The sequence below is a fragment of the Ignavibacteriales bacterium genome, from assembly GCA_026390595.1.
GTDB lineage: Bacteria > Bacteroidota > Ignavibacteria > UBA10030 > UBA10030 > UBA9647.
Map to the genome: position 1 here is coordinate 1 of JAPLFQ010000008.1, position 57,671 is coordinate 57,671.

A 57,671-nucleotide genomic window follows, 5' to 3' on the forward strand; every position below is an offset into this window, starting at 1 on the left:
GAACAGTATACTGCCCTGATGTCACATCTGCAACCACGGCTTCTCTAAATGCGGAACTGTATTGACGAACTACCTTTTCCATGGTCCTGGCTCCTGTCGATCGGTAAATGATTACCTGTCAACTTTTTCCAGGACGATACATTCCGTCTCACGTCTTCCGTCTCCCGTCTCCCGTCTCACACTTACGCCTTCTGCTCAGCCGCCGGAGCTTCTTTCTTTTCCTTCGAGAAAAACGTATACATCGCCGGAATGACAAAGAGTGTCAGCACGAACGAGAAGAACAACCCGCCAATCACGACGATACCCATCGAGACACGACTTTTTGCGCTTCCGCCGAGGGCAAGTGCAATGGGCAAAGCACCCAGCATGGTGGCAAGACTTGTCATCAGGATAGGGCGAAAACGGGCTGCTGCGGAGAACTGAGCCGCCTCCAGCAGTTTCATCCCTTTTGCCTTTTGCTGGTTGGCGAACTCAACGATCAGGATTCCGTTTTTTGTCACCAGTCCTATGAGCATGATGATACCGATCTCGCTGAAAATATTCAGCGTCTTTCCCGTGATCCAGAGCGACAGAAGCGCTCCGGCAAGAGCGAGCGGAACCGTCAGCATGATCGTAAAGGGATCGATGAAACTCTCGAACTGCGCTGCGAGCACAAGATAGATCAACACGAGCGCAAGCAGGAAGGCGAACAAGATATTTGATGAACTTTCCGAGTAGTCACGCGATGCACCCGCAAGAGCCGTTCGGAATGACTCATCCAGCACAGTCTTCGAGATGCGATCCATTTCGGCAATACCGTCGCCGATCGTCTTCCCCGGCGCCAGAGCCGCAGAGACTGTGGCCGCTTTGAATCGGTTGAAGTGATACAACTGGGGCGGTGCGCTCTCCTCTTTCACCGTGACCAGGTTGTCCATCTGGATCAGTTTTCCCTGGTTGTTCCGGACATAGAGCGATCGCAAATCGAGTGGCTCGTCGCGGTTATCCCGATCGACCTGGCCGATGACGGAATACTGGAAGCCATTCATTTCAAAATAGGAGAACCGCTGCCCGCTGAACGCCAGCTGCAGGGTCTGCGCAATGTCGACGATGGACACGCCGAGGCTCCGTGCGCGGTCCCGGTCAATGGTGATGTCAATTTGCGGCTTGTTGAATTTCAAGTTGACGTCCGCGTTCACAAGAATGCTGCTCTTGCTCACCTCGTCCATGAACTTTGGAAGCACCTGCCTGATTTTCTCGAAGTCCTGGTTCTGGATCACATAGGCCACCGGTTGTCCGCTGCGCATGCCGCCGCCGCTGGCGCTGATGGTTTGTTCCTGTGATACAAAGACACGTGCTTCCGTAATACGTCGCGTTCTGGTCGTCAGCCAGTCTGCAATGTCCTGCTGTGATCGTTTTCGTTCGTTGGGCTCCGAAAACATTATGCGCATATTGCCGGTGTTCAGGGAACTGAAACCCCCGACGAAGCTCAGGCAGATGCGTTTTTCCGGAATCGAATCGTTGACCATTGCCACCAACCGGTCCAGCACAGCGTCCGTGTATTCGAACGAAGCCCCCTCGGGTGCGGTGGCCGAGAGGCGCAGGTAGCTTCTGTCGTCCAGCGGCGCGAGTTCAGATTGAAGGCTTGAACCGATCAACACCATGATGAGAAGCGATGCAGCGATGATCGCTGTTGCCAGCCAACGGCGTTGCATGAACCGTGTCAACAGATTTTCGTAGATGCGGTTGAGAGCTACAAAATACCGTTCGGTCACTTCATAGAACCGCGTGTGGGCACGTTTCTTACGGATCATCCGGGCATTCAGCATTGGGGTCAGAGAGAGCGAGACAAATGCCGAGATGAGGACCGCACCGGCGATGATAAGTCCAAACTCACGGAACAACCGCCCGACGAAACCCTGAAGGAAGATAATCGGGAGGAACACCGCCGCAAGCGTGATGGAGGTGGAGATGACTACGAAGAAGATCTCTTTGGAGCCGGCAAACGCCGCCTCCATCGGCGCCATCCCCTGCTCGACTTTCTTGAAAATATTCTCTGTCACCACAATCCCGTCGTCCACCACGAGTCCCGTGGCAAGTACAATGGCCAGCAAGGTGAGAATATTGATCGAAAATCCCATGATGTACATGATGAAGAACGATCCGATCAGCGAGACGGGAATATCGATGAGGGGGCGAAACGCAATGACCCAGTCGCGGAAGAACGCATAAATGATCAGAATAACGAGGGTTACGGCGATGAGTATGGTCTCTTGCACTTCCGTCACGGACCGCTTGATAAACCGCGTGTTGTCAATGGAGATGTCCATCCTGTAATCGGCCGGAAGCTCTTTCTTGATCTGCTCGAACCGTCGGTAGAATTCATCGGCAATTTCGAGGTAGTTGCTCCCGGGCTGCGGAATGACGCCGACAGCCACCATCGGAACACCTGACTGGCGAAGGATAAATTCTTCGTTTTCCGGTCCAAGGACTGCGTATCCGACATCACTGAAGCGAACCGTCCGGTTAGCCTCGGTTTTCAGGATGAGGTTGTTAAACTCCTCTTCCGTTCTCATCCTTCCTTTTGTATTGACGATAAGCTCTGTCTGGTCGCCGGAGAGCTTCCCCGACGGGAGATCGACGTTCTCCCTGTTGAGGGCAGTCCTTACGTCAAGCGGCGTCAGGCCGTACGCCACAAGCTTCCTGGGATCCAGCCACATGCGCATGGAGTACCGCTTCTGTCCGCGGATCTGGACCGAACTCACTCCGGGAATCGTCTGAAGGTTCTGAGCGATGACGTTCTCAGCGTAGTCGCTCACCTCAAGCTGATTCTTCGTATCGCTCTGCAGCGTGAGCGATATGATGTCATCGGAATTAGCATCCGCTTTCGTCACGACGGGCGGGTTGTCAACATCCTGTGGCAGCGATCGGGTGGCTCCGGATACTTTGTCGCGCACGTCATTTGCCGCGGCTTCGAGATCAGAGTCGAGGTTGAACTCCACGGTGATGTTGCTGCTCCCCTGGCTGCTGCTTGAAGAGATGTTGCGGACGCCGGCAATGCCGTTGATCGCTTTTTCGAGCGGTTCGGTTATTTGCGACTCGATGACGCTCGCGTTCGCGCCCGCGTAACTCGTCCGGACGCTGATGATCGGAGGATCGATGGCAGGATATTCACGAATGCCGAGGAATGTGAAGCTGATGATCCCAAACAGCAGGATGACCAGCGACATCACAATCGCCAGAACGGGGCGTTTGATACTTATCGAAGCGAGACTCATAGTGGAGATCTTCTCAGAGTAAACCGATGACTATACTATTGATTGACCGTCACGTTGACCGGCATGCCGGGACGCAGCTGGAGGATCCCCGTTGTGAGGACGGTATCTCCCTCAGAGAGTCCGGAGATGATTTGAATGACGGAGGGCGTACGGACTCCTGTCTTGACAGACACGCTCACCACAACTCCGTTCTTTTTTACGAGGACTGTCTGCCCTTTCAAAACAGGGATGATCGCCTGGGTAGGAACCATCAAGGCGCCGCCTGGTTGTTTCAGTCGCAATTCGACATGCACATAGCCGCCCGGGTAAATTGCTTCACTCTTGTTCTCGCACAGAGCGCGCAGCTGCACGGTGCGCGTCGCGGGCTCGATCTCGGGTTCAATGGCATACACCTTCCCCATGAACTGCAGATTTGTCTCGTCGCTCTGTAACTTCACCAGGTCACCCACGCGAACTTTTCCGGCGTATTTTTCGGGTATCGCAAAATCCACCTTTAGTGGGTTGATCTTCTGGACACTCGCGATGCGCGTCGTGGGAGCCACATAACTCCCTTCGCTCACGTAGCGCAGTCCAACGATCCCATCAAAGGGAGCTCGGATTTCCCGCTTACGGATGGAGGCGACGAGATTTTCGCGATCTGCATTCAGGGTAGCAAGCATGCTGATCGCAACATCGTGCTGTTCCTTACTCGTGTTGCCGGTCTCCAGAAGTCTCTTCTGCCTCTCGGCCTGATCGGCCGCGAGCTGAATCTGAAGTTCGGTCTTTTTCAGTTGAGCCTGCAGATCATCGCAGTTGAGTTTGAGCAGCAAGTCGTTCTTCCTGACGTGGGCCCCTTCCTTGAACGTAATGGTCTGCACGATACCCGATGCTTCTGCGGCCAGGTCCACCGATTCGGATGCGAGGACTGTACCGGAGGAGTTCACGACGTTGTCGAGCGGTTGCGACGTGACGACGACGCCGCTAACCGTCATGCCGCCGGGGCGTCCACCGGCCCGTTGAGCTGGCCCCTCATTGGATTTCGAGCTGCAGGATAAGAAGCCGAGCGAACAGCTTAAGACTGTGAGTACGAGGGTAACGCGAAGTAGTTTTGCCATAGGATTGAACGTATCGTTACTTGAGATCAGGAAAAATGCAGGGGATCGGTCAGGCGCGTTACAGGAGGTGAAGCGCATCGTGGTGTACCCCTACGTATCATAGATAAACGAATGTCCTTCGAAAAAGTCTCGTGAAAAATTCTCATCGGCGAGAATAATCTCTTAGGAGTACCTGGTCGTGCCCTCCCACAACAGACGCCTCACGGTGCCAAATCCTTCAATATTTGCAGATGTATGATTGCCAAAGGCGCTTTGCGTGAGGTGGCACGAACGCAGAGCCTCGATAGAACCGGCTTTTCAAACATACAGCGGCATTGGCAAAGAATCAATCTGTATTGTTCCGGCTTTCTTTGTTACTATGTCACAAATCGTTGGGGCATTGAAGATCTGGTGATGAACACAACGATATCATTCGGGGAGATCCATAGACACCGTTTCTACTCGCACAGGAAGGACTCATTCATGAAAGAAGAAGGTTGGATTCGCGAATTCCCGGCTGCCATCACTGTGTGCAATCAGAATGGAATCATTCTCTCGTTGAACGACAAGGCGTGTGTATCGTTCGCTGATGACGGGGGGAAGAATCTGATCGGTACAAATCTGCTGGATTGCCATCCCGAACCTGCAAGAACAAAAGTGGAAGAGCTTCTTCAATCGGGAGCGTCAAACGTCTACACCATTGAGAAGGGCGGGGTCAAGAAACTGATCTATCAGTCCCCCTGGTATGACGACGGCAAGTACGCGGGACTTGTCGAACTCTCGCTTCCGATACCGGCAGAGATGCCGCATTTTGTGAGAGATAAGAAGTAGAACCTATCTCAAAAATGCTCACGCAAAGGCGCCAAGACAGCAAAGACAAGATCTTGAGGTGAAAATTTTCTCCTTTGCGGCTTTGCCTGCCCGCCGCACCAAAGCAGTGCTTTGGGCAGGCGGGCGTGAAATTCTCATCTTACCGAAGTGTATTTTGAGATGACCTCCAGTTGAGTCGATGAGTAATGGAGAGATGGCCCGATGGCCAGATGACCCGATGACAAGATGGTGAGATGATTCTATGGACATACGTGATTTCGGGACGACGGGAATCAGGGTCTCAGCCTTGGGATTGGGCACCGGCCATCTCGGCGATGAATCGCTGTCGGCGAAAGATGCTGAACATCTTCTGAACCGCGCCGTCGATATGGGAATTACGTTGTTCGACACCGCACGGGGTTATGAACGCTCAGAAGAGAGGATCGGTAAATACCTTTCGCATCGTCGTGCCGAGGTGGTGATCTCGACAAAGGTCGGATACGGAATTCCTGGATTCTCCGACTGGACGTACGATTGTGTTCTGGCCGGTGTGCGCCAGGCGATGCAGTTGATGAAGACCGACTATCTGGATATCGTCCACCTCCATTCGTGCCCGGTTGAAGTTCTGCGGCAGGGAGACGTGATCGATGCGCTTCAGCGGACTGTTGAACAAGGAAGTGTCCGCATAGCAGCCTATTCGGGAGAGAACGAACACCTTCACTTCGCGCTCGATTCAGATCGATTCAGAAGCCTTCAGTGCTCGATCAACATCTGTGATCAGCGAGTGCTCGATGCCATGCTTCCAGCCGCGAAGAAACGTGGGATGGGAATCATCGCAAAGCGGCCGGTCGCGAATGCGCCATGGAGGTTTTCAGAATGTCCGGTGGGCCGCTATGCAGAGGAATACTGGAAGCGGTGGAAGGCGATGAATCTCGATTTCGGAATGCCCTGGCAGGAACTGGCTCTCCGATTTGCAGCGTTTACGTGGGGCGTGGACTCGTGTATTGTTGGAACCACGAACCCCGCTCACCTTCAGCAGAACGCTGAATATCTCAATCGAGGAAAACTCCCTCAAGACGTGGTTGACGAGCTCCGCAGTTCTTTCAGGAAACACGACAACAACTGGCTGGGGCAGGTGTGAGGTTCGGTTTCATCTTGGATGTCTCATGACCGAACCGCCAATCCCGAATGGATCCTGCTGGGCCGGAATCGGCAACTACGCAGATCCGCATGTGGCTTGTTTACGATTGTGTGTGAATAGCCACGTAATTGGGGAGAAGGCTCTTCAAAGGGGCATGCCAGCCTCCGAATCTCCGCTGGCTTTGCACAAAACCCGAATCCGCTGCCGCAAATTAGTACTGCACCGTCAATGTCGCCGAAGGATAGAACGACAACATGTTGACTCGCTGACCCGTCCGCCGGTCGAAGTAGAAGATGTTCTTGTTGTTGTATACATTCAGGAGATCGACTCCGGCGTTCACATCCAAGCCGATCACCCGGAAGTTGTAGCCTACACCAATGTCCATTCTATGATATGCCGGGAGACGTACGGCGTTCTTCGGCCCGAGCATGATGAACGGCGACCCGGTCTCCGTCTCGAACTGTGCTGGAAACAAATTCCCGAATGTCATTCGGTCAAAATAGGCCACAGTCTGAGAAAACGGGAAACCGGAGCCATACTCCCATTTCAGTGTCGTCGTCAGGCCTTTTGCTGGATGAGAAACGGCCAAGAAATTGATGTGGTGCCGCCGATCATAGCGAGGGTAATAGAAAAATCCTCCGTTGTTGATTCTTACCCAACCCAGTGAATACACTCCATAGAGATCGACGATTTGAAAATGAGATCGGAGTGTCAGTTCAGCGCCACACGCGTTACCTGAGCCCATGATGTAGTCGGGATCAAAGACGTCAATTTTGTCACGATTGTATACCGAAAGTGAATTGTATCGCTTGTAGTAGGTCTCGAAATTCAAAGTCGTCTGTTCCGTGAGGTTTCCGGAAATCCCCACGACATAATGGTCCGCTTGTTCTGGTTTGCTATCCTGCGACAGACTAACCCATGCATCAAAGATTGACAGCACATCATCTTCATTGTCAATTGTCATCATACGTTGCGAGAATCTCCCGAATGAGGCTTTTGCCCTCCACGTACCTGCCAAGAGATAGCTGGCATTGACACGAGGCTGTATTTCTCGTAGAGGATCGGACCCACTGAGGAGATAGCCAAGCTGGAGGTGGAACCCTCCGTCAAGTGCAAAAGGACCCATCACGGTAGAATATCTAACCCACGACGAAACCTCCAGGGGAGTTCCCGCCAACTCTTGAAGTACGCCAAGCCTGTTTATGAAGCTGTATCGAAGTGTAGGAAAGTTGAAGTCAAATCCAAAATAGTATAGGTCCTGTGGTCCGGTATACAGTGTGGCATTCACGCGCATGCCCCCTTCTTTTACAGAAGTCGAAGCAGCAGTGATATTGCCATCTATGCTAGCACTCCTTTCTGCAGCATAGCTGCTGACATAAACCACGCAATTCACGAACATTTTGTCCGTCGGCAATCCTGAACCAGATATTGCAAAGCCGTTGTTCTTCCAGGTATAATCTGATTGCAGATTGCTCCGTGCGGCCATGTTGTCTCCGCTACTGAGAAACGAGAATCCAAACTTCGAAACCCCGCTCGCTTGAATTGAGACTTTTCCCGTCAGATCATAGAATGACACCGGAATATCCTGGCCAACGATATTGCTAAATGTCCGTGAGGAAATTGACTTCCGGCCGTTTACGATAACCGAAGTCTGTGAGCTGAGAGGCCCCTCGATCCCAAGCTCCGATGACAACAGATTGATATTTGCTCGAGACGCCAGTTTGTCGGCCCGACCATCGCGGGCTGTGATGTTTACCACAGATGAAAGTCGTCCTCCGTATCCTGGAGGGAATGCGCCGGTATAAACTTCAACATTGTCTACCACCTCTGGGCTGAAGACACTGTATATTCCGAGGGCGTGGAATGGGTAGTAAATCCGAATTCCATCAAACATGAACAAGTTTTGATCACCCGCTCCTCCTCTCACATAGAATCGGGCACTCACATCGCTCGTCGATACGATTCCAGGAAGGAGCTTCAGCGACTGGAGGAGATCCTGTTGCCCCGCTACCGGGACTTGTCTTAAATCTTGTCTCTCAAGCACATGGACACTTGTTGTCTTCGTTTCCAACTCGAGTTGTTTTCGGGGGGCAGTGACAATTACCTCCTCCGATAGCACTGGTACGGAAGCAAGGGCAAAATTGAGTTCAACCGCTTGTCCTTCCTTGACAACCAAAGCCCTCGATGCCTTTACATAACCAATCGAACTCGCTGATATCTCGTAGGTCCCCGGCGGCAACTTGGAGATGAAATAGAATCCCAGATTGTTTGCCGCCGACCCCCAGGTGGTGCCGACTACCGAAATGTTGGTAAATGGAATGCGTTGCCGCGTGAGACTGTCTGTCACAGTGCCGTACAAATCGCTGGTCTGGGCATTCGACGATCCCACGCAAGCCACGAGCAGGCAGAAGCAGGCCACAATCGATCCCTTGTTTCGCGCTACGGCCCATTGAGCCACTGTTTTAGAACAACTTGTGCCTGTCGATTTCATTATTCGCTCCATGAATCACCGCTTGTTCCAAATGAAGTTATCGGGTAACTCCTGCACGAGAGAGTCTAGCGTGTAGGCTCCGAATACACCGACTCCGCCAACCACATTTGTGTAAAGGGGCTCGTCCAGTCGCACTGAAAGTGGGTCGCCGTTGGCGTGCGCCACTTCGTAGTAGTTGTAGAGATTTTCTTCGACCTGAACTAGTTCGAACATTGCTCGAGTGAACGTAATTTTAAAATTTGGATATTTGCGGTATGCAATCTCGAGCAAGGCTTTCTGGTATTGATCATTTCGATATACCGCCGCCGAACGATTTTTGTATCCTGCGGCTGACATCTCGGCGTAAACTACGCTGGTGAATACTTTCGGGAAAATCGAGGAAAGAGGAATGATCGTGCGCTCCTCAATCCATTGCCCGTTTTTTAAGACACTGTAGTAAATGTAGAATCGTCCGATCCATCCCCTGGCCCCAGATCCCAAGTCGACCGTGAAAATGACTTCATCTTTCGCCTCATGCGAACCCGGAGATTGGAGGACTGCAATCGAGCTGGGAATCATCATTAGGAAAGGCTTATCTGGCACCCTGATTGTTGACAAGGCTTGTCCAAGTTCGGGTGCTCGAATCGATAATCGATAAGATGATCCGTAGTTAATTTCGAGCGGCCGCGCGTAGTAAGCCCTAATGGGGAAAATGTATCGCGACGTATCTGGCCTGGCGAAGGTCGTGTCCCGCATGGCATAGTTCGAATCACCTTTTTGGATCGTCACTATTGCGTTCGGGATGAAATTGTCGGAAGTGTAGGCGAGCGCGTCGAAACCAACCGGCATATAGGTGTGTTCAACACGAACGAATTGGAGATTGCGATCCGTGGAGAGGACTGAGAATACGACGGCATCATTCTCCAGGGGGCCTCGAGGATTGAACGGCTGGTTACATCCGAATACCCCGCACGCAATCATACCCAGAAATAATCCACTGGTTTTCAATGGCTCTCGGAGAAACTTTATTAAATGCACTGTGATCCTTTCTCATCTGTCGTTCATTCATGTGGAGTTTCCGGCATTGTGACCACGTTCAACCCGAGTCGGCTAGTTCTGTCAAACAGAATAGAATATATCCTACTCTGTTGATTCACCTCCCACTGTGACGACAGGCGCACGAGATGACCGTGAGTCGTAATCTAAACTCGCCATTTCCTAAAATCAAGGCGTTGATCGATATCAAACTGTCCCAGCGAGCCCCGGTTCACCGGATCGGATGGTCGCTGAGTTTCGAGTCAGTGACGTCAATGCTTGAGATGGATTTCGGTCGCAGGAAAATGCTCGCGTAGTAAGATATCCCCGACAAGAATGCATTCCTAACAATGGAGATGACATTGATCTCGGACGAAAAGGTGTTTCCAAAGCATCCGCACGATCCTTCGACGTGATTCACCAAAGCAACGCATAAAACAAATGAAAAAAGCACGAAAAGGCATGAGATCAACACAAAGACGTATCTTTGGTACAATCCGATCAATGCAAGAATTCCAAGAAGAATTTCAATGAAGATGACATCCATTAGGACAACTTCCGCCCAAGGATATGAAAGGCCCACCTTTTCAGCGAGGTCAAGAAACGGAATGGGACTTTTCATTTTCGCAACTCCAGAGAACAACAACAACCCCGCGAACATTAACCGAGAAACGAAGAGAAATGCCCTAACCTTGTAGTTCTTCTGAGATCCGTTTATCGATTCTTTCGAATTGCGCAGTTCCAACCTTTCCCCCTAAGATAGCCTCAATTCGCTTCGACCCATTTTATGTGATCCTTCGCTTCTGGTGCATGCAACGCATTTGCAGCACGCCTAATGAAAACTGATCTCGTTCTCTCAGCTTTGCTTCCAATTCTTGAACAAGCCAAAACGGTTTTATCACTCGTCGCGAGCAAGATGATGCTGTCATTCTGAAGCAGAACTCGGCGATCTAACGCAGAAACATTGAAATAGGGAGCCCGCGTCCCGAAAACTCCCCTGAATGTCGCTTCTCCCAAAGCGGTGTCTTTACCACAAAAAATCCCAATCCATTGAGCTGGATCAATCTCACATTTGTTTTCTCTTAGGCCGATGAGGTATTCCTTTATGAGGTTTCCGAAACATGGCCTGCAGGACGAATCCGTCAAAACGACCACAAAGTTGGGATGAGTCCACGACGTTTTGCAACTAATCCGTTTGAGTGCAGTGGGATCGTCTCGGAACACCTCCATAATATTGACTCCCTCAATTCCCGAAGCCCAGAGATCCTCTTGTGTTTGTGGACTCAATTGCCCACCACCTCCAAGCAATTCGGATTCATAGAATCTGTAACCGACGATAGCTGCCACGACTATGGTCAACAACACCAGCAATCCATTTTCCCAATTCATCTTCGTCATTGATGTCGGCTCCTAAATCTGTAAAGGGTCATCTCGTAGCTCTTTGACAAAGTCGCGTCAAGCTCTCGAGTCGGTCTTGTCCATGACGCAAATGTATAGTTGCCAAGATATATAATTGGCGATGAAACCTCGTACGCCCGGGAAATACTCGTTCCAGTTGAGAGGCAATATAGCTGCACGTAAAACTTCGTTTCCTCATGTCTACCCGATGCAAATGATACCATTACGTGCTCTGCAGTCACAAATCCTAGCGAGGAAACCCTTGAATTGTTAAAGACTTCGTCCATGAGCCCTCTTACGCGTTCGTCGCGATATCTCTTGCGAAGTGTCTTCGTCTCGGAGATTTTGTAGCTTGTGGGATCGATGTCGATTTCAGAGAGATCGCTCCCGGAAAGCAAGAAAATCACTTTGGCCGACACAAAGGCAAGCACCGTCACACCTTCCAAATTCGTGGCGAGAGCTTGGCTCACCAACATTTCATTCCTGATCGATTCGGGTCCTGAAGGCAGGTAACCCTCATTCGGGTTCTTGATCTCACTGGCCGTTCCCAAAGGAGATACCACAAGATGAGAGGATTGTTTCTCCCCGAGTGCACGACGAAAGTGCACGACTCTGTCCCGAACGATGTCGAAAGTCATTGTGTACTTGGTCGCCGACTGGAAGGTCGATATCCATCCTTTGTCCAAATCAAACAACGAAATTTCGTCTGTCAGGGCGTCCATAATATATATTTGCCCATCACCAAGTACCCGAAAATCTTGGATCTTCCTCAATTCGCCCGGTCCGAATCCTTGTTTTCCGACGAGCTTAATCAACGTCCCGAGAGTGTCGAACACACCAATCAAGTAATCTGGAACAAGGGCGACATACACGCGGCCCTTCGCATCAGTTCTAACCCTCATATCCCGACTACACCTTAGACTATCCGGCAATTGAAGGCTGACCTTCCGTATCGATTCTACCAATTCTCCAAATTCTTCAGGTGCCCTAGCATGGTCCGGCTTGATCCACCTGCAACCGTGAACATTCAACATGAAAAACACGACTACCACCATCATTGGTCGCAATGGTTTTACCTCCAATTGTAGATTTCTGCAAGCAGGCCCGGCTCCAACGCGCCGGGCCTGCGCCGACGAAAGAAATGACCCCATACGAACAAAGGGCCGTCATCTGGTATGTGCTAGTCCACACATGATGTTCTGGCGCACTCCCATCGGGTTGGCACTTCGATGCACACATATGATACGTAGTTGCCCCATGTATCATAAATACAATAGTACAACCAGATCTCAGGCAAATCTGGTTGGGGTGGTTTGGACTGCGGCATTACCGCCTGCATCCCAACCAACAACAGTATCACGAGATAGGCTAGTTTTAGTTTCCTACGCATAACGTCCTCCTTGAATGTGGTTGATTGATGCTTGTGAATTACTTACCTGGCACACCCGACCAGCGTGAAATGGATTGCAGGTTCTGGATTCACCCTCACGCCGGCAAAGTGTTAGGGGTAAGATCAGTGATTCTGCAAATCAGGGTCTAGCATGATTTAGATACACGCAATTGCATGTGCCTCACTATTCCGCGTGCATCGGGCAATCCGGCGAGCTCAGCCGATTGTCAGGCCGTTCCCCGTCGCCCTCCGTCTTGGGATATTTGTGGCTTTTCCACTGCCAGAAGATTCCCAGTTGCACCTTTCAATTCCAGCGATCGCCTCGGCTTGAGTCATTTTCCGTCTCACACCGTTGGGGTATGATCCATCCGGGTGTGTGATTCTTTCACGCGGGCTGTATCTATCACTTTTGTTGATGAGCATTATCTGATGAGTCTCTGCGATGAACTCTCATCAAGGAGAGGATGACTTGAATTCAATATCGGAGGCGCGCCACGGCTCCAATTCTATTACAACACAACGCGCGGGCCGTCTCTTTCTTGCCATCCGGGGCGCGAACTTCCATCGCGCTTCAGTCTTGTTGCCGTCGGTCACTTTCCTGCGACATTTGTACCACGCTGATTCCCGATTCTCTTGCCATACGCCTTGCAGCCAAAGAGACCAAATCGCCTGTAAAAATCAATCCTGTTTTGTACTGATCCCGCCCTAAGCTTTCCGCAGTATCAACATTTGAGCCCTGTTTCGAGAAGACTTTACTACAAGACGCGAACTAAGTCAAACCCGCCTGCAAAGCAGTGTGTGCGTCGGCCTCTCCCTTTCCCAGTAAGTAATTCGCATTACGCCGCCGTACGTACTTTACAGTATTGAATTCCGACCGTTGTATTCTCTTCTTCTCGTTGAACCCTTAGGCGCGGTCATCCCCCTTCCTCGCTCATTGTTCAATGGGCCAAGACTGTGCCATCCTCATTCTTTTCATTTACGCATCAATCGATTCGCGCAGTGCGCTGGCACCAAGCTTGGCCAGTGCTCCGGGCGCGATCACCTCCGATCCTTTCCTCTTGTTCTTGACCACTCACTACGAATGACAAACCACAAGTGGTATTCTAAGAATGCAACCATCACAAGAGGATATCTCGATGAAATCCCAAAATCAGATGTCAACGATCACACACAAAACACACACGAATCACGTGACACATGTTTCTTTCACGGGTAACGAGAACCATGTCATCACATTGGACAAGGCCATGCTGCTTATTGAAGAGTACCGCCGATCAGTGCCGGAGGGTAGTCCTTTGGGCGGAGCATTTTCCTCTGACAATTTCAACCAATTGCTTCGACAGCCAACGTGTGTTGGAATCAGGATCTACAATGCAGCAAATGACGACGACAGCCCTACCTTTGTTCTCGTTGGTGTCAATTCGAACAACAACGACCTTTTCGCCGGTATCCTGGTAACGCAACCTAGCATGAACCCGAGTTCACTGTTGGGCATGCTCACCGAAACCAACCCAGCCCCGACTGATCAGTCCCAAAGCGACTCAGCCATTGGGCTCAGTTTTCCCGGCACCGAAGCGCAGTTGATTAGCCTGGCTGAAGCCTCTCGACTTACCCGCAACTTCAGGGACTCCATTCAAGGATCAATCACCAAGGGGGGCTTCTTCGGCAGGAAAATATTTCACAGGATACTGAGCCAGCCGGGATGTGTCGGAATTCACATCTATTTCGCAAGACGTGAGGACGGAAGACAAACGTTCGTCCTCGCTGGTATTGATGCATTCGGCCGCCACTATGCAAAGTGGCCTTTCGGAGACGACACCTATCTTTGTCCTCCACTCTGTGCGCCGAGCAATGTTCTAAACCACTAAGTCTTCGAAAGGGCAAGAGGCGAGTGCCTCTTGCCCTTTCAAGTTGTTTTTCCCTACATTCAGATATTACATGGCCCTCAGACATGAGCGTTTACTTCTTTCAGAATTGGTCCTTCGTCGCCCAGGTGGTTCCTGTTGTTCTCACGTGGTTATTCTTAAGGCGCATGACGAGGCCGTTGAGAGTCTTCTCGGCGTTCCTTGTCGTTTCTCTGGTCTCTACTGTTCTGAATTCTTATCTGAGCCTGCACAAGATCCACAATCTCTGGGCCTCCAATTTGTTCATGCCCATTCAGTTCGGAATGCTTGCATACTTTTTTTCATTCTATGTCGGCCATTCAATCCAACGTGCAATCCGCTTGTCCATTCCTATTTTCATTTTGCTCTGGTCTATCAATTTTCTCTTCCTGGAGTCAATCTTTACTTACAGCATGTATGCCAAACCAATCGAGTATATTCTTCTGGCGGCCATTTCGGCAATTGCTCTATTGACAAATTATAGACGAAATCTCTTATCTCCGCGGTCTGATCCTCTGTTCTGGATCGGCTCCGGTGCACTGTTGTACTTTTCAAGCACGGCCATTCTATTCGCGATGAGTTCAATCTTATTGAGTATTTCACCGCAGGCTCTCAGAACGGTCCTCTCAATTCAGGGCATGATCAGCATCCTGATCAATCTTTCTTACACCATAGGAATCCTGTGCCTACGCCACCAGTCGACCTACTCTGGCCAACCATCATAGCAATCACCGCCGTCTTTACTATCGGTGCGGTTTTCGTAGTTAGCATTTACTTCGGTCAGCGCCGGTATATCCGATCCCAAGAAACAGTGCTCGCACGCCTGCAAGAAGAGGTTGCCGAGCGCACGCGGGCGGAACAGCAATATCGGGATATCTTTGAAAATGCAGTCGAAGGTATCTTCCAGGTAGCGACTAACGGCGATCTGATTACCGCTAATCCAGCTCTCGCCCGGATCTTCGGATACGTTTCACCCGAACTTTTGATGAGGGATATCAAGTCGGAGGTCCGACAGTCCCTTCTCCCAGAATTTCGTCAAAAACGTTTTCTCACCATTCTCGAAGAACAGGGTACAGTGGCAAATTACATTTCTACAGCCTTGAGGGAAGATAAGAAGAGAATATGGGTGTCTACAAACATCCGGGCGGTGAGAGACTCTAAGCAAGCAACTTTGTATTTCGAAGGTACCATAGAGGACATCACCGAACGCAGACAGGCTGAGCGGCTCCAGCGTGAGCTCTCGAGAAGGATCCTCGAGGCGCAGGAATCCGAACGGAAGCGAGTTGCTTTTGAGTTGCACGACAGCGTTAACCAAATGCTCTCGTCGGTCAGGTACCGACTCAAATCTGCCGAAGAGACGTCCCGCGGAAAAATCCGTAATGGATGGGACGGTGCTCAGGAAAGCCGGGTATTGGTGGAGAAAACCATCCAGGAGATAAGGAGAATTTCCAGAAACCTGAGGCCAAGCGCCCTTGATGACCTGGGTTTGGCCGCCGCCGTGCGCACTCTGAGCGACGAATTCGTCAAACGCACCGGGATACCCCTGCAGGTGGATAGTTCAAAATTGACTCGCCGCTTGCCTCCAAATGTTGAATTAGCCCTGTTTCGTGTTGTTCAAGAAGCGCTGAACAACATCGAAAAGCACTCGCAGGCGAAAAGCGTCAACATCCGATTGGCGCTCGGCAACTCTGCTGCACTTGCAGTTATCATCGATGACGGCAAGGGATTCAACCCTGTGACACTCAACCGACAGAAGCAACGAGGATTGGGGCTCATCAGCATGAAGGAGCGGGCTTCACTCCTGGGAGGGTCGATGACGATCGACTCTGCTTCCGGCAAAGGGACGAAAGTTGAAGCGCGTATTCCCCTTATCGTCCGAAAGTAATTCACAATTGAAACGGGTTCTGCCATGAAAACCAAGCAAATTCGTCTCATGCTCGCTGATGACCATCCTGTCGTCATTAGTGGCGTCAAGAATAGTCTTGCGGATGCTCGGCAAATTCAGGTCATCGGCGAGATTACTGATGGTGCACAGGTCATATCGGCCGTTCAGAAGCTCAGGCCCGACATTCTCCTTCTCGACATTGCGATGCCCGGAATGAACGGTCTCGAGATCACACGCAAGCTCGCCAAGGCAGCGCCACAAGTCAAGGTTATTGCATTTACTATGCATGACGACAGGGAGTATGTCCTCGAGGTAGTTCACGCGGGAGCCAGAGGTTACGTCCTCAAAGAAACCTCAACATCCGAACTCATTCGAGCAATAGAAACGGTATTCAATGGCGAGACCTTTTTCAGTGAGTCGGTTGGGAAGGTCTTGCTCAACGAACAATTCGGAGCGAAGCCTGGCACCAAGATGCCGACTCTGTCTCAGCTCTCGCATCGAGAGAATCAGATACTCAGGCTTCTCGCAGACGGCCTCAGCAATAAGCTCATTGCGGCCAAGCTCAAGGTCAGCGTACGCACTATCCAAACACACCGCCAGCACATCATGAAGAAGCTCGGTGTTCACACGGTGGTCGAGCTCGTGAGGTTTGCAATTACCAGAGGACTCTCCGACATACAACATATCAAGTAGACTGTGCGCATCTATGCCAAAGCGCAATTTCAAGACAATGTCCCCTCCCACAAAAAGAAGAGCCAACCCGTTTTCAGATCGGCTCTCTAATCGGCAATCGTCGAATTTCATGCGCCTCTAACAGGATGTTGAAAAACGAACCGCAGAGAGCGCCCGCCTGACCTCGGTGGATCTCCGTGGCGGGCAGGCAAAGAACCGCAAAGAAAATGTTGACTGTCCTTTTTCATCCAAAAACTCAAACCCTTGGCGCTCTTGGCGGCCTTGGCGGTTCATCTTATTCTTCGAAACTAGAATTTCAACAACCTGCTAAACAGGCACATAATGATGCTCAGTGAATCGATTCCAACCTTTCTTCGTTTTTGATTCGACCGCCCAGTTGATTCCCCCGTTGTCCCCTGGCCAATAAATCATGCGCGCCAAACCCGCCGGCATTTGAGCCTCAAATGCGACAGCCTCAGGGTGGATGTCGCGTCCGTCGGTCAAGATCCCCTGCGATCGCTTCCCGTCCGACGTGAAAGACCAGAAAGAGAGTTTTCCATCGTGGAAACCGAACAGGGCGATTTCTTCGTACATACCCTTATCAAATTTCCATTGCGCGCGGAGTTGAACACAAGTCCCATTCAGAATGGACTCAAACGTGCGCGTACATCCGGCTGTTCCGTATCCCGCCGGTAATTTTGTCTCTGTCTTCCAACTACCAATGAGCGGAGCCAGGATGCCGAGCTTGCCCCGTCCTTTCTTCCATTGTGCTTTGATCTTCGCCATCTTCTTTCCCTCTTGTCTTCGCCACAGTGGCAGCGACAACCTTTTTGATGATGAGCTCGCACCTGGCCACACGCCGGGATTCGACTTTACTCGTAGCGGGCTTTCAGAATATCCAGGTGGTGCCGTTCGTGTCCAAGAATGATATAGGCAATTCCCCGCACAGAGAATTCCCGCCCGCTCGCCACGCCTCTTCTGATCCATGCGTCAGCATCCAGGTGCCTGAACAAGAACAGGCTTGACCGACGCACCGATTCAAACTCGTCTGACAGGTCTGTCAACCGGCGGTCCCCAAACGTCGCCGCCTTCATCCAATCGTCCTGTTCAATTCCAGGGAGCGGTCCGGGAGTCTTCCGGGCAAAAAAGAGCGCCCGGTATCCAAAAACACGCTCGATGTCGATGATGTGACCGACGACTTCTTTGACGCTCCACTTGTCGGGCGCGTATCGCTTGTCTCCGGCCGTCATCGGCAAAGAGCGCAGGTAGGAAAGTGTCTGCTCCCCCTGGAGGGCCATTGCATGAACGACATCATTCTCCGGCACGAGCTTGACGTACTTCTCATAATATTCGAAATACTCAGTGGAATCCGGTCGGATCTGTGCAGGGTTTGGCATAAAGTGCCTCATTGAAATGAATTGTCTTGCTCCAAAGCAGCTTGTTGGATCATTGAACAGCAAATTTGCGATGGAGGTTCCTGAGAGATCATTGTCCTCTTCCAGCCCGTCTCTCGAGGTGCGCACTGATCGTCTATTTCTGAAGTATGAACTTTCTGGTCTGTACAAATTCTCCAACCCGTAGACGATAGTAATACGTTCCGCTTGCCAGGCCCGATCCGTCAATTGTGACCTGGTAGGAACCAGCCGAGAGTTCGGTGTGCACGGCAGTCATACGTTCCCTCCCCAGCAGGTCGAAGATTTTCATCGTCGCCAACCCCGCAATCGGAATCCGGAAGCCGATGATCGTGCCCGCATTGAACGGGTTGGGATAGTTCTGAAAAAGTTCAAAGGAAGCCGGGCCGGCGAAGACATCGTCTTGTATAGAGGTCATGGGGAAGACCGATGTGATCGTGAAATCCACCCAGAACAAACCGCTGCAATTCGGAACCGCCGATCGGAGCGCGCTCCCGATGACAGAGGGAGGATCGGCATATTGTCTCCACCAGGTTGTGTCGACCTTGTAGCCAAACTGGAAGGCCACATTGTTGGGGGCGAATTTCGTTCCCCACGCCTTGAATTCACTCACCATCGAGCTCAGCGAAGGGAACTGTTGGCTGTCATCGACAAAGAGGATGCTGCCCCTGTACGAAGGAGGCATCCAGCTTGGTGCGTAATGTTTCAGAAAGAGTGTGTATGTGCTGTCGAACGATTTGACCTTTGATTCCCATGAGAGCGCCTCGCCGTCGGTCAACTTACGTCCTCCCGAGTTCGTGTTGGTATAGTACCACTCGACGTCCACGCCAAAACCCTTCACACACGGGTGCTGCTTGTAGCGGCTGAGGACGAGCGAGATAAGCGTGTCCATCGACGCCGCTCCTGGTTCAACCTGAAGCCAGATGTTGAACCCTGCGGAATCGAAGCGGGAAAGGTACGATTCGTTCTGGTCCGTGCCGATGAACTGAATATTGGGATAAGTGCGTCCGTCTCCCGGGAAATTCATTTGCGTCACGCCGCTGCCCTGGTAGAGGCTCACGATCCAGATTCCTGCAGGCGCGGCCCCGGAGAACTTGCGGGCCATTTGTTGCCCGGCCGAGATCCAATAGTCAACCGACGGAAACTGCCTGTTAGGATAACTGCCCAGAACTCGCGAAGCCCGAAAGCCGGCAACGAAAGGGGCTGTCGATGACTGACGCTGGACGGTCTGACTTTCTGACTTCACTGCAATCGCGAACACAAGAGCAAGAAGGATACATGTTCTCTTCATTGAGGCTCGCTCATTCAATAGACCACTATGCTTTTTCCGATTCGATCATCACAAACGGTACGCTCAGATGAATACACCCGTCCACTTCGGCCTTCGCATTCATTCTCGATTCAATCTGCTCAAAAACGCTCTTCTGTTCTTCTGGCGCAATGATGCTTTTCCAGGGCCCGAGAAATGCCATCCGGATGAAGGAGTGATTCAGCATGGTTGTTCCGCTCGCGAACGTGTATCTGAACGCATCGTGCGTGACAACCGGAAGCGTGAACGCGTTCTTCTGCAGATCGGCGACCAATTCATCCAGTGGTCTTCGTTTTGCCCGGATATGCTTCTTCATTGTTTCTATCCATTCCACCTGGCCTCGCTCGCGCAGCACATCCTCCATGACGGTGTAGAACTCCATCATGGTCGTGTCCAGGTTCATCGTGGCAAGAAACTGAGCCCCCCGCTTTGACACCCGGGCACACTCGGAAAGCACCCGGTCCAGGTCGTCGACATTGTTGATGCCATTATTGCTCACGATCAAATCGATGCTGTTGTCGGCAAGCGGGATGCTCTCGGCGTGACCCTCGATAAGCTGCACATTCTCGATTCCATATCGGTGAATCTTGTTCCTCGTCCGTTCCAGCGCACCAATCCAGGGATCGATGCCGATGACTTTGCTGCCAGCCCCGAGTCTCATCGCAATTTCGAGGAGTGGAAATCCCGTACCGAAACCGATGTCGAGCGCCGTGATGTTCTTTCGATACCGGATCGCATCCAACAATGTGAGGCCAAAAGGAGCCGACCAGAGCGGGAGTTCGTCAATCATGGAGACGAGTTCCGGGTCTTCAAGGTCGAATGACTCATCGAGATAATTCATGGTCTTGTTGGACTGTTGACTGCCGGAACCCACCGTGGCAGAGAAGCTTCTCTCTCCGGTTCGATTGAACCTGAGGCTTGGAGATGGCATGCGTGTGATAAACTACGTGAGTAAGAGGAGAGTGTCAAACGAAGAAGATGAAAATCAAAGAAATGGGGCTGTCCCAAATGTAGGTCGACCTGCCCGCCATTTCTGTTCCTAGAGGTCAGGCGGGAATGCTATTTCGACCACCTTCAGGATCCTGAAATCTCCGAAACTAAAGAAATCTCGATTTACTCGAAGAGGTCGAAAGTACTTCTGGGACAGCCCCGTTTCGAGAACTCCGGCATGAAGGGCCGCGACGGACATCACAGCTTTGCTTTTTCGATGAGTCTCGTTCGTGTCAGAATCTCGCAATAGCGTCGTACTCGGGCGTCATCGGTGAACTGAGCGTTGCGCGAGATGGCGAAATCACCGCGCTCGCTTCGCAACTCGTGCAAGAGCATCGCTGCCAGCAGCCGGGCAGGCGGTTCGTTCTGCTCGCCATTGAGTATGTGCATCAACGGAATGATACAGCGACCCCACTCGTGTCCTGGAGCCCGAGCCTTCATCCGTTGAAGCAGCATCGCAGCCTTGATCTGCTGCTCCGGCGAGCCGCTTTCAAGCGACGTGGCTATGGTTGTTTCCATGTGCTTGATCTGGGCTATCGAAAGAGGAGAACCTTCGATTGGCTGAAACGCAAACAGCGCGGAACAGGTAAATATCCCGCCCAACGCTGCAACGATGAACCGCTTCATGACATCCTCCCTTGGTTATGAGCGGGGCTGTCCCAAATGCCAGCCCGCTACGCGTTCTGGCGGGTAGGTCGACCTGCCCGCCATTTCTGTTCCGAGAGGTCAGGCGGGAATGCTATTTCGACCACGTTGAGGATCCTGAAATCTCCGAAACTAAAGAAATCTCGACTTACTCGAAGAGGTCGAAAGTACTTTCTTGGGACAGCCCCTTCTCATATACTTTACGCAGGTAAAGCGTCGGGGTTACAAAAAGGGAGAATCACTCGCGATTTGGCAAAAGTGGGAATTGCGTAGGGAGAGATTTCGCGGAAAAAAGAGATCGTCAGTACCGAATCACATCTATGGTTGGATCGATCTGCGATGCGGCGTCGTGGTCGATCATCCATCTCAGAGAACCTTCGGCGGGACGGACCATGGTCGCAGGCAGATCCCGCGTTGGCTTCGACGTGGCGAGGACGCGTTGCACGATGGAGGCTTTTCTTTTGCCGGAGACAAGGAACAGAATTTCCCGGGCGGAATTGATGATTGGAAACGTAAGCGTGATCCGTTGAAGTGGTTGACTCGGATTCATAGCGGGGCGCACAAGAGCGACTTCTTCATCAACAACCCTCGTGCCGGGAAAAATGGAGGCCACGTGTCCGTCTTCACCAACACCCAGCAGAACCAGATCGAATCGCATCTCCTTGTCACCAAACGCAGAACGGATGTCGGCTTCGTACTCTTCTGCCGCCGACAAAGGATCCAGTTCTCCCTTCAACCTATGGACATTTTGCCGCGGGATATCAATCCATGAAAGCAATGATCGTTCAACCATTCCGTAGTTGCTCTGCGCGTCGTTCGGCGATACCGATCGTTCGTCCGAGAAGAAGAGATGAACGCTGTTCCAGTTGACCTGGTCCTTGATCGGTTCCATGCCGAGGCGGCGGTAGATCTGGCGTGGTGTTTCTCCACCCGACAATGCGACGAAACACACGCCGCGATCGTTGATCGCCGTGGTCATGATTCTCGCGATCTCCTTGGCAGCATTGTGCTCAAGCTCCGACGTGTCTTTGTACACTGTGACGAACGATCGTTTTTCCAGACTCATAATTCAGGCTCAGGATGATCCCCACGTTGAAGAATACTGTTATGTACCCACCAGCGCCCGTCGCGGCCGAGGAGATCGTCGGCAGCTGCCGGCCCCCACGTCTGCGGCTTGTATTGAAGCAACGGAGGAGCGTGCTCGCTCTCCCATCCGGCCCGGACACCGTCTATGAAATTCCAGGCAAGCTCGATCTCATCGCTCCGAGCAAACAATGAGGCATCGCCGTTCAACGCGTCGAGCAGAAGCCGTTCATACGCTTCCGGAATCGCTGTCGCGCCGAACGAGTTACGGAAATCGAAGTCCATTTCCACGGGCCTTGTTTCCATTCCCTGGTCCGGAACTTTCGCGATGAACCGCAGGTGTATCCCTTCGTCGGGCTGAATGCAGATCGTCAGACGGTTGGTGAACAATTCTGTTCTGCCGGCATGGGTGTCCAGAATTTGCGTTGGCGGGCGGCGGAACTGCACAGTGATCTCTGAAGCTTTGTCCCTCATCATCTTGCCCGAGCGGAGATAGAAGGGAACTCCCTGCCAGCGCCAATTGTCAACGAACAGTCGCAGCGCCGCGAAGGTTTCCGTGCTTGAGTTCGGTGCGACGCCCGGTTCCCGTGTATAGCCCTCGTAGTGCGCGCGCACGGTTGAGACAGCCGAATGTTCGGGTGAAATCTGCCTGAGTGCGCTCAGCACTTTCACTTTCTCATTGCGCAGCGCATTCGCCTCGAACGCAACCGGAGGCTCCATTGCCACGAGCGTCAGGAGCTGGAGCAGATGGTTTTGAAACATGTCGCGCAGAACACCTGCGCTGTCATAGTACCCTGCCCGGTGTTCGACACCGACGGTCTCTGATACGGTGATTTGGACATGATCGATGTAGTTGCGGTTCCACAGCGGCTCGAAGATCGCATTGCCAAAGCGAAACACGATCATGTTCTGGACTGTCTCTTTTCCGAGATAATGGTCGATCCGGTATATCTGATTTTCGTTGAGTGCGTTGTGCAGCTCCTGGTTCAGGGCAAGCGCAGAAGGAAGATCCCGTCCGAATGGTTTCTCGACGATCAAACGACGATAGCCGGTCTTCCCCGTTTCCTCGAGGAGGGCCGCCTCAGAAAGATGCCGGACAATGGTGGTATAGAATTCCGGTGCCGTTGCAATATAGTACATACAATTGTGAGGAGTACCTGCGACACCGGCGATCCTTTGTGCAAGTGACTGGTAGTGCTGCACCCCTTCAAGTTCACCCTGCTGGTAGAACAGATGCGATGCAAAGGCATTCCATTCATCCCCGCTATATTGATCAGCTGCGAACTTTCTGACCGCCGCTTTCATCAAGTCCCGAAACGTCTCCGTCGAGAGCGGTTTGCGGCCGTAGCCGATAACGTGAATGTGTTCAGGAAGCCGTTTCTTCCGATAATTGTTGAAGAGCGCGGGGAGCAGTTTCCGTGCAGTCAGATCTCCCGTGGCCCCAAAAATAACGATGACCGTACTCATCAAGACCGTGATTCTTTCATCTGGTTCAGCAATGACGTCTTTTTGCCCGGGTAATATACGAACACCGCAGACAAGAGAGAAGCCCGATCTCGGTGCGCCGGATCGGGCTTCAGACATTCTCCAAAAAGAAGCACGCTCACTGTAGATCAGATCTTCTGCAAAGCCTCAAAGACCAGTCGTGCAACCTCGACAGCCCCTTCCGGCTGAAAATGCGTATTGTCTTTCTGACCATCGGGATAGGCTTCAAAAGTACTTGCTGGAAGGTTCATGAAATAGTGGCTGGTGACGTACTCCTGACCCTTGGAAGTAAAGAAGTCGCACGAGAGTTGCGTCAAATCGATGAGTCGGACACTGAGTTCTTTCGCCACCTGTTTCACCGCATCCGGATATTCTCCGTGCACACTCGTGAGCTTCCCATCAGCCCATGGATAATTGCGGTTCACGGGCGTGAGGAGGATTGGTATTGCCCCTTTTTCACGGGCTTGATTCACATACAGACGAAGGTATTCTTTGTATCCTTGCACAGTGACATACCGCTCAGGTTTGTCTTTTGCTGCGTCATTGTGGCCAAACTGGATAAGAATCAGGTCATTGGGCTTCAGCGATTCATACACAGAGGCCCATCGCCCTTCCTCAAAAAACGTCCGGGTACTGCGTCCACCGCGTGCACTGTCGACAACCAACACACTGTCGGCCTTGATGACGTTTCGCATCTTGAAAAGACTGTCACGACTCATGAAAGTCTGGAATACCTGTCCCCATCCGGTGATGGGAAAACGTTTGGTCTTGTAATCATCGTAGATCGTGTAATCAGCCACCGTCGAGTCACCTATCAGGAAGACTCTGACGATTGTCTTGTCCGCGGTCTGGCGGAAGCCGACCAGCAATCCGAACAGCAGCAATGCGATCAGGCGTGCGTGTCTCATAGGTGTTGAATCTCCCGAATAGCTCCGTTCTCTTTATGATCGGTTTTACTTTTCCTTTAGTGTTCCCCCAAAGCACACACCTCTCAACTCCCCTCCCCGCCAGACCGCATGGCGGGCTGGTCTCACCCCACATCCTCTCACACGAGAGGGGACGCTTAATTCTTGGACTTGTCTTCGTCAAGCAGCTTCGTATCCGACGGTCGTCGAGTCTGTATCCAATGAGCAATTGAATCGACGACACCCTCAAGATTCTGCTTCACTTCTTCGTCAGAAAACCTAAGGAATTGGATTGAGAACTTCTCAATATCACGCTGTCGCTGGCTGTCTTTCGTGAGCTTCCCCTCGTGAGAATCACCATCGATTTCGATAGCAAGAAGTAGCTTTGGGCAAAAGAAATCGACGACGAATTCATCGATGGGCTTCTGGCGATGGAAATCGTATTCAAGCAGCTGCTTGTTCTTCAGTTGCTTCCAGAGTAGAATCTCGGCGAGAATCATGTTGTTGCGCAACATTCTGGCAACTTGCTTCAACCGCGGGTTGTATGGGAGTACTTTACGTCTCATTTCCTAGTTCCTGATCGAAGCTTGAACAGTCCCCTCTGTGCGTCCGCCTGTGCGAAGGCGAGAGGGGATGGCAGGGGTGTGTGCTTTTCTTTGCCAATGTCGCTTAGAAGCACACACGCTCCTCATCTTCCTTTGAGCGTCTTGTCTAGGAACGTGACGATGTAACCGAGCGCTTCATCAAACCACGGATGGAAGAGCCAGAACGGATGCGGTGTATTGGAAATGGTGTGCACCTCGGAGTAGATGCCGAGTTTCTTCATCTTTGCGATGCCTTCATCACGGCCGGCATGATACCGCGGCAAGGAACTGTTCACGAAGAGAATCGGAGCGGTTGTCTCGCCAAAATAATTGATCGGTGATGCTTCCCGCCAAAGGTCCGGCTTCTCCTTGAATGAAGCGCCAAACCATGCTTTCCCCGCCGATGGCTTTTCGGGAATACTGTCTTTCGCGCTCTCAGCGGGATCGGTGAAATCCAGCACGCCATCGATGTCGATAACGGCCTGCACGCGGCTTGATTGGCGCAGGTCCCCAAGTGAGCCTTCGAACCCCTCCACGTCCCCTGTCGTTCCCAGAAACGCCGCAAGCTCACCACCTGCGGAGCAGCCATACACTGCAATCTTCTTTGGATCCATGTTGAACTTCCCTGCGTTCCCCCGCATCCACCGGATGGCCGCCTTGAGGTCGTGAACACCAGTTGGATAGAGTGCTTCTGTCGATAAGCGATACTCTACCGTGGCGGTAACATATCCCTTCGCCGCCAGGTGCTGTGCCATCGGCCATTCCATCTGCCGGTACCCCGATCTCCAGCCGCCTCCGTGAATCAACAGTACGGCCGGGTACCCCTTCGCCAATTTTTTCACCGGCGCGAAAAGGTCGACGTGAAGGTCTCTGGAACCATCGCTCGCGTACACGATATTCTCCTGAACAGTCACTCCTGAGGGGACCTTTGGTTCAACAAGTCTCGCGTGCGGATACTGTTTGAGCACTTTCGCCGCTGTATTGCTGACTGTAAATGAAGTATCACGCGGCACCGAAACCACTGCTTTTTGCTGAGCAGCAGATACGCACACAAGAACGAGAATTGCAGTCAGGCATGAGAATCGTTGTACCATGGCAACCTTCCCTTTCAAAGAAATCTTACCGGAGGACATTCCTTACGGAGTGTTTCTTCACCCACTCCGGGTATTCTTTCTCGAGCAATCGTTGAGGCCAGTACCCCAGCCAGCTATAGTGGTTCCGACGTTCGAATGATATTTCCGCGAGGGCGTAGCGCTTGACTCCATCTCTGCCGCAGAAGAACGGCCTGTTCGTACCAATTTCGTAGAACCTTGCCCACATCGGCTTGGCCGAAGAATCTTTGAGGACGATCCTGTTTCTTCCTTCAGGTCCGAGTGTGTCGGACACTTCGGTCACTTTGATCCCGTAGATTTTCACCTTCTTGAACCATTTCACAGCCGCCTGCACGGAGGCGATGATTTCACCGGTCGGGTTCTCAATGCCCATGAGGAATTCAATGATGCCAACAGATTCTTCACCGCTGAGGGAGGGCAATTCGTACGTCCTCGCTTTCGCCGGACTGAAATCCTTCTCGTCGTGCTGAGCACACCAGGCTGTCAGATCGCCGTTGACGCGGATCTGGCATTTGAGTATGCACCGGATCCCTTTTTCCACTGCCGTTGCGGCCTTTGCCTTTCGTTCTTCATCGAGGAATGCGAAGTCCGCACCTCCGCGGGAAGCATCCCGCAGGAGTTTCATTGCTCCGATCATAGCGTCATCGTTGAACGTGATGTGCGAATAGTACCCCTGTCGCAGCGGATAGAACTGCGGCCACCCTCCGTTTTCGTACTGAGCCCGGAGCAAATAATCGAATCCCCGAATGAAGGAAGTTTTGAACTGGCCGAGCTTTGTCTCCCGATACACCTTCGCGAGATAGCGGAGCTGTGTGTAGGTAGCGCTGTTATCGATCGTAGAACTATCGAGATGGTTGATGGCTTTCAGCTGTTTTCGTGAAACTTCATCCAGCACTTCTGCCATGTCGATATTTTTTGGCCATCCGCCCGAAGGAAACTGATACAGCAGCAGGTTGTCTGCAATTCTGATAGCTTCCGGGCTCCCGTACCAGTGTTCCCGTTGGGTGAGAGACGCCCACCAATGTACGGTTTTCGCATTCTGAGCAAGACCACTCGACAAAACGATGAGAAGAAGCAACGTCGTCGGTACAAGTGAGGACCAGATTCCGCCTCTACGCTCGCTCTGTTTCGACAGATCACCGCGGATCATTATCTCTCCTGAACAGGGACTCAACGTGCTTAGAAACAACCACGCCCGCGGTAAAAGGAATTTGTGATAACCGATATTGCCCGACCCGGAGCAGGTCACGAGTCATTCTCCTCTATAGCCCGGATCGTTGCTTCGCTACAGTTCAACCAGGTTGTCCGACAGTTGCACTGTCGGACTCAACCCATGCGAGAGTTCCACTCTCGGGTTTTCCCCAAGGTGTTGATCTCTTCGGGCAAAGAACAGGTACACATGGCCGCTGCATGAGGAGTTTGGTAACAAGTTTAACTGATCTTCTGGAGTAAGACTCCAGCATGGGCCTTCTTCGACAGTATAACTGTCGAAGAACAGCAGGCACGCGGGGAACAATGGTCGATGATGAAACACAAAAAGGGTAAAGTAAGTGAAGCTCCTAGGCTCAAACAGATGGTTTCACGCTACCTGGGCGGACTTTGTTCCTTTTGGCGGAGAGATAGAGAACTTGTGTGACTCACCACTGCTAGTTCATCCCTGGAATCGTATAGGAAAAACTCGCAACGACGCTGCTGGTAAATTGCCGGTTGATGCTCACCGCGTTGGACCAGGTGTCAACATATTTCATGTCTGCATACTCATAGGTGACATTGAGCATCCCGTTCGCCACCTTCACGCCGCACCCGAGCCCGTACACCGGATAATTCACCGGCTCGCCGCGAATGCCTGCCGTGAGAGGCTGATAGACTTCCTGATAGTTGCTGACGCCTCCGCGGATGGTGAGCCATGGGTTCGCCTGTAGCTCACCCCCGACATGCAGAACCGAACAGGAGAGCCACGGATTTGTCACCGATCCACCAGCGCTGGTATAGTCCGCGGATGCATAGGGTCGAATCTCGTAACTGATGCCAAGCTTCAGATTCTCTCTGATCCACAGGCCAATCCCAAATGAACCACGCCACGGAAGCGTAATCTTATCCTGGCCGCTGATCGAGCCGGACGTGTGGACTGTAATCGAATCAATCTTGGAGAGGAATCTCTTTGACGCCGCGACCGAATCCTGCGAGAATGTCATGGTAAAATCCCGCGTGATCGTCGTTGGCGGCTTGATCGAGAACCCGAAATTGAAATACCGGCTGGTGTACTCAGCGCTGAGCGCAAACTCGGCGCCGCTATAGTCGGACGTTCCGGTTTTCGTATAGCTCGTCGTACCCGGCCGGTCGAGTCGCATGGAACTGGTGAAGAAGAGCATTCTGCCGCGACCAACCTGCACTTCGATGTCATCCGTGCTTCCCTTGAGGATCATGCCGCTGACACCGACGGAAAGTTTCTCAGAGATGGATGCAGAGAGTGCACCGCCATAACCGTAAATCGATCCATCCCGTTGCTGGTACGACTGATACCAATAGGAAACGTAGGGATTCCGGTCCAGGCCGGCGGTGGCTATTGTCCCGTTCAGAACGGAAAGGACAGAGGGAGTCATAACGTTGTTGTTCTGATAGAACCAGTTGAGGTTCGCGTACTCCGTCGCGCCCACGGCCCCGACCATGCGGATGCCGCCGAGTGTGAACGGCGCTGCCGCGCTGAATTGAATCGGCACGCTCTTGTTTTGTGATCTGCTCCAGTTCGGTCCGATCGAGTCGAACGGCCGCTGCACGGAATCAGCCTGAGTTCTGAGAATGACTTTGATGCCCGCGTAGTACGCGTTCGTGTCTGGATCACTGATCAAGCCCGTGGTTCCTTCCAGAAGAGGAGCAAGGGCCGATGTACCCTGAACTCCGGCATAGTGCTGCTCCTGGTAGGAGTTCCCAAGCCTCTGCAGCCCGCCGATGGAGAATTGAATGCCTTGCAGAGAGGTCAAGGAGGCCGGATTCGTAAACATCAATGAAACGTCGTTTTTGATACCGAAGGTGATGCCCCCCGCACCGCGCGCCGCTGCAGATTGAGTGGTTGTCTGGCTCAATCCCTGGAAGGTCAACGGATTGCCGTACCCCTGCGCAACCACCTGCTGTGCACAAAGCAAGAAGAGACAGAGGAGCATCACATATGCGAATGTGTTGTCTATGTGTTTCATTAGAATCCCACTCCTAAGCTTATGCGATGAACATTTCCAAGGTTGTAGTTGAGGGCTCCGTAACTATAGTCGAACGACATCCTCAGCTGAGCCACAGACTGCTGAAAACCAACCCCGGCAGTGAACCCGTCCGCGTCATAGTTGAATTTATAACCGGCGCGGAGCGCAACGCTGCCGGCGTACACATACTCCATCCCGACGTGAGCCTGCTGTGCGTAGTCATTCGGTTGAAACAGATCGAACGCGATTCCCAGCCGGCTCTCTTCACTTTCAGCCAGAAGAGCATTGGTGCCGATCAGGTCTCCCGCAATGCCAACGCGCAGCGCCATGGGAACCGGTGATGCTTCTGATGCATACCGGACATTTGCGCCGAAGTTCTGCATCGACGCGGCAATCCGTACGGTTCGGAAGCCTGTGTTGTAGTTCAGTCCAAAATCAAAGATGAGACCATCTCCCCACGTGTTCACGGTTGACGTGTCACCGGAGCTCGAGACTGCAACTGCCGTTGCTCCGTTGTAGAGCGATTCACGGGCGTATTTCACCGAAAGGCCCGTCGAGAACTTGTCGGTGATCTGGCTCGCGTAGCTCAATCCGACGAGGTACGTGAACGGGTGAAATGAGTTTCCCGTAAGCCCCGGAGTACCGATATCATCTTTGTACGGGGATGCCCAGAGCGCCTCGGGGATTTCTCCAAAATCGACGTACTGGAGTTGCAGCCCAACAGCTCCAAAGCTCGCCACTGGCATTGCAAAGGAAAGCGCTCCCTGCTTCGTATCAAAGATCCATTTTAGATATGTCATCGAGAGTTCGCGTTTCTCGATGTTTGCCACGCCCGCGGGATTCCAGAACACCGCCTCGGCGCCGGATGCCAGTACGCTGTAGGCATCACCCATCGCCGTTGCGCGGGCACAAGGCATAACCTTGAGGAATTGCATCGATGTACTGCCGACTTTCTGCGACCATGCGTTCGGCGAGAACAACAATATCGCAAGAAACGGCAACAGGTATGTTGTGATTTTTTTCATTGTTCTCATGTCCTCAATGTATAATGACGAATTTTCCGGTAGCCCGAACACCAGTGTCGTTGTCTTCCACGATGTAGAAATACACTCCCGAGGCGATTCGCTGGCTGTTACGCGAAATCTGGAACCATTCGTGCGAGTACGTGTTCGAGTTGTGTTCAACCGTCCCGATGAGCTGACCGCTATAGGAGAATACTCTGATCGTAGAGTTCTTCGGCAAACCGTAGAACCCGACCTTGTCTTTGATGTCTCCTTCTCTTGTCGATCCGCCAAAACTGCTGGACAAAATGAGGGGGTTGGGGGCGACGTAGAGACTTCCACCCAGAGCTAGTACGGCTCCCTTTTGAGTAGGATGATAGGTGATGTTGGTCATTCCGCTCTTTCCACCGAGCGAGTCAACCGTGATCACTGCGTAATAGTAGTTTTCACTCAACAAGCTCGCAGCATCGCGGTACACGTAATTATTGGGATATGCAACGTCCTTGTTGAAGTAGCGTGGATCCCTGATTCCTACACTGTCCAGGCGGGTCCATGGTCCCAATCCTTCAGGGGATTTCAGGACGATGTAATGGCTCATACCGGCCTTGATGCGCCCTGCAGCTTTCGCGGATTGAACGGCCGGCAGTGCGGTGAACCCTTCAACCTGCGGGCCCCATACAATCTTGTTCTTCACATCTGCCGCGTCATAGACAAAGAGCGCGGGGGCGGGTATAGGAATGTAGGTTTTCGTTGACCCATAGACTCCTGTCTCGGGTGAGTTCTCGGGCTTAAACTGCAATTTGTTGTAGTTCACCAAATCGCCACCGACGTACATCTGAATCGCCCGATCTGCCACATCGCGCAGTGAGATGACCGGGGAAGGATCGGCACTGGAGATTTTTCCTGTAACGTACCAGGGAAGCTTGTGCGTTTTCAGGTACGCACTTCCCATGTAGCTGACACCGGCGATCCCTGAGAGTCCCGGATACGTCAATGAATCATACCAGCTGACCACGGGTTCGTAGTACTGACGGGAGGAACTGAAAGCCCCGCCTGCATCCCGATAGACGGTGTCTGCCGGCGTTCCCGGACCATACCCTACGAGTTGTGCAATCGTGAACTTGAGATGCTGACCCTTCGCGAACACGTAGGGTCCGTACGATGAATAGTGCAAGGTCGTCTGTGAGTAGTTTCCGTTGCTGAGTGCTCTCGGTCTCCCACGGCCTTGCCAATAATCCATGAGCGCCTTATTCGTTACCGGGTCAACCGCTTTTGTTGGAACATTGTACGTAGCCCAGTAGGTCGAGTCTGTTTTTGCAGTCGAAGTGGTGGACTTGAAATCGAATGCGGAGTATGGACGCGCCGAAAGGGTTAATCCATAGGATATCGCCCGGGAGGCACTCAGATCGACATTTCTATTGGGTATTTGCTGAGCAGTGTACGGCTGCAGGAACTTGCCGTTCGCATCCCAAACACGGGCGGTATCAGTCAATGTGTACGATGTCAAGTTCTTCGCCTGCAGATGGTCGTAATCGTAGTGGAGCATCATGACGCCGACCGCTTGAGGCCCGTTCAGTCCTCCGCGATTTCCGTCACCGGACCATGCATTGAAATACTGCGGATCGGGAAATCCATCTCTGCCGTGCACATAGCTCAGGTAGCGAGTAAAATTGTATCTGGCATAGACTTCGCGTGCGCGGGTTGTCACAGAAGATTCGTTCCATACTCCATACCGCCTCTGGAGACTTAATGCTGAAGGGGCAATGGCGTTCTCAAACATCACCATACCATCTGTGTAGTCGATAACGTCATCGTTGACGATATCGTACTCGATGATAAGGAACGCATCGTACCCGGGGAAGCTCCATGCTCTGCTTGTTTGTGTGATTGTGAGCTTCATCGGGTCGGTCGTCCGGTATTTCGTGACGATGATCTCTTCTGCTTCATTTGGATTGTAGGAGGAGTTCAGCGATCCGTCTGCGAGGATCGGAAAATTCTCCGTCCGCGTAATGCTGCCGGGAATGACGTAGATGCCGGCAATCGTTGTGGCATTGCCGGATCCGTCCGTGATTCCGCCGCATGCTTTCGCGACGTACGTTCCGTTGATCTTGGCCTGGAAAAGGATCCCGCCGCCAAATCCATTTTGGTGTCCCCAAAACACAATCTGGTTCAATGTCTGTCTCGAATTGGGGGGCCATTCCAGCGACGACGTCCCTTCGGGCAACCCGATGGTGGTCGAATTACTCGCTTCCAGGGCCCTCCCCGTTTCACCGGTGTTATAGATCGTCTGGCGGAGCATACTGCGCGTGTGCGTCTTGAAATCACGCTGCGACAGCGCTACAGACGAGAATACAATCACCATGAGAAGGAAAACTGTTGTGTGTTTCATGTTGGATTCTCGCTAATGGTTTGTTGGTTTTCAAAATTCAATGGAAATGCCGACATAGAATGCCCGCGGTGAATTGTCATACAGCATGAACGAGTGATCCTCGGCGAAGGCGCTGCCGAAATTCTGATCATCCCAGTACAATACTCCCTGAGCCGGATCATTGAATGCATACTGTGTGTATCGTCTCGTCGCATCGTTCTGGTCGATCTTGTTCGCCGTGCTGAAGAGATAGTTGTAGTTGTAGATCTTATCATTGAAAACATTGAAGATCTCAACGTAGAACGTGGCGGGCATTCCGAAGAAGTTTTTGAGAGCCTTCGACACCCGCATATTGGTATTGTATTCGGCCGGCGACCGGAGCCCGTTCACTTCATTTGCGTTGTTTGCCGACGTGTACGGCCTGCCGCTGCGGGCAAACGAATTGAGCGACACCACGAAATTATCGAACGGATAAATCCCCCAGATTTGTGGCCCAAATTGGTCTCGCGTGACATACGCGAGATTGAGAATAAGATTGTGCGTACGGTCAAAGTTGAGGAGCACGTCTTTGATCGGAACTTTGGAGACGGCATCCGTCGAGATCTTGCCTGAAAGGTCCTTGGTGATCGAAACCGGAGCGTTCGAGGCGGACGAGCTCTTGCCCGTCGCGACGCTGAACTGATAGTTCAGGGATCCCGTGAGAGCTCCTCTCCTGTTGGAGAGTTGAACACGGAACCCGCGCACATCGGCGTAGTCCCGGTTGAAGTACGAAAAATAGCTCGTGCCGGTGGAGAGATTCGTAAAGACTGCCTGGTCAATCAGGTCTTTGATGTCTTTGTAGTATCCGCTCACATCGAGCGTGAATCCCTGCCCCAACCCCTGCATGACTCCGATGTCGTACTGAGCCGTCACCTGCGGCAGAAGCCGGGGATTCCCCAGGCTGGACACCGACGGGGAGGAAGGCGGCGGGGGCATCTTCTGGTTCGTCCCGAGCACGTTCTGGAATGACGGGCGCTGCATGAACGTTCCATAATTCAAATGAAACACCGTTGTAGTCGAGACGGGGAACGAAACGCCCACGCGCGGCTGCAACCGTCCAATGGGCTTTGCGGTCGTTTTCGGCGCAGCATCGGCGCTGTAGTTCAGCGTCGGATTGCCGGCTTCGTCCGGGATCACAAACGGATCGAACTGATTGGAGTAGTAATCGTTGTTCGAATTCCACACATCCCATCGCAATCCAACATTTGCGATCATTCCCTGGAATTCCATCTTGTCCTGCAGATACAAGGCCGCCTCGTACGGATTGCCCGAGAACTTGGTCAACCGGATGCTCCCCTTTGATGCTATCTGGGAAATATCGTTGACGGCCAGGTCATAGTAGTTGGCCTGAATTCCACCGTTGACAAGATGCGAGTTGGTAATTTGGCTCGTCATCGATGCGTCCAACGAAACCGTCGTGGTCTTCCTGTCGAAGAAATTGCTGTTGTTGTTGCCGAGGTAGAAGAACGTCTTCCCGGTCATGTTCTGGTAGAACATGAAATTCATGGCCCGGGAAATGATGGCCGTTCCGGTCTCCATGTTTCGCACTGCATCCGTGATCACGTCGTAGTACGGTGAACTGCCCAAACGGTACGCCGTGTGGAGGGCATTGAGTTTTACCTCGTAGAACGTCCTCGGGCTGATGGCATGCGTGAACCGTGCTCCAAACTGCGCGTTCGCCTTTTGCTCATAGGAAATCCCCAAAATCCGATCCCATACCCATTGATAGAATCCTGTTCCGCCCCCGAGGATGTTTGTGGATTCATACTGATATCCGCCGCTCAACCTGAGTGTTTTGCCAGAGCCGAGGTCAAATGTAAAATTCCCCATCAATTGGTACTGTTTGTTCGGCTCTTCGGTCGGGACAACGGCATTTTCGACATTGGACCGGAGTGCAAGGAACATCGTCACTCCCTGAGCGAGAGGTCCACCGGCGGCACCCTCCACGCTGTAATCGATTTGCGATGTCCAATAGTTCTTGTTCAGATCTCTCGACGTCGCGCTCTGCCATAACAACTTGGAGAACTGCAGCATCAGCGTTGAATCACCGCCGAACGCTGTGGGCGTCCACCCGACGATAGGTTTGTTTCCGGTTGATGCGTCACCGTATTTCCAGAAATTCGGATCGGCGAGCTTCTGAAGGTATGGCTGCGCGCTCTGGTCGTACACACTCGGACCAAAGTACTTCAACCCGGGCGCACGTCCCCGTACTTCAAGCCTTGTTCTCCACTGGTCTGGTTTACCTTCTTTCATGGTAATGTTCACCACGCCTGATTGGGCGTTTCCGTATTGGGCACCAAATCCGCTCGTGATGACTTCCACTTCTTCGACTGCACTCAGGATTGGTCTGAACGCTGCTGTCGCGTCGTATGGGTTTGTGATTCCCATACCTTGCAGCATATAGTACTCTTCATTCGCACGGCCGCCGCGGAAGTGCCCATCCGTCACATCGGCAGCCAGGCCAATGACGTCACCGATATCCCTCATGCCGGCCAGGCTTTGCACGTCTTCAGGGCGTATGACCGTGCTCGTGGATGTCTTCTCCGGCTGCACATCCGGACGGGTGGCCTCGATGACTACTTCGTTCTGGATCAGTTCGGTCAGTTTTAGTTTGAAATCCACCACCGTTGTTCTGCCGGAATTCACGATGACGCCCCCCTGCATTATCCTCTTATAGCCGATCACCGATGTCTGCACATCGTATTTTCCCGGTGGGACATTGAGTATGAAGTACGTGCCATCGGCATCGGTGGAAGCTCCCATCACCGTGCCAACGACGATGACGTTGCAGCCCGGCAACGGTTCGCCTGTTGCATCGTCCATCACCTTGCCCGAAATCTTACCGCCGCTCTGGGCTAACAGCGAGCCGGCTGCCAGCAGCATCAGAACGAAGATGCCGAGAGCAATCCGGGCTTTCAGCCGCGAAGGATGAACACCTTGCCATTCAAGGCCCGGCATGGGAAGCATCCTGCAGCCCGCGGTTCGCGAGGAAACACTGGTTGTCATGTGAGATCCTTTCACTTAATGAACTGAATCTGTTCCGCTTTCAATACTGCTGCCGTATACCTGCTCGCTCAGCCTCAATCATTCACTGTACTTTTTCCGAAGCTTTCCGAAACGTCGTCTTCACATTTATCAGGCTGAGGTCCTTCACATTATCGAGGACATCCGCTTCCGCCACGTTGTTGAATGTGCAGTTTTCGATGTGAATTCCCGTCGCTGGTGATCGATCATAGGCGCGGATCCACACGCCAAACTGGCTCTTGCTGCACTCCACGTTTCGTACGTCAACGTTCCGGACAATGGGTGTGAAATTCCCCTTATCGCCCTCTTCATAATAGAAATCGATTTTCACCACCGCTTCAGCAACCTGCCCTATCTTCACGTTGCGCATAAACACGTTTTCGATCACGCCGCCCCGGACTGCGTTGGTCTTGATCCTGAGCCCCCTGTCGAGGTTCGGACTATCCATTGCGCACTCTTCGGCAAACACGTTCCGTACACTTCCGCTCACTTCGCTCCCTATGACAACACCGCCGTGACCGTTACGCATGGTGCATCCCTGAATAATAATATTCTGGCAAGCCACATTGACGCGCCTCCCATCACTGTTCCGGCCTGACTTGATCGCGATGCAATCGTCGCCCGTGTTAAAAAAGCAGTTCTTGATGAGAACGTCCGTGCACGATTCCGGATCACAGCCGTCATTGTTCGGCCCCTGTCCTTCTGTTGTCACATTGATGACTGAAACATTCTTGCAGAGAGCGGGATTGAGAAACCACATCGGAGAGTTTTTGAATGTGACGCCCTCGACGAGGACATTCTTGCACCGGTACGGCTGGAAGAAATTTGGCCGCAAATACGATCCCTCACCGAAAACCCGGTCTTTGACAGGGATGTTCTTCTCTCCCATATCCAGGAGCTTCTTTCTTGCTTCGTTCTGGTTCTGCTTCCCTGCTCCCGCCTGCCGGTTTCCTTTCCAGGACCACCAGTTGTCATCCGATCCTTGTGCATCGAGTGTCCCCTCCCCCGTAACTGCAATATTGTTTTGCTCGAACGCGTAGATGAGTGCGGAATAATTCATGCACTCAGTCCCTTCCCACCGCGTAAAGACGACAGGAAGATACAGTTTCGGATCAGTGCTGAACCGTATGGTAGCGTCTTTGGAGACATACAGGTTGACGTTGCTCTTCAGATGGATTGCGCCTGTGATAAACACGCCCGCCGGCACTACAACCCTGCCCCCGCCTGCCTTGTTGCATGTAGTGATTGCATCGGCAAACGCCTTGCTGCAATCGGTTTTTCCGTCAGCGACAGCGCCAAACGTCGTCACATCAAAATCTCTTTTCGGAAACGACGGGGGTACGATCCGTTTCAGAATCGATGGTAAGACACTCCAGCCCTGGCTGCCAGAAGTTTCCTGTCCGGCTTGCGATGATGCAAGACATAAGAAGAAGAGGAATAGTCCAACGGTGAATTTGCTGCGTGAGGAGTTCATGTGCGCCTTTGTGTGCATTGGTATAATGGAGTATTCTTGCTGATCCCAACCATTCGTGGCAATCTGTACTGATCCGCGTCAATCCGTGGTGAATTGCTTTTCAACAGCAACCACGGATCTACACAGAAAACCACGGATCAGAAACAACTGTTGTTCTTGTCGATCTAATCATCCGTTACAATCCGTACGAACCCGCGCCAATCCGTGGCTATCTTTCTCTCAGTTGATCAAACCGCGTACTCTGAGCCACACAATCAGATCTTTCGTCCACGGAAGCGTATTGGCAAAGGGAGACTTGTCACCCAGTCCGAGACCGTGCCTTCCATGTTCGTAGACATGAAGATCGAAGGGGACCTTGTTCTCCTCCAGCGCCTTCGCGAACTCAAGGGTGTTCTTCACGCTGACGGCACTGTCTTCGTATGTATGCCACAGAAAGCATGGGGGAGTCGCCGCCGTAACCTGGAGTTCATTTGAATACAGCTTCACCAGTGCTGCTGACGGAGTGAGTCCGAGAAACTGCTCACGCGAAATCTTGTGGCTGATCGGCCCCATCGAGATGACCGGATAACAAAGAATTCCGAAATCGGGACGCGAACTGACGCGCTCAATGGAATCCGGGGAAGATCGGTCTCCATCGTCGAAATGTGTCATCATCGTTGATGCGAGATGTCCGCCTGCAGAAGACCCCATGATACCGATCTTCTTTGGATCGACTTTCCATGCACGCGCCTGGGAACGGACCATCCGGATTGCCCGTGCGGCATCTGCAGTGATATCGGGATATTTGTAGCCGCCTCCGCCATGACGGTACTTCAGGACAAACGACGTGATCCCGTGCGAGGCCAGGAACCGCGCATAGTCTTCTCCTTCATGCTTTGCAAGGCCTCTGTACGCTCCTCCCGGACAGATAATGATTGCAGCACCGTTTGGTTTTTCCGAATCCGGGAGATACAGTGTCAGCGTCGGGTTGTCCTTGTCAGCTTTGTCTGCCAGCAGCGGCCAAAGGTTGATCGGTTGTTGAGCCGAGCTGCGTGAAAACGCGACGCAAAACACGAGGGCGAGCACTCCGAAGTGCGTGAAGTTCACGGGGATCCTTTGGGTTTGTTAGATGTCAAGGAATCTTGGATAATCGCCAATTGGTAATTTTGTGCTGCTAACGAGTGGTAAAGTGCCACAAAGGGCCTTTGACCGTATCCCGACCCACGATCTCATCAATGCGCCAGTAGTATCGTGTGTTCGGCTCAAGGGCACCGACCTTGAAGCTCCGCTCCGATTGTATGGCCACTCTCTCTGGATTTGTTTCTTTGCTGAAATAGGCAAGACTGGCGCCTGAATTTCGTGAAGGGACCCAGGATATTTCTACTTGTGTTGTCGGAACGCTATAGGAAGCGTTGCGCGGTTCTGGCTGCGACACACACGGGAGCACCGACGGCATTGTCCCTTCCGGGTCCCATTTGCCGGCAAACGTCCAGCGCGCCGAGATTTGATCTGCTTTCGGTGAGCCCTCGGCTTCAGTCAGGTTGTCCGCAAACCAGTCGTAGTCTCCCCCTTCACGGTGACAATTGTAGAAGTAATGGCGCGCTCCCCATTTCCAGACATCGGCATTCGGAGAGACCGGGAGGTAAATCGGCTTGTCAGCCATGGAGCGTGAAAAAATGCAATCAAGCAGATAGATCTGGGCATCCCGATGATGCCTTCCAAGAGGAAAGTTCGGCACTCCGTCGAAGCTCGAATACCGGATGACAAATTTCTGGTCCTTGTCGAACCTCCCGTCATGCCAGATGCTTGCGCTAAGGTTATGGCCGAAGAATTTGCTGTCGGTTATGTAGCACCAACCTCTCGGACAGACATAATCGACGTGACCTTCGAAGTAGCAATTGGCGTGATAGTACAGTCCGTTGGCGCGGTTCCACAAGCTCACCGTATCATTGCCGTCAGCAATGACATTGCAGTAGAGGATCATCACACGAGTCCCGTTTCCCCTGATCGCAAACTGATGTGCGGCCGTGTGATAGAGAGAGCCATAGTTGTTGTAGATCGTCATGTTGGCCAGGACGATATCAGTCGCGAGTGAATCGATGTTGACAACACCGGAGCCCCAGTCACTGCCATTATGGGCCTTCGTCCAGTTTTCTCGAAGCTCCGCATAGACGATCCGCGTGCTGTCACGATCTTCACCGACAAGCGTGACGAAGCTTCTCTCGATGAACACTTTCTCGTGATACGTCCCCTTCTTGATTAACACAATCACCGGGATCGAGTTGTTTTTCGGAATCGAGTTCAGCGCATCCTGGATCGTCCGGAACATCCCGCTTCCATCAGCAGCAACGATAATCTGCGCGCGCTCACCGGCAGTTGCAATGGCGATTCCGTACAGAAGCACAATGAAGAGCTTTGTCACGCGTCTCATGAGAGGTCCTGGCCGGTTCAGCTTGGTTTCTTTGCCTGAGGAACGATGTCCGACAGATCAGCAATACGGATCGTCTTGCCGAAATCGATACTATTGCGAGCCGCCACACCTATGAGAACAGCCATGGCACCATCCCGCACGTTCGCCGCCTGCTGCAAGGTATCGGGAGCAGCAGGATTGCGGAATATTTTATCTTTCATCAGCGGGTCGCCGCCGTAGTGATCCGCTTCGATGCGCGGGAGCTTGAGAAATTCCGCTTTGCCGAAACTGTCGGTAATGTGTATCTCATCGAAATTCTCCATCGGCCAGGGCTGTTTCTCGTGCATCCAGAAATCCATCCGGCCTTTCGTTCCGTTGAAGGCGATACGAAATCCTTCGTAGGGCGAATAGGTGGTGAGGGAATAGCTCACCTGGACTTTGTTTGCGTACCTGATTTGTACCGCCATTTTGTCGAAAATGTCAATGTCCTCCTTCCACACGCATCCATCGCGGGTGTAACCGTCATACTTCTCATTATCAGCATAGAGTTGCATCAGCCGTTTGTCCTTCGTGAGGTCAAAAAAGAACTTACATTTGTCCTTGTGGGGACACGGACGGCAATGCGTGTGGCGGAACTCGTGATTCTTCCCGTAGAATTCAAGTGCACCGAACGCGTGTACTTCTTCCGGATCGGAATCGATCCACCAGTTTAGAAGATCGAAATGATGTGATGCCTTGTGATTCAGGAGCGTTCCTGAACTCTCCCGCAGGCGGTGCCAGCGGCGGAAGTAGTCTGCCCCATGATACACGTCCAGGTACCAGTGAAAATCGACCGATGTAATGCGTCCAACCCGTTCCTGCATGAGCAGTTCTTTGATCTTTCCTGCCGTGGGCGGGTACCGATAGTTGTGCGCCATGATCAGTTTGTTCTGCGATTTTCTCGCCGCGTCGAGGATGACCTTGAGCTTCTGCTCATTCGTCGTCATCGGTTTCTCGGTGATCACATCACAGCCCATTTCAAGAGCTTTCGCGATGAACGTGTGGTGCGTCCCATCAACCGTCGTCACGATGACCGTCTCGGGTTTGGTCTTCGTGATCATTTCCTCGAAGTTCGTGAATGTGGGGCAGGAGGCGTTGAGCATTTTCTTTGCTGTCTCGGCACGCCCCGGGTTGATATCGCACAGGCCTACAAACTCGACAAGGTCTCCATAGTCTTTCAGGACGCTTGTTCCCCACATCCCGGTTCCGCGATGGCCCGTACCAACCATGGCGAGCCGTCGTTTCGGCGCGAACGGCTGTGACAACGTGATCGAGGGCATCTGATTCAGAATGACAGCTCCTGCTGCGGCAGTTGCCGTTGATGCGACAAATTTTCTCCGAGTCAACATGTTGTCGGAATCCATTGCAAATCCTCCCTGAGATTCTACTTCGTTAAAATCATTCTGCTCGTGCTTGAGGCTGCGCCCGCTTGAAGGCGACAGTAATAGACTCCGCTTGAGAACGACGATGCATCCCATCGCACCGTGTACGCACCGGGTTGAAGCACATCATTCACAAGTTCTGCAACTTCTCTGCCGAGCGCGTCATACACCCTGAGTCTCACAACACTGACCGCTGACAGCTGATAGCTGATAACCGTTGTTCGATTTCCGCCATAGGCGGATCCGCCTCCGGCGGAGAACGGATTGGGATAGTTCTGAGCAAGCCTGAACTCCGGTCTTGCCATTGCCTCGTCACCAACTCGCGTCAGGGGTCCCGCTTCGAACGCGCCGAGATCGGGAGCGCTGCCAGTGTAAGGCAATCCGACATCGATGCCCGCATCGATCATCCGGCTTGACGCCGCAAGGCGGAGAAATGACGATGCCGGCAGTCTTCCATCAGCGTTTCTCGGTGCTGTTACAAATGCAGTATCAATGCTCTTGAAGTCTGCAGCCGAGACGGTAAACCCCTGCCAGCTGTTTGCTACCTGCGTACCGCTGGAAATCCCGACCACTCCTTCCAGTGAAATGCAGTTCTTGATGATGTGTGTCTGTCCGGAATCGACGATGTTCTTGAAATGAAAATTGTCCCCCTTGTTCCGGAATGCCGTGCAGTTGTAGAGAGTTTGCCCGGCGGTGTTGTTGTTTTCATCGAAACCGCGACCGGTGTTGGCGGCATTGTCGAACGAGACACAGTTCTTGACGGTGTGCGGGGTCGAAATGAAGTTGCCCCCGAGCTTGAAACCGTTTCCATTGCCATCGAAACTGCCGGAATACCAGACATCGACGCCATTGCGAAATGCGAAACAACTGTCGATAAGCACGGAGCCGGTGGCCATCCAGAGATCCCAGCCGTCATCGGAGTTCAAGTACGCTCTGCATCCCCGAAACACGTTGCCCGGCCCCACCGTCCATTTTGCGCTGAATCCGTCTGCGTTGCCACCGATTGGAGGATCGTAATTGCGATATGCATCGCAATTGAGAATCAGGTTGTTCGACGGTCCCGGAGCCGCTGAGCCGGTAAGGTGGAGCCCCGTATTCTTATTGTCGTGGATCGCGCAATTCTCGATGATGTTGTAGTTTCCTGAGATGTTGATGCCGTTGTGGCCGGCATTCCTCACCTCAAGACCCTTCAGGTGATAGTAGCTTCCGCTGACGCTGATGCCGTCTGACGTGTTGCCGGTGCAATCAAGAATCGGCGTCTCGCCCGGATACGCCCACAGTTTGATAAGACTTCCTGCCTGAGCGATTTTGCTCAAGCTCAGCTTGGACGTGCCGAGCAGATAGACACCGCCGCGCAGGATGACGACACCACTCGCCCCGACCGCGGTCAAACCTTTTGAAACTGATTTGAACGGCTGATCGATCGTACCAGCGTTCGTGTCACTTCCCGTCGGAGACACATACACCGTCGTCTGTGCAGGACTCACATGCAGAACCAGCACCATCAACACCGCCCAGCCACTCAATCGCAAACAACTCACGTCAGAACTTCCCTTTCTCTTGTTACCCTGACCAAAGCCGCCTATAGACGGACCCGCGGCTACGCGTCACTGAATGACTATCGCTCCCTGTTTCACATCTTGACCAAGTTCGATGTCTTTCTTCGCCCTGGCTATGTCGCCCCGTTGCACGCGGATCCTCTCCGTGCTCGCTCCTTGAGCGCGGAGGAAGAGGGCGGCTTGCGATGCCGTCGTGATTTTCTCAAGCTGCACGTTTTTCGTGTTCTTCACCGACAGGACCGGTCCGGATTTGAAATTCAGCCACACGTCAAGCAGCGTGAATCCATCTGCGTCCTCCATACTCATCGCCTCATCAGACGTTATGGCGATGTTTTTCAAGGTGACGCTTTGAATCGGCGCTTCGGCGAGTCCGCGTACGAAGAGAGCGTTCTTCGCTCCGTCGCACACGATGTTCCTGATGTCAAAATTCCGGAAGTACGGGATCTTCGCTTTCGCCGGATCGAAATCAGCATTCCCTTCATAGAACATATCAAACAGAATGGCTGAGGTCGCAATATCCTTCATCCGAATACCATCGACAAAGATGTTCTCCACCTTGCCACCCCGATCACGAGCCGACTTGAACCGCAGACCGATATCCGTTCCGATGAACGTGCAATTCCTGACGGAAATATTTCGTATCCCGCCGTCGGTATTGCTGCCGATGACGAAACCGCCGTGGCCGTGATACACGATGCAGTCGGCAATGACAATGTTTTCGAGAGCAAATTCCCTGTTCTTGACAACGTTCGACTTCATGCAGATGCCATCATCACCGGCATCCAGCACGTTTTTGAAGAACAGTACATTCCTGCACGCACCGATATCGGCAGCGTCAGTATTTTGCCCCCACCAATTGTTGATAACGGTTGTGTTACAGATGATGACATTGTCACAGTCCGACGGATGCAGTGCCCAGCCCGGGGTATTGGTAAACGTCGGACCATCGATGAGCACTCTGCTACATCCGACCAGATCGAGCATTGTCGGACGGAGGAACTCCCTTGCCCCGGCGATCTCTTCCGGTGTCGGCTTCTTGTTTTCTCTGCGAAGGTTCTTCAGGAATTCCTCGCCGTTCATCGCCTCCTTGGAAGGCCACCACATCTTGCCGTCTGGGGTGACCACGCCCCCTGAGGCGACCAGGTCTTTCCACTGTTTGGCGGTGAGTTTCTCCTTCTTGACAGGGCGCCAGTAATGACCGTTGCCATTGAACGTCCCCGTTCCGGTGATGGCGACATTTGTCAACTCTTGACCATGAATCGGCGACGTGACCCGGTTCCCTTTTGTCGGCACGGCGTAGTCTTCAAACTTCGGACTGAAAATCACCAGTGCGCCGGTTTCGATACGGAGTTCGATATTGCTCTGAAGCCCGATTGGTCCGGTGAGCCACGTTCCCGGCGGGATCACAACTGTTCCCCCTCCCTTTTTCGCGCACGCCTGGATCGCGTTGTTGATCGCTGTGGTGTTCATCGTGTGCCCGTCGGCCACGGCTCCGAAGTCCACAATGCTCATCTGCTGCGCCGGGATCTGAGGCAGTTGGATCTGAGGCATCGCGAACGGCAGATTGGCAGTGTACGACTTGATTTCCTGTTCCAGCGTTGCAGACCATTGCGCGGCCACAGGGCACGACAACAGTGCGCTCATGGCGGCAAGGACGAATCCCGTGCGTACTCGCTTATGCATCCTGTAACTCCTTCATTGATTGTACTAACAGCGCTTCCTTTTTCGAAATGACATCAGTCTCTCATCTCTTCAACCGATCAATTCTGAACCAATCGACATCTGCGTACCCCGATTTGTTCGATGCGTCCGAATTCAAAGAAAATATTCCAACTTTGCTTCCCACCCACTGCCCTTCGCGCGCTGTGAATGTCGTTCCAAGTGGAAGAAACAACATACCATCCGTACTGTAGCTGAAGGAGCAAAGAACGTTGGCGATACTATCTGATTCGTTCTCAGGGTGAACTTCTACGCGAAGATAGATTTCCGATCCTGAGACCCCGACCGATGCCAGGGTTTCTTCCGGCGTTCCTTTGTCGGCTTTCGTGCAGACAATCTGCGAAATGGTGTAGTCCTTATCCGCCTTGCCGATTCCAATGTAGGAATAATCGAGTCCGAAGACCACGAGGCCAAATCTCTCTCCAACCGAAAGTGCTGCACAATCAACCTTCGCCGTTGCGGAGTACTTCGGAGCCGGCATCTTCTGGAGCATCAGATTCGGAACGGTCCACAAGTTCCTGTTCTTCTGCGAAGGGGATTGGGAATAGAGTCTGAGCCACCCGTTCCTGGCGTTGAGTGAATACCAGCTGCTCTTGAAGTTGGCTTCCCATTGCCATTGCAGCCCGAGTGTTGAGGAATCAAATTCATCACTCGTTTGCGGCACTTCGATCGGATGCGTCGCACCGACATTTGGCTTCTTGTGCGTTGTTACTGGTTCGCCGATACCATTCTTGTCGTAGTCGGATCCGATTATGGGCCAGTCATGTTCCCACCGCATCGGCTGGAGATGGACAATCCTCCCGTAGGCATATCGATCCTGAAAGTGGACAAACCAATCCTCGCCGGTCTTTGTATCGACCCAGGCTCCCTGATGTGGACCGTTGACGTTCGTGCTTCCCTGTTCCAGAACCTTTTTGTCCTCGTACGGTCCAAAAATGTTCTTCGAGCGAAGAACGGTCTGCCATCCGGGTTTCACGCCGCCCGCAGGAGCAAAGATATAGTAGTAGCCGTTGCGTTTGTACAGTTTCGGCCCCTCGATGGTCGGGTGACTGAAATGGCCGACGAACACGACGATGCCATCGTCGAGGATCTCAGTCCCATCCCTGTTCATCTTGTTCACGGCGAGAATGCTCTTGATGCCTGCACGACTGTTCGCCCATGCGTGAACCAGGTACGCGTTTTCATCGTCGTCCCAGAATGGGCATGTGTCAATCCACCCCGTGACTTTTCGGATCAGGCGGAGCGGCTCCCAGGGTCCGGCCGGGTTCTTCGCCTTCGTCAGAAATACCCCCCTGTCCGGATCACCAAAATAAATGTGGAATTCGCCGTTGTGGTAACGCATGGACGGAGCCCAAATGGCCTTCCCATGTTGCGGCACATCAAATTCGTTGTACGGATAGTGCGGCGCAGCGTGACCGATGATGGTCCAGTTCACGAGGTCTTTGGAGTGGAGAATCGGGAGTCCAGGGAAATGCGAGAAGCTCGACGACGTCATATAGTAGTCGTCCCCAACACGAATGACATCCGGGTCGGAATAGTCGGCATAGATGATCGGGTTCGCATATGAACCATCGCCGTTGTCGGGCGTCCAGACGTCTTTCCGCGCAGACGGCTGCTGCGATCGCGCGACTTGTCCGATGGACACCAGAGCTATCGTACACAGTATTGCCAGAAGGCGCACGTTGGTCCTTTTCTCAGAAGGCAAGTACCGGTGATGCGTTCCCGAGCAGCCAGCGGAAGAGATTTTCTGCCGCTTTGTCATTTTCAAACTCCACGGGGAGTTTCCGGTGCTCGATGTACTCGTTGTAGAGCCAGGGATCTCCCACCGCGAAGACTCCTCCCTTCCCCACCTTTGCATACGCGATGATCACGTCACCGTGATCTGTCAGCACGGCGGAAGCCGGGGATTCGATCGTGAGAGTGGAAACTTCCTTCATGTATATCTTCTTGAGCCCTTTGAACATCGGGTGATCCGGAAAGACGTCGAACTTGCCCATATCGTACGCATTGCCCGTCACCTTGTTCCTGCTGTCCTCGTTGAAATGGATGCCGAATTTCTCCGGCAGTTTGTTGAAATGTTCAAACTCAGCATTCCCCTTATCATTTTCCATAAGGACGAGGATGCCGCCGTTCTTCACCCAGTCAGCAATAGCCTCAGCGGCAGCATCATCCATGTAGTTGGGCCGCTCCGTTTCCAGAGGCGTATCCGGATCAACGATAATGTACATGCTTGCCCGGCGGAGGTTTTGCGGCGTAGGAGCTTCGGACAGCGTGTCGAGAGACGCACCCAGGTTCACGATCTTGCTTCCGAGGATAGAGAACCCCGAGTTCGCCGTGTCATGCCACACATAGTGAAATCGTTCGGACACTCCCTTCGCATTCTTCTTCCACTCGTTGTTGTAGAACTGGTCGAGAACGACCATCTTGTTGATTCCCACGACCGTGTTCGCATCGAATGGTCTGAGAGACTTGCTCAGCGGAAGCTTAAGCTCCTGCAGATCGTCTGCGATGAGGCGGGCAATTTTCAGAGCCCCGGATTCAGTGAAATGGGTATCATCTTCCTTTCCGGCGGGATACGCTGAGAGGAAACCCGGTTTAACCCAGAGGAAATCTTTCCTGGATTCGTCTGGTCCCATCTTCTGAATCAGCTGCATGCTTTTCTTGTGTAGATCGATCAGGGGGACTTTCTCGTCTGCTGCAACTTCCCGCACGATACCGGGATATTCGCCGTGAGTGTCAACAAGTTTACCCTCTTTATCAAATTTTCTCCGGCTGACAGGCGTGAGCAAGATGGGATGAGCCCCTTTGGACCGGGTCTCGTTGACAAAACGGAGCAGGTTCTTCTTGTAGTCGGTGCGTGGTTCGGCGTACCGGGAGGTATCTTCTTTCTTTGGATCATTGTGCCCAAACTGGATGAAGACCCAGTCGCCCGGCTTCAGTTTCTCGCAGACCGTCTGCCATCGTCCTTCTGCAATGAAGCTTTTTGTACTGCGGCCGTTGCGGGCGTGGTTTTCGATGAGAACATCGTCACCGAAAAAGAGCGGAAATACCTGCCCCCAGCCGCGTTCCGCCGTGCCGATAACCGGCTTGTCTGCCATCGTCGAATCACCGATGAGAAACACCCGAACAGAACTTTCAACGAAGAAGCCTGGCAAGAGCAATGTGAGTGTCAAAATAACAGTGAGGATAAGCAGCCGTTGGCGTATCTGCATGAAAGACACCTTTTGTTTACGTTGATGTTTCAACTCGGTGGTTTTGCCCTGGATGGTTGTTTCTGCTCAGTCCCCATCCTCAGAGAAACCTGTTCTCGATGCTCTGCTTGTCTAGCAGGATGCGGAAAAACTAAGTTCGCGTCACGTTGAGCGGTCCCGAGCGAGGTCGAGGGACGAAACGTCTCAATTGAGGCAAACAACAGGCTTCGACTTCGCTCAGCCTGACGAAGTTTGTCCTTTGGATGCCTTTTTCCGCATCCTCCTAGTTCGTTTTTGCCGCCGCCCTGGCGCCGATCGGCTTCAGGGCCTCGACACGCGTTGGCTTCTTGACGAGACAGGTTTCACGCAGTATCAACTCGGTCGGAATCTCGAGGTGCTGTTCGCGCACTTCACCCGAGTTATTGATCATATCGAGAATCATCTCCACCGCTTTCGTCCCAAGCTCCTGGGTCGGTTGGTGGACACAGCTCAGCGAAGGAGAAAGAAACCGGTTGACGTCGCTGTCTCCAAAACAAATAATGTCGATATCGTCCGGGATACGGAGGCCAAGTTCTTTCGCCGCTTCATAAATGCCGAGAGCCACCGGGTAGGTCACCGCAAATACAAACTCAGGCATTTGCCCGCTCTGATACAACCGCTTGAATCCTTCGTAGCCGTCAGCCTTGCCGAAGCCGGCATGAACAACCCATGCGCTGTTGATGGGTACATTGTATTGTTTCATCGCCTGCTCGAAACCAAGAAGCCGGTTCCGGCCGATGTTGATTTCAGGGTTGCCGCCGACGAAACCGATCTTGCGATATCCTGTTTTGATTGCATGCTCGATCGCCTGAAACGCTCCGCCCTTGTCATCGACCAGCACGCTGCTGAAGCCGGGAATGCCGGGGCCTGGCATGCGGTCGACAAATACGACATGGATTCCCATCTTCTTGATCCACCTGAAGATCTCGGCGTCCCTGGTTTCCTGCGATACCGAGATGATCATGCCGTCAACTCTCATCGAAACGAGCGTCTGGATATGCTTCTTCTCACGCTCCGCGTTTTCCTGCGAAACCGTGAGGATGGTTTCATAGTTGTGGTCGAATGCAGTGTTATAGATCGCCTCGATCACCGATCCGAAAAAGAAGTGGGCAATCTTCGGAATAACGACTCCGAGCATGTTCGAGCGACGCGCGGAGAGGTTTCTCGCGATGAAGTTCGGGCTGTAGCCTAGTTCGCTTGCGAGTTTTCTTATCCGATTCGCCGTCTTTTCGGAGATATCAGGATGACCCCGCAGTGCCTTCGAGACTGTCACGCGCGAGACCTTGAGTTTCTTGGCGATGTCGTCCAGAGTAATATGAGCTGAACGTTTCACACACACGCTCCTTCGACCGATGGTCGATTCAGTAACAACCGCAGATTACACTTGATCATCTATTTCCGTGCGCTCCGGGTCGTCCCCGCTGCACGTTCAATTTCTATAGAAGCCAGCAGAAACGGGCCGTATCCTTTCATGTCGTTCACGCGTTGCGCCTCACCGACATAGTATTCATAGCTTCCGTCCCTGTAAGGTTTTCCCCCGAGCCCGGCTCCCTGACACGTATGGAGGAGATCGACAAAGCCATTCGCTTTAACAGACACCAGGTTGTCGACAATTCCCTTGAACGTTTCTTTGGCTGATCGCATATACGTCTTGGGCAGATAGCCTTTGTTTGCCCCCCGGGCAAAGGCGTAGGCGAACATGCCCGACGCGGACGCTTCCAGGTAATTTCCTTCCCGGGTCCCCTGATCCAGAACCTGGTACCACAAGTGAGTCTTCTTGTCCTGGAATTTCAGCAGCGCGGCCGACACATCCCTGAGAATCGGCAGCAGCTCTTTCCTGCGAGGATAGTCCTTCGGGAGAATGTCGAGCACATCCACGAGCGCCATTGCGTACCATCCGATTGCTCTTCCCCAGAAATGCGGGGAGCAACCGGTCTTCGGATCAGCCCATCGTTGTTGTTTGCTTTCATCCCAACCATGATACAACAATCCGGTTTTCGGATCGCGGGTGTGCTTGTAGATAAATACAAACTGGTTCACGATGTCGTCATAGTCACGCGGCTCTTTCGTCATCACCGCATACCAAGCGTAAAATGGTTCACCCATGAACAATCCGTCCAGCCACATCTGGTAGGGGTAGATTTGCTTGTGCCAGAATCCCCCTTCATTCGCCCTTGGTTGGTTCTGAAGCTGTTTTCTGAGCGTGTCAGCGGCGCTCTTGTATTTTTGCTCCTTCGTCGCCTCATAGACCGTGAGCAATGCTCTGCCGACGGCGATATTGTCGATGTTGAAGTCTTCATACTTGTACGTTTTGATGGATCCCGATTCTTCAACAAACTGATCGAGATTCCCTTTGATGAAATCGAAGTAACGCTGATCTTTCGAATGCAGCCACATGCTGCGCAACGCCACAAGCATGAGCCCCTGCTCGTAGTTCCAACGCTGGTTGGGTGAGAGAGAGTCGTACGTTACTGCTCCCGCATGACGCAGCACGAATGACTCTGCGATCCTCTTGGACCATGGCCACGATGCGGGTATTTGTATGGAATCGGGAAACGGCGAAGCAACGACATCGGTTTTTGCCGGTTGCGTGTTGCCGCTGCCACCGCATGGTAACGGTGCCAGCAACAGAAGGGGAATCAGTATTCCAAGATGTGTCTTGTTCATGGTTCTCTCAGTTGGAGTGCATGGGATCGCGGCGCCGTATCGTTGTTGAGTTGGAGAATCTTTGAAAGAAAGTATGTCTGCCTGGCGATAGCTCGTTCGCCATCCAGTCCTCCGTGCGAAGCTCCGGGCAGCATCACTTCATAAGGACCATTTTGCGCGTCTGGACAAAGTCCCCGGCGCGTAGTTGATATAGATATACACCTGAACTCAGACGCGATGCATCGAACATGGTCCGGTATGATCCCGCAGCAAACCGCCCATCGACGAGCATGGCGACTTCGCGTCCAAGAAGATCAAAAACTTTCAGCGTAACGAAGCATTGAGCTGATAGCTGATAGCTAATAGCTGTGCTTGGATTGAACGGGTTCGGATAGTTCTGGTCAAGCGAGAATTGACCCGGAACCGTGCTCCCGTATCTCACTTCCGTTGTTGTGGACGGATCGCTTCCGACAAGCTCATTGAGATATTTCTCAAGCATCGTATAACCATTCGCGCCCACGAGATTGCGATCGGTGGCATCAGCGGGATTGAGGCCATGAGACGATTCCCAATCATCAGGCATTCCGTCGTGGTCACTATCAACCGGAGCGGCAATGCTCTTCAGCGTGGGCCATCCCCCCACGTCCGTCTGCGAATCGATCATCCCGTACACTCTTGTCGTGTCAAACCCCTGTGCTTTCGCATACGTCCGGCCTCCGAAGGTCACCGTACCGGATCGAGTCTCATAGACAATTCTGCTATCGACTGTGTCGCGTGTAGGGAAAGCAGCCCCTGCATATTGCAGAACAAGGTCGTATGCCTGCTGTGGGGATTGCATGATCACCGGAAGAACAGGAAATGGTGTGCTTGCTCTGAGACTTGAAAGATCCTTCGGTGCAATTGTCGGCACTACGCCACCGGCCCAGTTGTCGTTCGAGATCGTCGGATTCCCCTCAACAAAGTTGCCCTCGACATACCATCGGCCGACCGTGTCGGAAGGATTATAGATCCTTGACCTCACGCTGCTCTTCGTGGCAGGTCCCGGCTTGTAGTAGTTGTTGACAAAATTCGCCGTGCTTGCCTCTCCGCCGTACGCGCTATTGAATCCCCAGTTGTAGATAACGTTGTTTCGCAAATCGATATTGAAACACGCGGTCGTCGTGCCCAACCCTGACAGCCTTGGATTGCGGCTGGAATGGTGTGCCAGAAGGTTGTGGTGAAACGAGGTGTGATCCTTCCCACCCCATATTCCGCCATACCCATGAGCCCCCTTCGGGTGACTCGAATTGTAAAGGCTCTCACTGATGATACACCATTGCACGGTCACATAGTCGTTGCCGTAGTACGAGAGTGTTTCGTCCTGACTCCAACTCGCCGAACAGTGATCGACAATAATGTGGTTTTTGTACCCCGTGGTCGCGTTTGTAAACCCGCTCATCGCGTCACTTTCCCCTCCCGATTCATCGCCAAGGCGAACTCGCAGGTAGCGGACAATGACCTCATTTGCGCTGACGACCAAGGAATACTTCCGGAGACAGATCCCATCGCCGGGGGATGTTTGACCCGCTATCGTGATTGAGTCCCTTGAAATTTTGAGATCTGAAACCAGAATCATTGTCCCGGAGACCCGGAACACCACAGTGCGCGCACCGCTTTGATTAACGGCCCACCGCAATGTGCCCGGAACGTTGGTAGCGTTCGTATCGAAGAGAGTTGTTACTTCCAGCACTTTTCCACCTCGTCCGCCCTTGGTATACATCCCTCCCCCCTCCGCTCCGGGGAAAGCACGCACCTGCGCATCAACCCGGAGACCAACTCCCAGCACACCAACAATTATCATCACGACTAAGAAACGACGGTTCATGAGCATTGCATTAACTAATGGGCGGGTGCGCGCTCTCAACTTTCAACGAGCACTCGTAGGATCCCAGTTGTCGAACCCCTTCAAAACATTGCGCGTCATGAGGAGGCCCGATTCCACCTTCGTCAGCTGACGCGACCACGTGACTCTGGAAGCGGGGTTGGCTCCTGGGCCCGTGCTGTTGTACTCGGAATAACGGGCTGTTGTCTCAGCTTCAGGCTTACTCCAATTATGCCACCCTTCCGGCCGGATGTGCTCCCCCATCTCGCAATTCACAAACGTCGTGTAGGCATAGAGGCGCCACGGTCGACCCAGATACACCTTTCGCCCGACGCTGTCCGAAAGCAGCCTGCAGCGAAGAAACACGAAACCGTATTGTTGTGTCGGGGGTGTCGAAGCGGCGGTAACGTACGAGTTCACTTTGCTGATGATCGTGCAATTCTCAAACACCGCGGTCGCAGCCCCGAAGATAAAGTCTGTCGTCCCCTCGATTGTGCATCCCACATAATATTGCCGGCTGTTCTCGCCTGACGAAAACAACGTATCCTGATTTCCCACCAGCCTGCAGTTCTTGAAAATGCAGCGGTCTCCTTCGACATGAAGAGCGACTGCCTGGCCTACCCGTCCTGCGGAGTTGACGAATGTGATATTCTCGAAGGTGATGTTGTTCCCCGCCACCATGCACGTAAACGACGTGAACGTATTGAATTTCCTGCCTAGCGAGTCTGTCTTCCCCGAATAATCGTTGTACGTGATCACCGTGCTGTCCACATCCTGGCCGATGATCGCAATGTGCGTCTTCCATGTGGGGATAAGAAGTTTCTCGTTGTACACCCCGTTCTTTATGAAGATAACATATTGCCGTTCGGCGTAATCCCGGCAGGCAGTGATTGCCTCCTGGATCGTTTTGAAATTGCCGCTTCCATCCCGGGCAACGACAAAATCGTACGATGCCTGGGAGCGAAGCGGTGAATAGAAGCAGAAACAGGCCACGAATACAAAGAGCCGACAAAGCTGTCGAGTGACGCGGTTACGGAGTTGCGTTTTCATTGCGTTAGTAAATTGATCATCACAATAAGCGCCCGCGGGAGCACCAAGAGAAGCGTTATGAAGGGAGAGCAGAGTCTGAGAGCGGGAGGCTATGAACCTGTGGGAAAAAGACGAGCGAACGCTACTGCGAAATTGCCTGCCCCTTGGTATGCACCCTGTCCCCAGCCGCACGGTCACAACGACCAGGAGAAGAATCTTGTGCCGGGGCTGGAGAAGGCACCGTCCAGCCCCGTTCACAAGAGAGATGCTCTTGGAAGTTACTTCATCAAGATCATTTTCTTCGTTTGTACGACATCCCCAGCCTGGAGACGGTACAAATAGATACCCGAACTCAATGCGGACGCGTCAAAGTTTACATGATAACTCCCAGCAGACAACACCTCGTTCACGAGGGTTGCAACCTGCTGGCCCAGGATGTTGAAGACATCGAGGGTCACAGGGCCACTCTTCGACAGCGAGAACTGCAGCGTGGTGGACGGGTTGAACGGATTCGGGTAATTCTGAGAAAGCTCTATTGACCGCGGAATGATGTCCTCATCGCGCACTGCAGTTGCAACGGTCGTGGAGCCTTTGATTTCAGCAAGTTGGGTGTATACGTACTTTGAGTTGGATGCTGCTCCTGTGTACCAAGGATAGATCCGGAAGTATAACGTCTTGCCGTTCGGAACCGTGGCCCCGATTTTGTAGGCGTAGCGTGTCGTAGCTGTCACGCTCCCCGAATTGGGAAGGGTAACCGTATCGGCATTCGCTCGTATCTTGCTGGCAAATGCGGCATCCGTTGAATAGTAGGCATTGAACCTCATGCTGCCCGTGCCGCCGCCGCAGCTCCAGAAGGAAACCGAGTCGACCACAAAAGCATAACCCGACTTCGGCGCAACCTGTAACTGGATGTAGCGTGTCGCCACTTCTCCAGTTTCGGGACCCCACGAAGTACCGGTTATTCCGCCGTCAGCTGATGGCCACCAGCGCATGTTTCCTGTGCCAAGCGGACCATTCGGCGTGCCGGTGAAACTGCGAACGAAAAACTCGCTGCCGCTGATCGGCTGGCCAACCACGTTCCCAACGGTTGTGGAGGGATTCGCACTGTCCGGCAGGATGAGGTTCCAGACTACGGATGCTGGGCCAGGTCCTGTAGGTGTACTTGTCAACCACTGGGCTTTCTTCGTCGGGAACCAGTTCAAATCACCCGCAGGAAAACCGTCGTTTCCGGCTGCGTAGATAGAAGAGGTCGTAGGATATGCGCAGTTCAGTTCATCGCGCAGCTTCGCGTAACCCCAGCGATCATAGTCATTCGGGTCTGTCGCCGTGCCATAGGTCCACGCACCCGGTGTATTCTTGCCTTTCTTGCCGCCGTTGTCTGCCCTGTACCAACGAGCGAGTTGCGTCATTGTGGCCGGCACTTTCGGCAACGTGACACTTACTTTCTTGAATGCGTTCACTGAATCGGCACCCAGTTTGCCGTTGATGTGCCATGTCAGGGGCGAACCCTCCCCCGTGACACCGACAGAAGCAAACTGATTGTAGAACGCCTGCCCGGAATCAGAGATGGCGTAATAGTTGTTGGAGATCGTCCATTGAGTCGTCGTATTCGGATACGAGAAGATCCAGTTCATGCGTGCTTTGCCGAACTTATCCAACTCACCGCTCGGGATAAACTCTGCCTGCCGCGAGATATCGGAGTCATTCCCCATGATGAACGGATCGAGCAAGAAGTTGTTCGTGATGATGACTTTGCTCCCCACGGAACCGAGCGAAAGCATTCCGTGGTACGACGTGCCGTTCACGAGCGTGTTGTGATCGAACATGAAGTATTTCAATTCACCCGTCACAGTGGCCCCAGAAGCCGGATAGTGACGGACAATACGATCCAGCCAATTCACGAAGGTATTATTGATCATGATCAACGAGTCGCACGCTACATTTCTCAGGTCAATCGCCTTGCCGGCTCCCAGGTTCGACCGTCCCAGGTACCCCATATTGGCAAAGACACTGTTCGTGATCTTGACGACGGATGGGACACCATCCGTACGGATATGGTTGCCATTGGAGTTCGAGATGATGCAACTATCGATGGTGATGCTGACGCCCGAGATCGTTGACGGAATATTGATCAACGCTCCCTGCATGTTCCAGCGATTCGTGTCGACGAGTTCATAAAATCCCGTCACCTCCAGATTCTTCATCGAGAGACTTCCGCCAAGCTGGAACAAATTGCCCGGGGGATTCCACGGCGTTGTGCCGGTTCCGCTCGGGTAGAGCATGACCACCGGTTTCTTGGTCGTCGAGCTGTCATTCGCTTTAATCCGCAGCGTCCAGTTGCCCGTGTTCGTAAACACTGCGTTGGAAAGATAGAGCGCTCCGCGTGTCAGCACATAGACGCGGTTTGGCAGCTTGCCGTTTGCCGCGGTATCAGCTGCAATTTGCTGGTTCAAATATTGACTCCCTTGCCCGAGCCACGGCACGAGCCGCAGTTCCTGCGAGAACAGAAGAGCGGGAAGCAGGAAGACCAGGCAGATGAGGCACAACATGGTCCGCGTGTTTTTCATGAGACGATCCTCTTGATTAAGTGTAGGTGTATTGAGTTATGGGAGAAGAACCACATTCGTGTTGCCATTCATCAGGAGGGGGGCTCTGTGGTCGAACGCCATCCCACCCATAGTCGTATCCTTAAAAATCCACCCTCACACCGAAGTCCGCCGTCATGCCGTACCGCTGGCTGACATTGAGCCTCGTCCAGTCGTACACCCTGTTCGTCGTGTACGTACTTTCTTCGACATTCATCAGATTGCTGACACTCATAAGCAAAGCAACATGATCCGAGAATCGTTGTTTGACCGTCAGATCCCAACGCGTGTACTTACCGGTAATACCGTCCGTCAATCCTCCCGGCGAAAAGGTTCGATTGAACTGCCCCTGGTAGAACACCGACATGCGGGCGGAGAAATCACCGACATCGATGCCGAGCGCCACATTTCCATAGAACTCCGGCTGTCCATCCAACTTCTGCACGCGATCGATGATGCGGTTGGAATAAAATGGCGTCGCAATATCACCGAAGTCTGTATGCTGGACGACCCAATTCGTGTCGATGAGGGTCGCAACGAGATGCGCTTCCGATCGCACGATGGAGAAATTGTACGACAGCACCAGGAACTGCAGATAGCTCGGCAGGAAACTGAGGTTTGCCTGATGTTCAAATTCAAATCCCCACACCTTTGTCGGCTTCGAGGAATTGTAGGGAACGGTCAGCTGATATCCCCCTTTTGTCAGGGCTGTATTCCAGTGAATCCCAAGGCTGTCAAGGAACCTCGGACCGACAATTCCCCCCTGGCTGAGTATGTGCACGTCGTCTGATATCTCCTTGTAGAACGCGGAGACAGAGACAAGACCAATTGTGTTGCTGAAAATCGACGTGTTCACTTCGTAGTTCCAGGCTTTGGATACCCTCAGGGTAGGATTGCCAACGATGAGAGACGCTGACGCGGCCGACTGAGCAAAAAGCTTGATCAACCGTGCGTTGTAGTCGGGTCTGGCAATGGCTTTGTACGCTGCGAGACGAACGTTGAGAAATTCGGCAGGTCGAACCGTCAGGTGAAAATTCGGCAGCCAGATCGTCTCTTCATATTTCGTTGTCGTGTCCTTCACAACTCCGGTCGGAGTCGGAAAGCCTCCGAGTGAGCCAGTGCCCGGGACAAACCGCGAAACGTAGTCGTTCGACTCACTTTCAACGCGCAAACCCGCGATAAAAGTGACATCCCGCCCAATATTCAAGGTGTTCATCAGATAGCCCGCCCCCAACCGTTCCGTGATATTATAGTAGTCAAGGTCGGCGGTGTTGTCCGTATAGTATTCGGTCCCCGCTGCGGTCCCGTTCTTGTTCAGATTGTACCATTCCCGAACAGCATCACTGTTCATGAGAGGATTGAGCGTATAGCGATTGAAAAGATCCCTTATCGCCGGAGAAGGATCAAGGAAGTCCGTGAGCGAAGGGCTGCGTACCTGACTGTTTGCAAGGTATCGCTTGTAGAACGAATCAAACCGGGTGCCCGTGAGGTTCTTCGGTTGCCAGGCAAAGCCCAGATAGTATGGTGCGAAAAGTCTGGATGATTCCTTGGTCCTCGTCGTGTACTTGTATTTTCCCCCCATTTTCACCTCGCCGG

General features: G+C 52.7%; 41 protein-coding genes (1 of these 41 running past the window's edge). 5 read left to right on the top strand and 36 right to left on the bottom strand.

Annotated elements, in window-relative coordinates; all coding sequences use genetic code 11:
• Positions 1 to 182: 182 nt before the first annotated feature.
• Positions 183 to 3,254 carry an efflux RND transporter permease subunit gene (locus tag NTU47_03120; protein MCX6132783.1) on the bottom strand — a complete coding sequence of 1,024 codons (3,072 nt, stop codon included), beginning with the start codon at positions 3,252 to 3,254 and terminating at the stop codon, positions 183 to 185.
• Between the two features lie 35 nt (positions 3,255 to 3,289).
• The gene (locus NTU47_03125; protein ID MCX6132784.1) at positions 3,290 to 4,348 is read right to left on the bottom strand and encodes an efflux RND transporter periplasmic adaptor subunit; all 1,059 of its coding nucleotides are present in this window, start codon (positions 4,346 to 4,348) and stop codon (positions 3,290 to 3,292) included.
• 462 nt (positions 4,349 to 4,810) lie between these two features.
• On the opposite strand from NTU47_03125, the gene NTU47_03130 reads away from it, so the two are divergent.
• Positions 4,811 to 5,158 (top strand): hypothetical protein, encoded by a 348-nt coding sequence (locus tag NTU47_03130; GenBank protein MCX6132785.1) that lies wholly within the window; start codon positions 4,811 to 4,813, stop codon positions 5,156 to 5,158.
• 241 nt (positions 5,159 to 5,399) lie between these two features.
• Positions 5,400 to 6,278 carry an aldo/keto reductase gene (locus NTU47_03135; GenBank protein ID MCX6132786.1) on the top strand — a complete coding sequence of 293 codons (879 nt, stop codon included), beginning with the start codon at positions 5,400 to 5,402 and terminating at the stop codon, positions 6,276 to 6,278.
• A 211-nt stretch (positions 6,279 to 6,489) separates the two neighbouring features.
• On the opposite strand, the gene NTU47_03140 is transcribed toward NTU47_03135, so the two are convergent.
• The 5 genes from NTU47_03140 to NTU47_03160 all read right to left on the bottom strand — a co-directional run bounded on the left by NTU47_03140 (position 6,490) and on the right by NTU47_03160 (position 12,571).
• The gene (locus tag NTU47_03140; protein ID MCX6132787.1) at positions 6,490 to 8,769 is read right to left on the bottom strand and encodes a TonB-dependent receptor; all 2,280 of its coding nucleotides are present in this window, start codon (positions 8,767 to 8,769) and stop codon (positions 6,490 to 6,492) included.
• A gap of 15 nt (positions 8,770 to 8,784) precedes the next feature.
• On the bottom strand, positions 8,785 to 9,729 hold the full coding sequence (locus tag NTU47_03145; GenBank protein MCX6132788.1) for a DUF4249 family protein: 945 nt from the start codon (positions 9,727 to 9,729) through the stop codon (positions 8,785 to 8,787).
• A gap of 819 nt (positions 9,730 to 10,548) precedes the next feature.
• Positions 10,549 to 11,181, bottom strand: a complete 633-nt coding sequence (locus tag NTU47_03150; protein ID MCX6132789.1) for a hypothetical protein — start codon at positions 11,179 to 11,181, stop codon at positions 10,549 to 10,551.
• On the bottom strand, positions 11,178 to 12,215 hold the full coding sequence (locus NTU47_03155; GenBank protein ID MCX6132790.1) for a 6-bladed beta-propeller: 1,038 nt from the start codon (positions 12,213 to 12,215) through the stop codon (positions 11,178 to 11,180). The genes NTU47_03150 and NTU47_03155 overlap by 4 nt, the downstream gene beginning before the upstream one ends.
• Positions 12,216 to 12,361: 146 nt before the next feature.
• Positions 12,362 to 12,571 (bottom strand): hypothetical protein, encoded by a 210-nt coding sequence (locus NTU47_03160; GenBank protein ID MCX6132791.1) that lies wholly within the window; start codon positions 12,569 to 12,571, stop codon positions 12,362 to 12,364.
• A 1,136-nt stretch (positions 12,572 to 13,707) separates the two neighbouring features.
• Between NTU47_03160 and NTU47_03165 the strand changes: the two genes are divergently transcribed.
• The 3 genes from NTU47_03165 (at position 13,708) to NTU47_03175 (ending at position 17,032) form a co-directional block, all read left to right on the top strand.
• Positions 13,708 to 14,439 (top strand): hypothetical protein, encoded by a 732-nt coding sequence (locus NTU47_03165; protein MCX6132792.1) that lies wholly within the window; start codon positions 13,708 to 13,710, stop codon positions 14,437 to 14,439.
• Positions 14,440 to 15,136: 697 nt separating this feature from the next.
• On the top strand, positions 15,137 to 16,339 hold the full coding sequence (locus NTU47_03170) for a PAS domain S-box protein (protein ID MCX6132793.1): 1,203 nt from the start codon (positions 15,137 to 15,139) through the stop codon (positions 16,337 to 16,339).
• 24 nt (positions 16,340 to 16,363) lie between these two features.
• Positions 16,364 to 17,032 (top strand): response regulator transcription factor, encoded by a 669-nt coding sequence (locus NTU47_03175; protein MCX6132794.1) that lies wholly within the window; start codon positions 16,364 to 16,366, stop codon positions 17,030 to 17,032.
• Positions 17,033 to 17,338: 306 nt separating this feature from the next.
• On the opposite strand, the gene NTU47_03180 is transcribed toward NTU47_03175, so the two are convergent.
• The 29 genes from NTU47_03180 to NTU47_03320 all read right to left on the bottom strand — a co-directional run.
• Positions 17,339 to 17,797, bottom strand: coding sequence for a hypothetical protein (locus tag NTU47_03180; protein MCX6132795.1), 459 nt, complete (start codon positions 17,795 to 17,797; stop codon positions 17,339 to 17,341).
• A gap of 86 nt (positions 17,798 to 17,883) precedes the next feature.
• Positions 17,884 to 18,408 (bottom strand): DinB family protein, encoded by a 525-nt coding sequence (locus NTU47_03185; protein ID MCX6132796.1) that lies wholly within the window; start codon positions 18,406 to 18,408, stop codon positions 17,884 to 17,886.
• Positions 18,409 to 18,541: 133 nt separating this feature from the next.
• Complete coding sequence (locus NTU47_03190) at positions 18,542 to 19,714, bottom strand: T9SS type A sorting domain-containing protein (GenBank protein ID MCX6132797.1); 1,173 nt, start codon at positions 19,712 to 19,714, stop codon at positions 18,542 to 18,544.
• Positions 19,715 to 19,739: 25 nt separating this feature from the next.
• Complete coding sequence (locus NTU47_03195; GenBank protein MCX6132798.1) at positions 19,740 to 20,573, bottom strand: methyltransferase domain-containing protein; 834 nt, start codon at positions 20,571 to 20,573, stop codon at positions 19,740 to 19,742.
• Between the two features lie 347 nt (positions 20,574 to 20,920).
• Positions 20,921 to 21,349 (bottom strand): hypothetical protein, encoded by a 429-nt coding sequence (locus NTU47_03200; protein MCX6132799.1) that lies wholly within the window; start codon positions 21,347 to 21,349, stop codon positions 20,921 to 20,923.
• Positions 21,350 to 21,668: 319 nt separating this feature from the next.
• On the bottom strand, positions 21,669 to 22,433 hold the full coding sequence (gene pgl / locus NTU47_03205) for a 6-phosphogluconolactonase (GenBank protein MCX6132800.1): 765 nt from the start codon (positions 22,431 to 22,433) through the stop codon (positions 21,669 to 21,671).
• The gene (gene zwf, locus NTU47_03210; GenBank protein ID MCX6132801.1) at positions 22,430 to 23,917 is read right to left on the bottom strand and encodes a glucose-6-phosphate dehydrogenase; all 1,488 of its coding nucleotides are present in this window, start codon (positions 23,915 to 23,917) and stop codon (positions 22,430 to 22,432) included. The genes pgl and zwf overlap by 4 nt, the downstream gene beginning before the upstream one ends.
• Positions 23,918 to 24,063: 146 nt before the next feature.
• Entirely contained in the window at positions 24,064 to 24,843 is a 780-nt protein-coding gene (locus NTU47_03215; GenBank protein MCX6132802.1) for a rhamnogalacturonan acetylesterase, read from the bottom strand.
• A 155-nt stretch (positions 24,844 to 24,998) separates the two neighbouring features.
• On the bottom strand, positions 24,999 to 25,406 hold the full coding sequence (locus NTU47_03220) for a DUF559 domain-containing protein (GenBank protein ID MCX6132803.1): 408 nt from the start codon (positions 25,404 to 25,406) through the stop codon (positions 24,999 to 25,001).
• Between the two features lie 122 nt (positions 25,407 to 25,528).
• Complete coding sequence (locus tag NTU47_03225) at positions 25,529 to 26,518, bottom strand: alpha/beta hydrolase (protein MCX6132804.1); 990 nt, start codon at positions 26,516 to 26,518, stop codon at positions 25,529 to 25,531.
• Between the two features lie 25 nt (positions 26,519 to 26,543).
• Positions 26,544 to 27,686, bottom strand: a complete 1,143-nt coding sequence (pelA, locus tag NTU47_03230; protein ID MCX6132805.1) for a pectate lyase — start codon at positions 27,684 to 27,686, stop codon at positions 26,544 to 26,546.
• 496 nt (positions 27,687 to 28,182) lie between these two features.
• Complete coding sequence (locus NTU47_03235; GenBank protein ID MCX6132806.1) at positions 28,183 to 29,730, bottom strand: hypothetical protein; 1,548 nt, start codon at positions 29,728 to 29,730, stop codon at positions 28,183 to 28,185.
• Positions 29,730 to 30,755, bottom strand: coding sequence for a PorV/PorQ family protein (locus NTU47_03240; GenBank protein MCX6132807.1), 1,026 nt, complete (start codon positions 30,753 to 30,755; stop codon positions 29,730 to 29,732). Before NTU47_03240 ends, NTU47_03235 begins: the two co-directional genes overlap by 1 nt.
• A gap of 13 nt (positions 30,756 to 30,768) precedes the next feature.
• Positions 30,769 to 33,120, bottom strand: coding sequence for a hypothetical protein (locus tag NTU47_03245; GenBank protein ID MCX6132808.1), 2,352 nt, complete (start codon positions 33,118 to 33,120; stop codon positions 30,769 to 30,771).
• A 30-nt stretch (positions 33,121 to 33,150) separates the two neighbouring features.
• Complete coding sequence (locus NTU47_03250) at positions 33,151 to 36,144, bottom strand: TonB-dependent receptor (protein MCX6132809.1); 2,994 nt, start codon at positions 36,142 to 36,144, stop codon at positions 33,151 to 33,153.
• 82 nt (positions 36,145 to 36,226) lie between these two features.
• Positions 36,227 to 37,636 carry a glycoside hydrolase family 28 protein gene (locus NTU47_03255; GenBank protein ID MCX6132810.1) on the bottom strand — a complete coding sequence of 470 codons (1,410 nt, stop codon included), beginning with the start codon at positions 37,634 to 37,636 and terminating at the stop codon, positions 36,227 to 36,229.
• 219 nt (positions 37,637 to 37,855) lie between these two features.
• The gene (locus NTU47_03260; protein MCX6132811.1) at positions 37,856 to 38,722 is read right to left on the bottom strand and encodes an alpha/beta hydrolase; all 867 of its coding nucleotides are present in this window, start codon (positions 38,720 to 38,722) and stop codon (positions 37,856 to 37,858) included.
• Positions 38,723 to 38,789: 67 nt separating this feature from the next.
• On the bottom strand, positions 38,790 to 40,046 hold the full coding sequence (locus NTU47_03265) for a pectinesterase family protein (protein MCX6132812.1): 1,257 nt from the start codon (positions 40,044 to 40,046) through the stop codon (positions 38,790 to 38,792).
• A gap of 17 nt (positions 40,047 to 40,063) precedes the next feature.
• Complete coding sequence (locus NTU47_03270) at positions 40,064 to 41,428, bottom strand: Gfo/Idh/MocA family oxidoreductase (GenBank protein MCX6132813.1); 1,365 nt, start codon at positions 41,426 to 41,428, stop codon at positions 40,064 to 40,066.
• 20 nt (positions 41,429 to 41,448) lie between these two features.
• Positions 41,449 to 42,987, bottom strand: a complete 1,539-nt coding sequence (locus tag NTU47_03275; protein MCX6132814.1) for a right-handed parallel beta-helix repeat-containing protein — start codon at positions 42,985 to 42,987, stop codon at positions 41,449 to 41,451.
• 66 nt (positions 42,988 to 43,053) lie between these two features.
• Positions 43,054 to 44,688 (bottom strand): glycoside hydrolase family 28 protein, encoded by a 1,635-nt coding sequence (locus NTU47_03280; protein MCX6132815.1) that lies wholly within the window; start codon positions 44,686 to 44,688, stop codon positions 43,054 to 43,056.
• Between the two features lie 61 nt (positions 44,689 to 44,749).
• Entirely contained in the window at positions 44,750 to 46,486 is a 1,737-nt protein-coding gene (locus NTU47_03285; protein MCX6132816.1) for a glycoside hydrolase 43 family protein, read from the bottom strand.
• Complete coding sequence (locus NTU47_03290) at positions 46,419 to 47,936, bottom strand: rhamnogalacturonan acetylesterase (protein ID MCX6132817.1); 1,518 nt, start codon at positions 47,934 to 47,936, stop codon at positions 46,419 to 46,421. Before NTU47_03290 ends, NTU47_03285 begins: the two co-directional genes overlap by 68 nt.
• A gap of 262 nt (positions 47,937 to 48,198) precedes the next feature.
• The gene (locus NTU47_03295; GenBank protein ID MCX6132818.1) at positions 48,199 to 49,287 is read right to left on the bottom strand and encodes a LacI family DNA-binding transcriptional regulator; all 1,089 of its coding nucleotides are present in this window, start codon (positions 49,285 to 49,287) and stop codon (positions 48,199 to 48,201) included.
• A 59-nt stretch (positions 49,288 to 49,346) separates the two neighbouring features.
• The gene (locus NTU47_03300) at positions 49,347 to 50,621 is read right to left on the bottom strand and encodes a glycoside hydrolase family 88 protein (GenBank protein MCX6132819.1); all 1,275 of its coding nucleotides are present in this window, start codon (positions 50,619 to 50,621) and stop codon (positions 49,347 to 49,349) included.
• Between the two features lie 133 nt (positions 50,622 to 50,754).
• On the bottom strand, positions 50,755 to 52,464 hold the full coding sequence (locus NTU47_03305) for a T9SS type A sorting domain-containing protein (GenBank protein ID MCX6132820.1): 1,710 nt from the start codon (positions 52,462 to 52,464) through the stop codon (positions 50,755 to 50,757).
• Positions 52,465 to 52,506: 42 nt separating this feature from the next.
• Positions 52,507 to 53,511 carry a pectinesterase family protein gene (locus tag NTU47_03310; protein ID MCX6132821.1) on the bottom strand — a complete coding sequence of 335 codons (1,005 nt, stop codon included), beginning with the start codon at positions 53,509 to 53,511 and terminating at the stop codon, positions 52,507 to 52,509.
• Between the two features lie 257 nt (positions 53,512 to 53,768).
• Positions 53,769 to 56,057 (bottom strand): T9SS type A sorting domain-containing protein, encoded by a 2,289-nt coding sequence (locus tag NTU47_03315; protein ID MCX6132822.1) that lies wholly within the window; start codon positions 56,055 to 56,057, stop codon positions 53,769 to 53,771.
• A 121-nt stretch (positions 56,058 to 56,178) separates the two neighbouring features.
• A protein-coding gene (locus NTU47_03320) for a TonB-dependent receptor (protein MCX6132823.1) crosses the window boundary here: on the bottom strand, positions 56,179 to 57,671 show its end. It continues 1,507 nt past the right edge of the window; 1,493 of the gene's 3,000 nt are visible here — the last part of the coding sequence; the start codon falls outside the window, past its right edge; the stop codon is at positions 56,179 to 56,181.

Coding starts and splice junctions, on each gene's coding strand:
- NTU47_03120 (MCX6132783.1), bottom strand. CDS start 3,254: ATGAGTCTCGCTTCGATAAGTATCAAACGCCCCGTTCTGGCGATTGTG.
- NTU47_03125 (MCX6132784.1), bottom strand. CDS start 4,348: ATGGCAAAACTACTTCGCGTTACCCTCGTACTCACAGTCTTAAGCTGT.
- NTU47_03130 (MCX6132785.1), top strand. CDS start 4,811: ATGAAAGAAGAAGGTTGGATTCGCGAATTCCCGGCTGCCATCACTGTG.
- NTU47_03135 (MCX6132786.1), top strand. CDS start 5,400: ATGGACATACGTGATTTCGGGACGACGGGAATCAGGGTCTCAGCCTTG.
- NTU47_03140 (MCX6132787.1), bottom strand. CDS start 8,769: ATGAAATCGACAGGCACAAGTTGTTCTAAAACAGTGGCTCAATGGGCC.
- NTU47_03145 (MCX6132788.1), bottom strand. CDS start 9,729: ATGATTGCGTGCGGGGTATTCGGATGTAACCAGCCGTTCAATCCTCGA.
- NTU47_03150 (MCX6132789.1), bottom strand. CDS start 11,181: ATGACGAAGATGAATTGGGAAAATGGATTGCTGGTGTTGTTGACCATA.
- NTU47_03155 (MCX6132790.1), bottom strand. CDS start 12,215: ATGTTGAATGTTCACGGTTGCAGGTGGATCAAGCCGGACCATGCTAGG.
- NTU47_03160 (MCX6132791.1), bottom strand. CDS start 12,571: ATGCGTAGGAAACTAAAACTAGCCTATCTCGTGATACTGTTGTTGGTT.
- NTU47_03165 (MCX6132792.1), top strand. CDS start 13,708: ATGAAATCCCAAAATCAGATGTCAACGATCACACACAAAACACACACG.
- NTU47_03175 (MCX6132794.1), top strand. CDS start 16,364: ATGAAAACCAAGCAAATTCGTCTCATGCTCGCTGATGACCATCCTGTC.
- NTU47_03180 (MCX6132795.1), bottom strand. CDS start 17,797: ATGGCGAAGATCAAAGCACAATGGAAGAAAGGACGGGGCAAGCTCGGC.
- NTU47_03185 (MCX6132796.1), bottom strand. CDS start 18,408: ATGCCAAACCCTGCACAGATCCGACCGGATTCCACTGAGTATTTCGAA.
- NTU47_03190 (MCX6132797.1), bottom strand. CDS start 19,714: ATGAAGAGAACATGTATCCTTCTTGCTCTTGTGTTCGCGATTGCAGTG.
- NTU47_03195 (MCX6132798.1), bottom strand. CDS start 20,573: ATGAATTATCTCGATGAGTCATTCGACCTTGAAGACCCGGAACTCGTC.
- NTU47_03200 (MCX6132799.1), bottom strand. CDS start 21,349: ATGAAGCGGTTCATCGTTGCAGCGTTGGGCGGGATATTTACCTGTTCC.
- pgl (MCX6132800.1), bottom strand. CDS start 22,433: ATGAGTCTGGAAAAACGATCGTTCGTCACAGTGTACAAAGACACGTCG.
- zwf (MCX6132801.1), bottom strand. CDS start 23,917: ATGAGTACGGTCATCGTTATTTTTGGGGCCACGGGAGATCTGACTGCA.
- NTU47_03215 (MCX6132802.1), bottom strand. CDS start 24,843: ATGAGACACGCACGCCTGATCGCATTGCTGCTGTTCGGATTGCTGGTC.
- NTU47_03220 (MCX6132803.1), bottom strand. CDS start 25,406: ATGAGACGTAAAGTACTCCCATACAACCCGCGGTTGAAGCAAGTTGCC.
- NTU47_03225 (MCX6132804.1), bottom strand. CDS start 26,518: ATGGTACAACGATTCTCATGCCTGACTGCAATTCTCGTTCTTGTGTGC.
- pelA (MCX6132805.1), bottom strand. CDS start 27,686: ATGATCCGCGGTGATCTGTCGAAACAGAGCGAGCGTAGAGGCGGAATC.
- NTU47_03235 (MCX6132806.1), bottom strand. CDS start 29,730: ATGAAACACATAGACAACACATTCGCATATGTGATGCTCCTCTGTCTC.
- NTU47_03240 (MCX6132807.1), bottom strand. CDS start 30,755: ATGAAAAAAATCACAACATACCTGTTGCCGTTTCTTGCGATATTGTTG.
- NTU47_03245 (MCX6132808.1), bottom strand. CDS start 33,120: ATGAAACACACAACAGTTTTCCTTCTCATGGTGATTGTATTCTCGTCT.
- NTU47_03250 (MCX6132809.1), bottom strand. CDS start 36,144: ATGACAACCAGTGTTTCCTCGCGAACCGCGGGCTGCAGGATGCTTCCC.
- NTU47_03255 (MCX6132810.1), bottom strand. CDS start 37,636: ATGAACTCCTCACGCAGCAAATTCACCGTTGGACTATTCCTCTTCTTC.
- NTU47_03265 (MCX6132812.1), bottom strand. CDS start 40,046: ATGAGACGCGTGACAAAGCTCTTCATTGTGCTTCTGTACGGAATCGCC.
- NTU47_03270 (MCX6132813.1), bottom strand. CDS start 41,428: ATGGATTCCGACAACATGTTGACTCGGAGAAAATTTGTCGCATCAACG.
- NTU47_03280 (MCX6132815.1), bottom strand. CDS start 44,688: ATGCATAAGCGAGTACGCACGGGATTCGTCCTTGCCGCCATGAGCGCA.
- NTU47_03285 (MCX6132816.1), bottom strand. CDS start 46,486: ATGACAAAGCGGCAGAAAATCTCTTCCGCTGGCTGCTCGGGAACGCAT.
- NTU47_03290 (MCX6132817.1), bottom strand. CDS start 47,936: ATGCAGATACGCCAACGGCTGCTTATCCTCACTGTTATTTTGACACTC.
- NTU47_03300 (MCX6132819.1), bottom strand. CDS start 50,621: ATGAACAAGACACATCTTGGAATACTGATTCCCCTTCTGTTGCTGGCA.
- NTU47_03305 (MCX6132820.1), bottom strand. CDS start 52,464: ATGAACCGTCGTTTCTTAGTCGTGATGATAATTGTTGGTGTGCTGGGA.
- NTU47_03310 (MCX6132821.1), bottom strand. CDS start 53,511: ATGAAAACGCAACTCCGTAACCGCGTCACTCGACAGCTTTGTCGGCTC.
- NTU47_03315 (MCX6132822.1), bottom strand. CDS start 56,057: ATGAAAAACACGCGGACCATGTTGTGCCTCATCTGCCTGGTCTTCCTG.